The sequence below is a fragment of the Mycobacterium sp. genome, from assembly GCF_965229105.1.
Lineage (GTDB): Bacteria > Actinomycetota > Actinomycetes > Mycobacteriales > Mycobacteriaceae > Mycobacterium.
Map to the genome: position 1 here is coordinate 4,277,638 of NZ_OZ245858.1, position 57,671 is coordinate 4,335,308.

54 protein-coding genes (2 of these 54 only partly in view) are annotated in these 57,671 nt (G+C 65.3%); 21 read left to right on the plus strand and 33 right to left on the minus strand.

Annotated elements, in window-relative coordinates; translation table 11 throughout:
* From ADBZ9O_RS19920 to hisD, 10 genes are all read right to left on the minus strand, one after another.
* On the minus strand, nt 1-216 hold the start of the coding sequence (locus ADBZ9O_RS19920; protein WP_526524663.1) for a hypothetical protein. 846 nt of this gene lie to the left of the window's left edge; only the first 216 of its 1,062 coding nucleotides appear in the window; the start codon lies at nt 214-216; the stop codon falls past the left edge of the window.
* Nucleotides 167-1,810, minus strand: coding sequence for an HsdM family class I SAM-dependent methyltransferase (locus ADBZ9O_RS19925; protein WP_526524664.1), 1,644 nt, complete (start codon nt 1,808-1,810; stop codon nt 167-169). The genes ADBZ9O_RS19920 and ADBZ9O_RS19925 overlap by 50 nt, the downstream gene beginning before the upstream one ends.
* A 125-nt stretch (nt 1,811-1,935) precedes the next feature.
* On the minus strand, nt 1,936-2,283 hold the full coding sequence (gene hisI / locus ADBZ9O_RS19930) for a phosphoribosyl-AMP cyclohydrolase (protein ID WP_526524665.1): 348 nt from the start codon (nt 2,281-2,283) through the stop codon (nt 1,936-1,938).
* On the minus strand, nt 2,280-3,080 hold the full coding sequence (hisF, locus tag ADBZ9O_RS19935; protein ID WP_526524666.1) for an imidazole glycerol phosphate synthase subunit HisF: 801 nt from the start codon (nt 3,078-3,080) through the stop codon (nt 2,280-2,282). Before hisF ends, hisI begins: the two co-directional genes overlap by 4 nt.
* Entirely contained in the window at nt 3,077-3,895 is an 819-nt protein-coding gene (locus tag ADBZ9O_RS19940) for an inositol monophosphatase family protein (RefSeq protein WP_526524667.1), read from the minus strand. The genes hisF and ADBZ9O_RS19940 overlap by 4 nt, the downstream gene beginning before the upstream one ends.
* A gap of 7 nt (nt 3,896-3,902) precedes the next feature.
* The gene (gene priA, locus ADBZ9O_RS19945; RefSeq protein ID WP_526524668.1) at nt 3,903-4,646 is read right to left on the minus strand and encodes a bifunctional 1-(5-phosphoribosyl)-5-((5-phosphoribosylamino)methylideneamino)imidazole-4-carboxamide isomerase/phosphoribosylanthranilate isomerase PriA; all 744 of its coding nucleotides are present in this window, start codon (nt 4,644-4,646) and stop codon (nt 3,903-3,905) included.
* Nucleotides 4,647-4,660: 14 nt separating this feature from the next.
* Nucleotides 4,661-5,287, minus strand: coding sequence for an imidazole glycerol phosphate synthase subunit HisH (hisH, locus tag ADBZ9O_RS19950; protein WP_526524669.1), 627 nt, complete (start codon nt 5,285-5,287; stop codon nt 4,661-4,663).
* Nucleotides 5,284-5,895, minus strand: coding sequence for an imidazoleglycerol-phosphate dehydratase HisB (gene hisB, locus ADBZ9O_RS19955; RefSeq protein ID WP_526524670.1), 612 nt, complete (start codon nt 5,893-5,895; stop codon nt 5,284-5,286). The genes hisH and hisB overlap by 4 nt, the downstream gene beginning before the upstream one ends.
* Nucleotides 5,892-7,022, minus strand: coding sequence for a histidinol-phosphate transaminase (locus tag ADBZ9O_RS19960; RefSeq protein WP_526524671.1), 1,131 nt, complete (start codon nt 7,020-7,022; stop codon nt 5,892-5,894). The genes hisB and ADBZ9O_RS19960 overlap by 4 nt, the downstream gene beginning before the upstream one ends.
* On the minus strand, nt 7,019-8,347 hold the full coding sequence (gene hisD, locus ADBZ9O_RS19965) for a histidinol dehydrogenase (protein WP_526524672.1): 1,329 nt from the start codon (nt 8,345-8,347) through the stop codon (nt 7,019-7,021). Before hisD ends, ADBZ9O_RS19960 begins: the two co-directional genes overlap by 4 nt.
* 145 nt (nt 8,348-8,492) lie before the next feature.
* On the opposite strand from hisD, the gene rhtB reads away from it, so the two are divergent.
* The 3 genes from rhtB (at nt 8,493) to ADBZ9O_RS19980 (ending at nt 10,898) form a co-directional block, all read left to right on the plus strand.
* A complete protein-coding gene (gene rhtB / locus ADBZ9O_RS19970; RefSeq protein ID WP_526524673.1) occupies nt 8,493-9,128 on the plus strand; it encodes a homoserine/homoserine lactone efflux protein in 636 nt (211 codons plus the stop codon).
* 100 nt (nt 9,129-9,228) lie between these two features.
* Nucleotides 9,229-9,810 carry a hypothetical protein gene (locus ADBZ9O_RS19975; RefSeq protein WP_526524674.1) on the plus strand — a complete coding sequence of 194 codons (582 nt, stop codon included), beginning with the start codon at nt 9,229-9,231 and terminating at the stop codon, nt 9,808-9,810.
* The gene (locus ADBZ9O_RS19980) at nt 9,807-10,898 is read left to right on the plus strand and encodes a PrsW family intramembrane metalloprotease (protein ID WP_526524675.1); all 1,092 of its coding nucleotides are present in this window, start codon (nt 9,807-9,809) and stop codon (nt 10,896-10,898) included. Before ADBZ9O_RS19975 ends, ADBZ9O_RS19980 begins: the two co-directional genes overlap by 4 nt.
* 46 nt (nt 10,899-10,944) lie before the next feature.
* Here ADBZ9O_RS19980 and ADBZ9O_RS19985 read toward each other — a convergent pair whose 3' ends face one another.
* The 4 genes from ADBZ9O_RS19985 to nadA form a co-directional block, all read right to left on the minus strand.
* Nucleotides 10,945-11,493, minus strand: a complete 549-nt coding sequence (locus tag ADBZ9O_RS19985; protein WP_526524676.1) for a hypothetical protein — start codon at nt 11,491-11,493, stop codon at nt 10,945-10,947.
* Nucleotides 11,494-11,950: 457 nt separating this feature from the next.
* A complete protein-coding gene (gene nadC / locus ADBZ9O_RS19990) occupies nt 11,951-12,808 on the minus strand; it encodes a carboxylating nicotinate-nucleotide diphosphorylase (RefSeq protein ID WP_526524677.1) in 858 nt (285 codons plus the stop codon).
* Nucleotides 12,808-14,388 carry an L-aspartate oxidase gene (locus ADBZ9O_RS19995; protein WP_526524678.1) on the minus strand — a complete coding sequence of 527 codons (1,581 nt, stop codon included), beginning with the start codon at nt 14,386-14,388 and terminating at the stop codon, nt 12,808-12,810. The genes nadC and ADBZ9O_RS19995 overlap by 1 nt, the downstream gene beginning before the upstream one ends.
* On the minus strand, nt 14,385-15,431 hold the full coding sequence (gene nadA / locus ADBZ9O_RS20000; protein WP_526524679.1) for a quinolinate synthase NadA: 1,047 nt from the start codon (nt 15,429-15,431) through the stop codon (nt 14,385-14,387). The genes ADBZ9O_RS19995 and nadA overlap by 4 nt, the downstream gene beginning before the upstream one ends.
* A gap of 45 nt (nt 15,432-15,476) precedes the next feature.
* Here nadA and ADBZ9O_RS20005 point away from each other — a divergent pair, with 45 nt between their 5' ends.
* Together ADBZ9O_RS20005 and ADBZ9O_RS20010 are read left to right on the plus strand one after the other, a co-directional pair.
* Complete coding sequence (locus ADBZ9O_RS20005) at nt 15,477-16,169, plus strand: NUDIX domain-containing protein (RefSeq protein ID WP_526524680.1); 693 nt, start codon at nt 15,477-15,479, stop codon at nt 16,167-16,169.
* A gap of 63 nt (nt 16,170-16,232) precedes the next feature.
* Nucleotides 16,233-17,585 (plus strand): lipase family protein, encoded by a 1,353-nt coding sequence (locus ADBZ9O_RS20010; protein WP_526524681.1) that lies wholly within the window; start codon nt 16,233-16,235, stop codon nt 17,583-17,585.
* A gap of 3 nt (nt 17,586-17,588) precedes the next feature.
* On the opposite strand, the gene ADBZ9O_RS20015 is transcribed toward ADBZ9O_RS20010, so the two are convergent.
* From ADBZ9O_RS20015 to bioB, 3 genes are read right to left on the minus strand one after another with little or no spacing between them, the layout of a single operon-like run.
* Complete coding sequence (locus ADBZ9O_RS20015; RefSeq protein WP_526524682.1) at nt 17,589-18,254, minus strand: DUF2567 domain-containing protein; 666 nt, start codon at nt 18,252-18,254, stop codon at nt 17,589-17,591.
* Entirely contained in the window at nt 18,251-18,478 is a 228-nt protein-coding gene (bsaP, locus tag ADBZ9O_RS20020) for a biotin synthase auxiliary protein BsaP (RefSeq protein WP_526533312.1), read from the minus strand. Before bsaP ends, ADBZ9O_RS20015 begins: the two co-directional genes overlap by 4 nt.
* Nucleotides 18,479-18,504: 26 nt before the next feature.
* On the minus strand, nt 18,505-19,506 hold the full coding sequence (gene bioB, locus ADBZ9O_RS20025) for a biotin synthase BioB (protein WP_526533314.1): 1,002 nt from the start codon (nt 19,504-19,506) through the stop codon (nt 18,505-18,507).
* Nucleotides 19,507-19,588: 82 nt separating this feature from the next.
* Between bioB and ADBZ9O_RS20030 the strand changes: the two genes are divergently transcribed.
* Nucleotides 19,589-20,212 carry a TetR/AcrR family transcriptional regulator gene (locus tag ADBZ9O_RS20030; RefSeq protein WP_526524683.1) on the plus strand — a complete coding sequence of 208 codons (624 nt, stop codon included), beginning with the start codon at nt 19,589-19,591 and terminating at the stop codon, nt 20,210-20,212.
* On the opposite strand, the gene ADBZ9O_RS20035 is transcribed toward ADBZ9O_RS20030, so the two are convergent.
* The 4 genes from ADBZ9O_RS20035 to bioA are packed head-to-tail and all read right to left on the minus strand — an operon-like array spanning nt 20,205 to nt 23,939.
* Nucleotides 20,205-20,726 (minus strand): 2'-5' RNA ligase family protein, encoded by a 522-nt coding sequence (locus tag ADBZ9O_RS20035; RefSeq protein ID WP_526524684.1) that lies wholly within the window; start codon nt 20,724-20,726, stop codon nt 20,205-20,207. The genes ADBZ9O_RS20030 and ADBZ9O_RS20035 overlap by 8 nt on opposite strands.
* A gap of 1 nt (nt 20,727) precedes the next feature.
* Nucleotides 20,728-21,408, minus strand: coding sequence for a dethiobiotin synthase (gene bioD / locus ADBZ9O_RS20040; protein ID WP_526524685.1), 681 nt, complete (start codon nt 21,406-21,408; stop codon nt 20,728-20,730).
* Entirely contained in the window at nt 21,405-22,568 is a 1,164-nt protein-coding gene (gene bioF, locus ADBZ9O_RS20045; protein ID WP_526524686.1) for an 8-amino-7-oxononanoate synthase, read from the minus strand. The genes bioD and bioF overlap by 4 nt, the downstream gene beginning before the upstream one ends.
* Nucleotides 22,569-22,625: 57 nt before the next feature.
* Nucleotides 22,626-23,939, minus strand: coding sequence for an adenosylmethionine--8-amino-7-oxononanoate transaminase (bioA, locus tag ADBZ9O_RS20050; protein ID WP_526533316.1), 1,314 nt, complete (start codon nt 23,937-23,939; stop codon nt 22,626-22,628).
* A gap of 107 nt (nt 23,940-24,046) precedes the next feature.
* Here bioA and sucT point away from each other — a divergent pair, with 107 nt between their 5' ends.
* The 5 genes from sucT to ADBZ9O_RS20075 all read left to right on the plus strand — a co-directional run bounded on the left by sucT (nt 24,047) and on the right by ADBZ9O_RS20075 (nt 32,988).
* Nucleotides 24,047-26,215, plus strand: coding sequence for an acetyltransferase SucT (gene sucT, locus ADBZ9O_RS20055; protein ID WP_526524687.1), 2,169 nt, complete (start codon nt 24,047-24,049; stop codon nt 26,213-26,215).
* 63 nt (nt 26,216-26,278) lie between these two features.
* Nucleotides 26,279-28,468 (plus strand): glycogen debranching protein GlgX, encoded by a 2,190-nt coding sequence (gene glgX, locus ADBZ9O_RS20060; protein ID WP_526524688.1) that lies wholly within the window; start codon nt 26,279-26,281, stop codon nt 28,466-28,468.
* A 4-nt stretch (nt 28,469-28,472) separates the two neighbouring features.
* Nucleotides 28,473-30,761 (plus strand): malto-oligosyltrehalose synthase, encoded by a 2,289-nt coding sequence (gene treY, locus ADBZ9O_RS20065; protein ID WP_526524689.1) that lies wholly within the window; start codon nt 28,473-28,475, stop codon nt 30,759-30,761.
* Nucleotides 30,754-32,481: a malto-oligosyltrehalose trehalohydrolase gene (treZ, locus tag ADBZ9O_RS20070; RefSeq protein WP_526524690.1), complete on the plus strand. Its 1,728-nt coding sequence runs from the start codon at nt 30,754-30,756 to the stop codon at nt 32,479-32,481. The genes treY and treZ overlap by 8 nt, the downstream gene beginning before the upstream one ends.
* 66 nt (nt 32,482-32,547) lie before the next feature.
* Entirely contained in the window at nt 32,548-32,988 is a 441-nt protein-coding gene (locus ADBZ9O_RS20075; protein WP_526524691.1) for a hypothetical protein, read from the plus strand.
* An 8-nt stretch (nt 32,989-32,996) separates the two neighbouring features.
* Here ADBZ9O_RS20075 and ilvA read toward each other — a convergent pair whose 3' ends face one another.
* A complete protein-coding gene (gene ilvA / locus ADBZ9O_RS20080) occupies nt 32,997-34,280 on the minus strand; it encodes a threonine ammonia-lyase IlvA (protein ID WP_526524692.1) in 1,284 nt (427 codons plus the stop codon).
* A 43-nt stretch (nt 34,281-34,323) separates the two neighbouring features.
* Nucleotides 34,324-34,761 (minus strand): nitroreductase family deazaflavin-dependent oxidoreductase, encoded by a 438-nt coding sequence (locus ADBZ9O_RS20085; protein ID WP_526524693.1) that lies wholly within the window; start codon nt 34,759-34,761, stop codon nt 34,324-34,326.
* A 90-nt stretch (nt 34,762-34,851) separates the two neighbouring features.
* Here ADBZ9O_RS20085 and ADBZ9O_RS20090 point away from each other — a divergent pair, with 90 nt between their 5' ends.
* Both ADBZ9O_RS20090 and ADBZ9O_RS20095 read left to right on the plus strand, forming a co-directional pair.
* Nucleotides 34,852-35,079 (plus strand): hypothetical protein, encoded by a 228-nt coding sequence (locus ADBZ9O_RS20090; protein ID WP_526524694.1) that lies wholly within the window; start codon nt 34,852-34,854, stop codon nt 35,077-35,079.
* Between the two features lie 114 nt (nt 35,080-35,193).
* The gene (locus tag ADBZ9O_RS20095) at nt 35,194-36,576 is read left to right on the plus strand and encodes a DUF222 domain-containing protein (protein ID WP_526524695.1); all 1,383 of its coding nucleotides are present in this window, start codon (nt 35,194-35,196) and stop codon (nt 36,574-36,576) included.
* Here ADBZ9O_RS20095 and ADBZ9O_RS20100 read toward each other — a convergent pair.
* Nucleotides 36,573-36,956 carry an SRPBCC family protein gene (locus tag ADBZ9O_RS20100; RefSeq protein ID WP_526524696.1) on the minus strand — a complete coding sequence of 128 codons (384 nt, stop codon included), beginning with the start codon at nt 36,954-36,956 and terminating at the stop codon, nt 36,573-36,575. The genes ADBZ9O_RS20095 and ADBZ9O_RS20100 overlap by 4 nt on opposite strands.
* Before the next feature lie 72 nt (nt 36,957-37,028).
* Between ADBZ9O_RS20100 and ADBZ9O_RS20105 the strand changes: the two genes are divergently transcribed.
* On the plus strand, nt 37,029-37,727 hold the full coding sequence (locus ADBZ9O_RS20105; protein ID WP_526533318.1) for a hypothetical protein: 699 nt from the start codon (nt 37,029-37,031) through the stop codon (nt 37,725-37,727).
* Here ADBZ9O_RS20105 and dnaE read toward each other — a convergent pair.
* Nucleotides 37,724-41,266, minus strand: coding sequence for a DNA polymerase III subunit alpha (dnaE, locus tag ADBZ9O_RS20110; protein WP_526524697.1), 3,543 nt, complete (start codon nt 41,264-41,266; stop codon nt 37,724-37,726). The genes ADBZ9O_RS20105 and dnaE overlap by 4 nt on opposite strands.
* A 128-nt stretch (nt 41,267-41,394) precedes the next feature.
* Between dnaE and ADBZ9O_RS20115 the strand changes: the two genes are divergently transcribed.
* Nucleotides 41,395-42,054 (plus strand): MliC family protein, encoded by a 660-nt coding sequence (locus ADBZ9O_RS20115; protein ID WP_526524698.1) that lies wholly within the window; start codon nt 41,395-41,397, stop codon nt 42,052-42,054.
* Between the two features lie 10 nt (nt 42,055-42,064).
* On the opposite strand, the gene ADBZ9O_RS20120 is transcribed toward ADBZ9O_RS20115, so the two are convergent.
* From ADBZ9O_RS20120 to lspA, 5 genes are read right to left on the minus strand one after another with little or no spacing between them, the layout of a single operon-like run.
* Nucleotides 42,065-43,213, minus strand: a complete 1,149-nt coding sequence (locus tag ADBZ9O_RS20120; RefSeq protein WP_526533320.1) for an RNA polymerase sigma factor — start codon at nt 43,211-43,213, stop codon at nt 42,065-42,067.
* Nucleotides 43,214-43,253: 40 nt separating this feature from the next.
* Nucleotides 43,254-43,631, minus strand: coding sequence for a YciI family protein (locus ADBZ9O_RS20125; protein WP_526524699.1), 378 nt, complete (start codon nt 43,629-43,631; stop codon nt 43,254-43,256).
* Nucleotides 43,632-43,649: 18 nt separating this feature from the next.
* Nucleotides 43,650-44,561, minus strand: coding sequence for an EamA family transporter RarD (gene rarD / locus ADBZ9O_RS20130; protein WP_526533322.1), 912 nt, complete (start codon nt 44,559-44,561; stop codon nt 43,650-43,652).
* A 50-nt stretch (nt 44,562-44,611) separates the two neighbouring features.
* Complete coding sequence (locus ADBZ9O_RS20135) at nt 44,612-45,538, minus strand: RluA family pseudouridine synthase (RefSeq protein WP_526524700.1); 927 nt, start codon at nt 45,536-45,538, stop codon at nt 44,612-44,614.
* Nucleotides 45,538-46,167 (minus strand): signal peptidase II, encoded by a 630-nt coding sequence (gene lspA / locus ADBZ9O_RS20140; RefSeq protein WP_526524701.1) that lies wholly within the window; start codon nt 46,165-46,167, stop codon nt 45,538-45,540. Before lspA ends, ADBZ9O_RS20135 begins: the two co-directional genes overlap by 1 nt.
* A gap of 54 nt (nt 46,168-46,221) precedes the next feature.
* Here lspA and ADBZ9O_RS20145 point away from each other — a divergent pair, with 54 nt between their 5' ends.
* A complete protein-coding gene (locus ADBZ9O_RS20145; protein WP_526524702.1) occupies nt 46,222-47,166 on the plus strand; it encodes an asparaginase in 945 nt (314 codons plus the stop codon).
* Here ADBZ9O_RS20145 and ADBZ9O_RS20150 read toward each other — a convergent pair.
* Nucleotides 47,131-48,477 carry a DNA polymerase IV gene (locus ADBZ9O_RS20150; protein WP_526533324.1) on the minus strand — a complete coding sequence of 449 codons (1,347 nt, stop codon included), beginning with the start codon at nt 48,475-48,477 and terminating at the stop codon, nt 47,131-47,133. The genes ADBZ9O_RS20145 and ADBZ9O_RS20150 overlap by 36 nt on opposite strands.
* A 109-nt stretch (nt 48,478-48,586) precedes the next feature.
* Here ADBZ9O_RS20150 and ADBZ9O_RS20155 point away from each other — a divergent pair, with 109 nt between their 5' ends.
* Nucleotides 48,587-48,811, plus strand: coding sequence for an RNA-binding S4 domain-containing protein (locus tag ADBZ9O_RS20155; RefSeq protein ID WP_526524703.1), 225 nt, complete (start codon nt 48,587-48,589; stop codon nt 48,809-48,811).
* Entirely contained in the window at nt 48,804-49,538 is a 735-nt protein-coding gene (locus tag ADBZ9O_RS20160; protein WP_526524704.1) for a ferritin-like domain-containing protein, read from the plus strand. Before ADBZ9O_RS20155 ends, ADBZ9O_RS20160 begins: the two co-directional genes overlap by 8 nt.
* On the opposite strand, the gene ileS is transcribed toward ADBZ9O_RS20160, so the two are convergent.
* Together ileS and ADBZ9O_RS20170 are read right to left on the minus strand one after the other, a co-directional pair.
* Nucleotides 49,513-52,668, minus strand: a complete 3,156-nt coding sequence (ileS, locus tag ADBZ9O_RS20165; protein WP_526524705.1) for an isoleucine--tRNA ligase — start codon at nt 52,666-52,668, stop codon at nt 49,513-49,515. The genes ADBZ9O_RS20160 and ileS overlap by 26 nt on opposite strands.
* Nucleotides 52,669-52,915: 247 nt before the next feature.
* Nucleotides 52,916-53,548 carry a hypothetical protein gene (locus ADBZ9O_RS20170; RefSeq protein WP_526524706.1) on the minus strand — a complete coding sequence of 211 codons (633 nt, stop codon included), beginning with the start codon at nt 53,546-53,548 and terminating at the stop codon, nt 52,916-52,918.
* A gap of 115 nt (nt 53,549-53,663) precedes the next feature.
* Between ADBZ9O_RS20170 and ADBZ9O_RS20175 the strand changes: the two genes are divergently transcribed.
* From ADBZ9O_RS20175 to ADBZ9O_RS20185, 3 genes are all read left to right on the plus strand, one after another.
* Nucleotides 53,664-54,050 carry an XRE family transcriptional regulator gene (locus ADBZ9O_RS20175; RefSeq protein ID WP_526533326.1) on the plus strand — a complete coding sequence of 129 codons (387 nt, stop codon included), beginning with the start codon at nt 53,664-53,666 and terminating at the stop codon, nt 54,048-54,050.
* Nucleotides 54,051-54,095: 45 nt separating this feature from the next.
* Entirely contained in the window at nt 54,096-54,830 is a 735-nt protein-coding gene (locus ADBZ9O_RS20180) for a hypothetical protein (protein WP_526524707.1), read from the plus strand.
* A 303-nt stretch (nt 54,831-55,133) separates the two neighbouring features.
* On the plus strand, nt 55,134-57,671 hold the 5' portion of the coding sequence (locus ADBZ9O_RS20185; protein WP_526524708.1) for an MMPL/RND family transporter. The gene runs 636 nt beyond the window's last position; the window shows 2,538 of its 3,174 coding nt (coding positions 1-2,538); its start codon is at nt 55,134-55,136; the stop codon falls past the right edge of the window.

A 57,671-nucleotide genomic window follows, 5' to 3' on the forward strand; every position in this document is an offset into this window, starting at 1 on the left:
CTGCAGGTACAGCGGAACCCCGAGGAGCTTCTGCAGCACCGCGAAGTCCGGTACGAAGGTGGGCTGTTCGCCGGTGCCCTGCCGCCAGGGGTTGCTGTGCACGCCGCCAGGCGCAGCATCGGCGACGATCCGGTCGAAGATGGCCCACGCGGTGGCTTTCGCAGACTCAGCGGCCACTACGCGACCTGGTCTGCCGTCGCGATGATAGCGAATCATGAGCCGCCCGCAGGGAATTCAGTGCTTTCCGGGATTCGACATGGCGCTGCAGCTCAAGGGCTTCGTCGACGATCTCCACCGCCGCCATCAGCCGGCCATGCCGAAGATGGGTGGCGACCTGGCGCCGAACCGCCCGCAGCGCGTCGGCATGGCTGGTGACCAGATGCTCCGAGGGGACCGCCCACCGGTCGGCTTCCCGTGGTTCGATCTTCAGGATGCCGCCCCCATAGGCTCGGCCCACCATCTCGGCGTGCAACACGGTGACGGAGTTGAGCATCGCCACCGGCAACAAGTCCCGCCCCAGCGCGCCGACACCGTCATGCAGATAGACGCCGTGCACCGAGTTGAGGTGATGGGCTTTGACCTGGTTGGCCACCAGGCGTGGCGTATCGGCGTTCATACACGTCAGCAACAGATCCGCGGGCCGCAGCAGCGGAACGCGGTACCACGGTGTGCGGACCCGACATTTGTAGGCGTTGTGTACGCCCGCGGTGTAGCCGGCGTCGATATACCGTTGAGCGGCCCGAGATGGGTCACCGTCGGGGCGGAACAGGAACACCGATTTGCCCTCATCCTCCAACCGCCGCAACAACTCCGGTGAGAGCACCAACCCGCGCAGGTGCGCACTGCCCGGCGGCGACAGGCGAAGCACATCGCTGCGACGCAATCCGAGTTCGGCCACCCGCTGCCGGGACAGCGCGAAGTAGCCGTTGTTTCCGGTGACCATTCCCAACGTGGTGTCACCCCACTGATCGAGGGTGGTGAAGTGACCCGCTGAGGTCAGCGCCGCGATCTGAGTGGCCGACGCCCCGCCGATGAGACCGCTGACCCACTTATCAGAAGGGTCCGGTGGCACCCAATGATGTTGGGCAAGAACAGAGGTCAGCGACGCCGCATTGGGTGCGCGGTGGATGGTGGCGTGTGCGCTTGGCCCGTTGTTGAAACCGTCGGCGAGCAGTAACACGACATCGGCCTCGGCGCCGGGGAACACCTGCTCGTCGAACAGCACCAGATCGACGGTCGCAAACCGGTCGAACAGAAACTTCCTGACCACCCCGGCGTAGTTGACGCTCAGCAGTTCACCCGGCAGGACCAGGCCCATGCGGCCGCCGTCGCGCAGGAACATCGCGGCATGCACGGTGAACGCTGCCCAACTGGACGCCAGCCCCGACAGCGCGACCCCCGCACTGAGCGCCGCCTTACGGGACTCGGCCCTGGATTCGCCCCGGAACTGCTGATAGCGGATGTAGGGCGGGTTGCCGATGACCGCGGAGTAGGTCGGCCGGGGTAGCACCGCGAAGAAGTCGCCGACGTGGATCCGCGGGTCACCCCCGGCGGCGGTAACCCGGCGTCGGGCAACGGCAGCGCTATCGGAATGGATTTCGACGCCATCCACTTCGGGCCGCTCTCCCGTTTCACCGCCGAGTGCCCGCAATCGGTCCGTGGCCGCCACCAGGAACGCCGCGTCGCCGGAGGAAGGTTCCAGAATGCGGTCACTGGCGGTGCGGATGGCCCAGGAGGCGATGTACTGCGCGATTTCGGGTGGGGTAAAAAACGCACCGCGCGCCTTGCGGCCCTGCGCGGTGTCGGTCATGGGGTGATTCTGATGCAGGCCACCGACAAGGCGCGGCAGCGAAACGCGCGCCGACCCTTGGCGAGCAGACGCAAACATGTACTTTTCCGCACGAATTTGTACCCTTTTACGTCTGCTCGGCCCATTTAGTCCTCGGCGGCCAAGAGCAGGTCAGCGTCAAAACAGCTGTGGTCACCGGTGTGGCAGGCCCCGCCGACCTGGTCGACCTCGAGCAGAACCGCATCCCCGTCGCAGTCCAGCCGCACCGAGTGCACGCGCTGGGTGTGCCCCGAGGTCAGGCCCTTGATCCACTGCTCACCGCGCGATCGGGAGAAATACGTGGCTTCCCGGGTGGCCAGCGTGCGTGCCAGCGCATCGTCGTCCATCCACGCGACCATCAGCACATCACCGGTGCCGTGTTGCTGGACCACGGCCGTGAACAGACCGTCAGCATTGCGTTTGAGCCGCGCGGCAATATCGGGGTGAAGTGTCACCGGACAATGATCCCTTCGGCCGCCATCGCCGCCTTGACCTGGGCGATGGTCAGCTCCCGGAAATGGAAGACGGTTGCGGCCAGTACGGCGTCGGCTCCTGCAACAACCGCCGGCGGAAAATGTTCCACCGCGCCCGCACCACCGCTGGCGATCACCGGAACCGTCACCGCGGCCCGCACAGCACGCAGCATCGCCAGATCGAAACCGGTCTTGGTGCCATCGGCGTCCATCGAATTGAGCAGGATCTCCCCCACCCCGAGTTCGGCCCCACGAGCGGCCCATTCGATGGCGTCGATACCGGTACCACGCCGACCACCGTGGGTGGTGACTTCCCAGCCCGACGGTGTTGGGGCCTCGCCGGCCGGAACGGTGCGCGCATCGACGGACAACACGATGCACTGCGAGCCGAACTGCCGCGACAGCTCGGCGAGCAGCTCGGGTCGGGCGATGGCGGCGGTGTTGACCGACACTTTGTCCGCCCCGGCACGCAGCAGCACGTCGACATCGGTGACCGAACGCACACCACCACCGACGGTCAGCGGGATGAAAACCTGTTCGGCGGTGCGCCGCACGACGTCGAGCATGGTGCTCCGACCCGACGACGACGCCGTCACGTCGAGGAACGTCAGCTCGTCGGCACCCTCCGCGTCGTAGAGCGCGGCGAGTTCCACCGGGTCACCCGCGTCGCGCAGGTTCTCGAAGTTGACGCCTTTGACCACCCGGCCGTTGTCGACGTCCAGGCAGGGAATGACCCGAGTAGCCACGTCATGTCTCAGGTCGTGTTGCACCTCGGTCATCGGTAATCCTCCGGTACGCCAGCAGATTTCACGATCTCGATGAGCCGCTCGTGCACACCGGGTGCGCCGGCCACGGCCGACAGCGAGGTCGGCGTCCACGGCGCGCCATCTAAGTCGGTGACGATGCCGCCTGCGGCGCGCACCAGCGCCACCCCAGCGGCGTAATCCCACACATGATCACCGAAAGTGATGGCGCCCCCGAGTATTCCGTCCGCGACATAAGCCAGGTCGACACCGGTGGCACCGTGCATCCGCGGACGTGAGCATTCCCGGCTCAGGTTCTCCAGCACCGCCACCCGATAACGGCCGGGGAAACGGCCCCGCCAGTCGATGTTGAACGTTCCGAATCCGACGATCGAGTCCGATAGCGCCGGCGAACTCAGCGGCGGTTGCGCCACCCCGTTGGCATACAGCGGTCCGCCTTCGACGGCGGTGTAGCGGTCGCCGGTGAACGGTATCCAGGTCAGGCCGGCAACGGGTTCACCGTCGCGCAGCAATCCCAGCAGAATCGCCGCCATCGGCGAACCGGCGGCGTAGTTGAAGGTGCCGTCGATCGGATCGAGTACCCACACCAACGGGGAATCGATTGCGGCGCCGCCGAACTCCTCGCCGTGCACCCCGATCCCGGTGGCGGTGGTCAGCGCCTCGACGACCTCTCGTTCGATGGCCAGATCGACTTCGGTGGCGAAATCGTTGCCCTTTTTGCGGACAGCGGATTTGGCGCCACGGCCCGCGACAAACGGTTTCGCCGCCGCATCCAGGATGTCCGCAGCCGTGGCGACGAGTGCGGACAAATCGGTGGCATCGACTGCCATCGCTGCCTTAACCGCTGACCGCGGCGAGCGCCTGCGGCAAGGTGAATCGCTCTGCGTAGAGCGCCTTCCCGACGATGGCACCTTCCACACCGCTGCCGGTCAGGGTGGCGATCGCGACCAGATCCTCAAGGCTGGAGACCCCACCGGAGGCAATGACCGGAGCGTCGGTGCGCGCGGCGACAGCGGCGAGCAGTTCCAGGTTCGGACCGGTCAGGGTGCCGTCCTTGGTGACGTCGGTGACGACGAACCGCGAGCAGCCTTCCCGGTCGAGCCGGTCCAGCACCTCCCACAGGTCGCCGCCGTCGGTTTCCCAACCGCGGCCCCGCAACCGGTAGCCAGAGTCATCGATAAGGACGTCCAACCCGACCGCGACCCGATCGCCGTACTCGGCGATGGCCGCCGCGCACCACTGCGGATTCTCCAACGCCGCGGTACCGATGTTGACCCGGGCGCAGCCGGTGGCCAGGGCGGCCTTCAGCGAGGTGTCATCACGGATGCCGCCGGAGAGTTCAACAGCGACGTCGAGCTTGCCGACCAGTTCGGCCAGCAGTTCGGCATTGGAGCCGCGACCAAAGGCGGCGTCGAGGTCCACCAGATGGATCCACTCGGCACCGTCACGCTGCCAGACCTCGGCAGCTTCCAAGGCTGAGCCATAATCGGTTTCACTTCCGGCCTTACCCTGAACCAGGCGCACCGCTTTGCCTTCGACGACGTCGACGGCAGGCAGCAGGATGAGCGGTGGGCTCGTCATCGATGTATTCAAAACTACAGTCCCTCAACCCAATTCGTGAGCAGTATCGCACCGGCGTCACCGCTCTTTTCCGGATGAAATTGTGTCGCCGACAACGGGCCGTCTTCGACGGCGGCCAGAAACGGTACGTGATGTGTTGCCCACGTCAGTCGGGCGTCGGGCCGGCCCGTCCACGTTTGGGCGGCGTAAGAGTGCACGAAGTAGAACCGGGTATCGGCGCCGAGTCCGTTGAACAACACGCTGCCAGGGGCGGCATCGACGACATTCCACCCCATATGCGGGATGACGGGTGCGTCGAGTCGGGTGACCGCACCTGGCCACTGCCCGCAGCCAGACGATTCGACACCGAACTCGACCCCACGGGTGAACAGAATCTGCATACCGACGCACACACCGAGCACGGGCCGGTTACGGGCGATCCGTTCGGCGATGATCTTCTCACCACCGATGGCCCGCAGACCGGTCATGCAGGCTTCATACGCACCCACACCGGGAACCACCAGACCGTCGGCTTCGGCGGCCAGTGCGGGATCGGCCGTCACCTCGACGTCAGCGCCCACCCGCTCCAGCGCTCGCTGCGCCGAACGCAGGTTGCCCGAGCCGTAGTCGAGGACGACCAGCTTCTTGCGACTCGCGGTCACAAAGTGCCTTTGGTCGACGGCACCCCGGACACCCGGGGGTCTGGTTCGACAGCCTCACGCAGTGCCCGCGCGACAGCCTTGTACTCCGCCTCGGTGATGTGATGAGGGTCCCGGCCATAGATCGTGCGCACATGCAGGGCGATGCGCGCGTTGTAGGCCAGTGACTCGAAGACGTGCCGGTTGATCACCGTGTGGTAGGGCGCGCTGGAGCCCGCAATGGTGAAGTGCACCATGAACTCCGGCTCACCGGTGTGCACAAAATACGGTCGCCCCGAGACGTCGACGGCGGCGTGCGCCAGCGTCTCGTCCATCGGGATGTAGGCGTCGCCGAACCGGCGGATACCCTTCTTGTCGCCGAGCGCCTGGCCCAGTGCCTGACCGAGCACGATCGCAGTGTCTTCGATGGTGTGGTGGCCTTCGATCTCAACGTCGCCCGTGGCACGCACGGTCAGATCGAAGCTGGCGTGGGTGCCCAACGAGGTCAGCATATGGTCGAAAAACGGCACACCCGTGTCGATGTGGACATCTCCGGTGCCGTCGAGGTTGATCTCGACGACGATGTCGGACTCCTTGGTCTTGCGTTCGACTCTCGCGATCCGACTTGTCACTGTGCTCCTACTGTTGAGGCCAGTTCGGTATCGGCCAGGCGTGCGCTCGCGGCCAGCAGCGCATCGTTTTCTTCGGCCAGCCCGGTGGTGGCGCGCAGGTATCCGCGGATACCGACGTCGCGGATCAGGATTCCGGCGTCCAGGTAACGCTGCCAGGTGGCGGGCGCGTCGGCGAACTCACCGAACAACACGAAATTCGCGTCGCTGGGGATGACCCGGAAACCCATGTCTGACAACGCCGCCGACACCCGGTCCCGTTCGGCGATGAGAGTCGCCACGCTGCCGAGGGTGTCATCGGCGTGCCGCAGCGCCGCCCTAGCGGCGGCCTGGGTGACCACCGAGAGGTGATACGGCAGACGCACCAACAGCATGGCGTCGATGACCGCGGGTGCGGCGATCAGGTATCCCAGCCGGCCGCCGGCGAACGCGAAGGCCTTGCTCATCGTGCGGGTGACGATCAGCTTGGCCGGGTAGTCGCTGATCAATGCGACCGCGCTGGGCTGGGAAGAGAATTCGCCGTAGGCCTCGTCGACGATGAGGACGCCGCCCAGCATGGCGTCGAGGATCTTGCGTAGATCCCCCAGCGGGACACTCTGCCCGGACGGGTTGTTCGGACTGGCCAGGAACACCACATCAGGGCGGCGCTCCCCGATCGCGTCGACGGCGATATCGATATCGAGGCTGAAATCGTCTCCCCGCGCAGCTTCGAGCCATTCGGTCTGGGTGCCATCGGAAATGATGGGGTGCATCGAGTACGACGGGACGAAACCGATGGCACTGCGGCCCGGTCCGCCGAACGCCTGTAGCAGTTGCTGCAGGATTTCATTGGAACCGTTAGCCGCCCAAAGGTTTTCGACTCCTAGCGGGACACCGGTCTGCGCACTCAGGTAGGCCGCCAGGTCGGCGCGCAAGGCCACGGCATCGCGGTCCGGGTACCGGTGCAACTCGGCCGCAGCATCCCGCACCGATGCGGTCACATCGTCGATCAGCGCAGGAGTCGGCGGGTGCGGATTCTCATTGGTGTTGAGCCGGACCGGGACGACCAATTGTGGTGCACCATAGGGTGATTTGCCGCGCAGGTCGTCCCGCAACGGCAGGTCGGACAGACTGATGCTCTCGCCGGTCATCTCTCGAACCTCCGTCGCACTGCCTCGCCGTGGGCGGGCAGGTTCTCGGCCTGGGCCAGGGTGATGACGTAGCCGGAGACGTCTTTGAGGGCGGCCTCGGTGTAGTCGACGACGTGGATACCGCGCAGGAAGGTCTGCACCGAGAGGCCGCTGGAATGCCGGGCGCAGCCCGCGGTGGGCAGCACGTGATTGGACCCTGCGCAGTAGTCGCCCAGGCTGACCGGCGACCAGGCGCCGACGAAAATAGCGCCGGCGGAACGGATCTGATTGGCCACGGCCGCGGCGTCGACGGTTTGGATCTCCAGGTGTTCGGCGGCGTAGGCGTTGACCACCCTGACGCCGGCCTCGACATCGTCGACCAGCACCGTCGCCGACTGACGGCCCTGCAGTGCCGTCAGCACCCGTTCGCGGTGCACGGTGGTCTGCAGCTGGACAGCCAACTCGGCGTCCACCGCTACGGCGAGGTCGCTGCTCGGGGTGACGAGCACGCTGGCGGCCATCTCGTCGTGCTCGGCTTGGCTGATCAGATCGGCGGCGACGTGCACGGGGTCGGCGGTGTGATCGGCCAGGATGGCGATCTCCGTCGGGCCCGCCTCGGCGTCGATACCGACCTGGGAGCGGCAGATGCGCTTGGCCGCGGTGACATAGATGTTTCCCGGGCCGGTGATCATGTCCACGGGAGCCAGTTCGCTGCCATCGGTGTCGGTCCCGCCGTACGCCAACAGCGCGATCGCCTGGGCGCCACCCACGGCCCAGACCTCCTCGACACCGAGCAGGCGGGCCGCGGCCAGGATGGTCGGGTGCGGCAAGCCGCCAAACTGGGCCTGCGGCGGGCTGGTGACCACCAGGGAATCGACGCCGGCAGTCTGCGCCGGGACGACGTTCATCACCACGCTGGACGGATAGACGGCATTGCCACCGGGAACGTACAGCCCGACCCGTTCGACAGGCACCCAGCGCTCGGTGACCGTGGCGCCCGGCGCGAGTTCGGTGGTGGTGTCGGTGCGACGCTGATCAGCGTGCACCGCGCGGGTGCGTTCGATCGCCACCTCGAGCGCGGCGCGCACGTCAGCGCCGAGATCGCTCAGCGCTTTGTCCAGGGCAGCGGCGGGAACCCGCACCGCATCGGGCCGCACCCCGTCGAACGAAGCGCCATATTCCAGGGCCGCGATCGCACCGCGGGCCGCCACGTCATCGACGATGGGGCGCACCTTGGGCAGGACAGAGTCGACGTCGACGCCGCCGCGCGGCAGGGTGGTACGCAACTGCGCAGTGGACATGCGGCGATTACGCAGGTCGATCCGGGGCATCTCGAAGCTGGCCATCTGCTCAATTGTCCCTGATCGGTCCAGCTGAATAAAAATCCGGCCACCGAACCGTCCGTAGCGCGGACGCGGACGGTCCGATACGGGTCGGTCCAGCTGAATAAATCGATTGAGCTGCGGCCCGGCCGACTGCCACACTTCGGCCGTGCAGTGGCAATTGTGGTTGGCGTTCCTCGGGGCGGCGATCCTGATCAGCGTGTCCCCCGGCGCAGGAGCGATTCTGACGATGGCGACCGGTTCGGCGCACGGCGTGCGACGGACATACTGGTCGATCACCGGCCTGGAAATCGGTCTGATGGCGCAACTGGTGCTGGTCGCCGTCGGACTCGGGGCCGCCCTGGCCAATTCGGTGCTGGCGTTCACCATCATCAAATGGCTCGGTGTGGCATATCTGATCTACCTGGCGATCCGGCAATGGCGAACCGCCAGATTCGACCTGAGTGCGCAACTCGGTCAGCAGGCCGACGATAGGCCGTTTCCGATGGTGGTGCGCGGCTGCCTGGTCAATATCACCAACCCCAAAGGCTTGGTCTTCCTGCTTGCGGTGCTGCCGCAGTTCGTGGTGCCGACGGCTCCGCTGCTCCCCCAATACGTACTCATCGGAGTCACCATGGTGGCGGTCGATCTGGTGGTGATGGGCGGGTACGCCGCGCTGGCGGCCAGACTGCTGCGTTGGCTCAGCACACCGCGTCAGCAGACCGTGTTGAACCGGGTGTTCTCCGGGCTGTTCGCGACGGCCGCAGTGGTGTTGTCACTCGTGCGAAAGGCTGCGACGGCTTAGGACCCGACACGCGGCGTCATTGCAGTCGCAAGGACATTGCTGATCGCCTATTGTTGCCACCGAATAATCACAGCCGTCAATTATGAACATGGGTGGTCGCATGGCCGAACGTTCCGGTGTCCTCGATCGACCACCTCGTCGGCGCAAATTAGCTCAGCGGCGCGCGGCCCTGGCCCTTGCGGCCGGTTTGGTGGCGATCCCCGTGGTACCGATGGTCGCGGACGCGCTGCTACCCGAACCCGGCTGGGAGTCCGCCGACGGAGCCACCCAGGTCGATATCTTCACCGCCGACGGCAATGGGGTTGTCGTGGTGGCCCCCGACGGTTGGGAAGCTCAGGACAACGGCGATACCGCCGTACTGCGGTCCGATGGTGGATCGGTCGTCCTTGTGGCCGTGTACGACAGATCAGGGCGAGATCCCGAATCGGTGGCACAACGGTTGATGCGCGCCAACCGAATTCAGGGCATCAACTCAGCGCTCGATGGCGGATCGATCGCCTCTGCCGATGGCGCCCTGACCGGCGAGACCTGTGTGGTGGTCACCACAGAAGCCACCGGTAGCTGCGCCTACCTCGTCGACGACGACGTCGTGGTCTCGGTGATTTCGGTAGGTCACCCCGGGCAACCCGCGCTACCGATCACCGACGTGGTGGCCCCGATGGAAAAGAAGGACAAGCAGTGACCGCTTTTGCCACCGCTGCCGAACCGACCGTTTCGGTGCGCACACCCGTCATCTACCGACCGGAGTCGGCGGTTTTCTGGTTGTTCCTGATTGCGCTGTTCGTCGGCACCTTTGTCCTGCTCGACGACAGTGCGGTCACCATCAACGAAACGTTGGACGCCCAGATCGCGCTCGGACCGATCTGGCTGGGCTTCATCGTCTTCCTGGTATGGCTGATGTTCAAATTCGACCCGTTCCGCAGCGCGCGGCAGTATCCCCAGGCCCTGGTCGCAGGCACCGCACTGGGCGGCACCACCGCGATTGCGATGGCCATGAACGGCAACGGAGCCCTGACATCTCTGTGGGCCCGCGTGCTTGACCCCGATACGTTGACCGCATGGTCGGCCGCGCTGACCGCCCCAATCATCGAGGAAGCCGCCAAGGCCATGTGTGCGGTGGTGATCCTCGTACTGGCCGCCCCGGTGTGCAACCGCATCTCCCATGCCCTGTTACTGGGCATGTTCGTCGGGTTCGGCTTCGACATCTCGGAGGACCTGACCTACGCCGCCAGCCAAGCCATCTCGAGTCTGGATTCCGACCTATCCGGAGCCGGGTCGAATCTGGCGTTGCGAATCTTGACTGCCGTCCCCGCTCACTGGGCTTACACCTCGTTGGCCACGGTCGGCGCACTGCTGCTGCTGCCGTCGTTCGCCGGGCGCGCGCATTGGCCACGGTCCCGGCGCATTCCGTTGGCCCTCACGCTGATGGCCTGCGCGTCGCTCATGCATTTCATCTGGGACTCCCCCACCCCCTCTTGGGATGACAACGGTTTGCTGACCCTGGTCATCAAGGTGGCGGTGAACACCGTCATCTTCCTGGTGCCCACGTTGCTGCTGCTGCGTGCGGAACGGCGTTGGGTAACTGACCAAATCGCGACCGGCCGCACCGGCCGGCTGTCGAAATTCGATGCGGCCGTGTTGGATTCACTTCCGACTAGGCGAACTCGTCGGCAACTGCAGCGCCAGTTCCGCAGCAGCGGCGGACGGGCCGCCAAGAAGGCGATCCGCTATCAGCAAAATCAGGCGCTCGACGCGATCCAGTCAGGTTAGGCCCGCTGTGATGCCGAAGTTCGGCGCGCTCAGCGGGTCTGCCCAGCTACCGGCACAAGCCCGCGATGGTGGTGTTCGCAGCGTCGGCATCCTTCAGGCGGGCGGCCTGCGCCGGGTCCGAATTCTGTGCACCCGCGGTCGCGGCCGCTCCGATGTCCATCAAGCCGTTACCGAAGGCACGCACCGGATCTGCTAACTCCGCAGGAGTCGCCGGATCAAGACGTGCCAGCAGGTACTGGCCACCGTCGTAGAGCGACAGTCGCGCGTTGGCAGCAACAGCGAGCGCACCGGTCACATCTTCCGGGCCGCCAGGCGCGGCCAAGTTGGTGTTCTGCGTGACGCCGGTCCGGACCGTGTTGAACGCCGTGCAGATTTTGGCTTTGCTGTCACTTCGCTGCGCGTCGGTGTAGTTCCCCGATTCCGCAGCAGACCCCGAGGCGACCGGTGCTGGCCGCAGAAGTGCCCACCCAGCAAGAGCGAGCGCCACAACAGCGATCGCGGCGACGACAATGAGGGCGATTTGACTGCGGTCGCGAGTAGTGGTTGGGCGGTGGGCTCGCCGGGTGGACGAGCCGTCTTCAGTGGATTCCGACATGCCGCGATGGTAACTGTCGTGAGTCCGGTCGCGGTTCAACGCCCCTGCGATCCGCCCGTGTCGATATTGACGTCGATGACAAAGCGACGGTCTTTTAGGCGCGGCGCGGAGCAAACACCCCAGCGTCAATTGTTAATGTGACCGATATCCGCCACAACTCATTGACGGTTTATTGCATTGAGATCTACAGCAAACTGTGACGGTCAGAATGGTACGTGGTTGGGTGCACCCTAAGCGGGTACTGTGGCTCGGAATCCGTCATGCACCGCTGAAAACAGCCCTGTCGCGAGCTATTTAAGATCGGCGATCAGAACACGCGCGACCGGATCGACTGTCCGGTCTCGACGGGAATCAACCATGTCTGCGTCAACTTCAACGAGCAAACACCGGTGGCAAGCTCGGGCATATTCGGTAACGGCACCAACGGACAGAACGGCTAATCGCACCACCCTGTCACCTACATGTCCAGCCCGATATCGAGTATCCGGACCGAGTGCGTCAGTGCTCCGACCGCCAGATAGTCGACACCGGTACTCGCGTAGGCCGCTGCCGAGTCCAGCGATAGCCCACCCGAGGACTCCAGCTGCACACCCGGGGCGCGATTGTCTCTGCGCTGCACGGCGATCTGCGTCTCCCATACCGCGAAATTGTCGAGCAGGACCAATTGGACATCCTCGGCGAGAATCGCGTCGAGCTGCTCGAGAGAGTCGACTTCGACCTCACACGGCAGGTCGGGGGCGGCCTCGCGAACCGCACGCAGCGCGGCAACCACCGAACCGGCAGCGGCGACATGGTTGTCCTTGATCAGCGCGGCATCCCCGAGGCCCATCCGGTGATTCACTCCGCCGCCGATGCGGACCGCGTACTTCTGCAGGGCCCGCAAGCCGGGCAGCGTCTTCCTGGTGTCCCGGATCTTGGCTTTGGTGCCCTCGACTTCCGCTACCCACGCGGCGGTCGCCGTCGCAATCCCGGACAGGTGGCAGACCAGGTTGAGCATCGTGCGTTCCGCGGTCAGCAATCCACGGGTTTGCGCTTCCAGCGTCAGCAGGGCATCGCCGGAATTGAGGCGATCACCGTCATCGGCCCGGCCGATCACTCGGTAGCCGTCTGCGCCGAGCACCTCGTCCAGAACCAGCAGGGCGATATCGATCCCTGCCACGACGCCACCGTCGCGGGTGACCATCGCCGCCGTCGTCACCGCATCGGCGGGAACCGTTGACAGCGTGGTGATATCGGGACCGAACCGGAGGTCTTCGTCGAGGCCGCGGATGATCGTCGAACGTGCTTCGGCCAGTTCGTCATCGCTGAGCGCCATCAGGACACCGCCGCCGGGGCCGGTGTGTCGATGACCGCGCGTCCGTCAGCGAGCCGGACCACCGCGCTATGGGCCTGGGCAGCATCGGTATCGGGGTGATCGCCGCGGTGATGGCAGCCACGACTCTCGGCGCGGGCCAATGCCGCCGCCGTGACCGCCTGCGCCGTCACGGTCAAAGCGGCATCTTCGAAGGCGCCCCGCGTTCTGGGGTCGAGCGGACGGGCGCTGTCGATCAGGTCGGCGAGCCTGTGCAGCCCGGCCGCGTTGCGCACCACCGACGCATCTCGCGACATCGCCTGCTGGAGTCCGACGCGGTCGATGGCGCGGTAGGCGACACGCTCGGAGGTGTCAGCCCTCGTCGCGCCGGCGGTATCGGCATGCGCGGCCGCGGCGTGGCCGGCCCGTCCGCCGACCACCAGTCCTTCGAGCAGACTGTTCGACGCCAGGCGGTTCGCGCCGTGCATCCCGGTTCTGGCGACCTCCCCCGCGGCGAACAGCCCCGGCAGATCGGTCCGTCCGTGCACGTCGGTCAGGACGCCACCGCAGCTGTAGTGCGCGCCAGGTACCACGGGGATCGGTTCGCGCGTCGGGTCGATACCTGCCGCCCGGCACGCAGCGGTCACCGTCGGGAACCGTTGCTCGAACCCGGCAATGCCTCTGGCATCGAGGTACACACAGGAGTCACCGCTTTCGGTGAGGCGGGCGTCGATGGCGGCCGCGACGATATCCCGCGGGGCGAGATCACCCATCGGATGCGCGCCGGCGGTCACCGAATTGCCTTGCCGATCAACCAAAGTGGCGCCTTCACCGCGGATCGCCTCGGTGATCAACGGCCGCCGTCCACCGCCTTGTCCGTCGAACAGCATGGTCGGGTGAAACTGGATGAACTCGATATCACTGACCGCAACGCCAGCCCATAGGGCCAGGGCCACCCCGTCGCCGGTGGAACCGTCGGGGTTGGTGGTCGCGGCGAAGAGGTGCCCGAGGCCACCGGTGGCGAGAATGACGGCAGGCGCGTGCACGATGCCCGGCCCGTCCTCGCTCATCACCAGCACACCTGTCACTGCGGTGTCATCGCGTAAAACCTGGAGAGCAACGTGGTTTCGCCGGATGTCGAGCAGGGCTGCCGCCCGATCAAGCGCCCGCTGCACTTCGGCGCCGGTCGCGTCGCCGCCGGCGTGGATGATGCGCCGCCGCGAATGCCCGCCTTCGCGGGTCAGCGCCCATTGCCCCGGCGCCGATTCGTCGAAATGTGCACCGCTGGCGACTAATTCGCTGACGGCACGATAACCGTCGGCGACAATGGAGCGCACCGCGTCCGGGTCGCAGAGGTCGCCGCCCGCGGCGAGGGTGTCTGCCACATGCGCGTCGATGGAATCATCGGTGCGCGGTAGCACCACGGCGATACCACCTTGGGCGTAGAACGTCGCCGTCTCGGCCGCTTTACTGAGGACCACCACCCGCTTGCCGCGTCGGTGGGCCGCCAGCGCGGCGGCCAGCCCTGCCACACCGGTACCGATGACGATGACATCGGCGCGCTGTTGCCACAGCGCCCCGCCGCCGCACCGTGGCGAGCTCACTCTCCGCCGCCGGGCTGCCCGATCTCGATCATCCGTTGCACACTGCGTCGAGCCAGCCGAGCGGTTTCGAGATCAACATGAACCTCATCGGCCCCCTCGACCAGGCAGCGCAGCAGGGCGGCGGGGGTGATCATCTTCATGTACTTGCACGACGCCCGATCGTTGACCGCGCGGAAGTCGATATCTGGTGCCGCACGACGCAACTGGTGCAGCATGCCAACCTCGGTGGCGACCAGGACCTGCCGGGCATCTGTTTTCCGCGCCTCGTCCAGCATCCCGCCGGTGGACAGGATCTTCACCCGGTCCTCGGGGAAGGCACCTTCGCCGGCCAGGTATAGAGCCGATGTCGCGCAACCGCATTCGGGATGGACGAACAGTTCGGCATCCGGATGGGCCCTGGCCTGTTCGGCGAGTTCGTCACCGTTGATCCCGGCGTGCACGTGGCACTCACCCGCCCAGATGTGCAGGTTGGTCCGACCGGTCATACGCCTGACGTGCGCGCCGAGAAACTGATCGGGGCAGAACAACACGTCGCGGTCTGGGTCGATGGACGCGACCACCTCGACGGCATTCGATGAGGTGCAGCAAATATCGGTCAATGCCTTCACAGCGGCAGTGGTGTTCACATACGACACCACGACAGCGTCGGGATATTCGTCTTTCCAGGCCTGCAGCTGCTCAGCGGTGATCGAGTCGGCCAGTGAGCAGCCCGCGCGTTGGTCGGGTATCAGCACGGTCTTCTCGGGGCTCAGAATCTTGGCCGTCTCAGCCATGAAATGCACACCGCAGAACACGATGGTGTCCTCAGGCGCCTCCGCCGCTATCCGCGACAGCGCCAGGGAGTCTCCGACGTGGTCGGCAACATCCTGGATGGCAGGCAGCTGGTAGTTGTGCGCAAGCAGGGTGGCACCACGCAATGTCGCCAGCCGGCGAACTTCGGCGGCCCATTCCTCGTCGCCGAGTACTCCGGAATACCCACCGGGTCCATCGATGATCTGTGCGGCCAGATTGGCCTCAGTTGCAAAGCGGTCCAGGACTGTCATGGCCGCGCCTTTCGCCGTAGAGGTTTTCGACTTACAATCGAAAACATGGTTCATATTAGCACCGCGCACGAGGTGCTCGCCGTGGTCTTCCAGGTTCGCGGCCTCAACACCACGAAGCCGCAGCTCAACGTGCTGCTCTGGCAGCGAGCCCAGGAACCGCAACGCGGCGCGTGGTCACTGCCTGGCGGCAGCCTGCGGCACGACGAAGACATGACGAGTTCAGTTCGTCGACAACTTGCCGAGAAGGTCGATCTGCGCGAGATCGCACACCTCGAGCAGTTAGCGGTGTTCTCCGACCCCGACCGGGTGCCCGCAACCCGAACCATCGCGTCGACCTTCCTGGGCCTGGTGCCCTCCCCCGCTACCCCGGAGTTACCGCCCGACACCCGCTGGCATCCGGTGAACGCGTTACCGCCGATGGCCTTCGACCACGGCCCGATGGTGACGCACGCACGCGCGCGGCTGGTCGCGAAACTGTCCTATACGAATATCGGATTTGCCTTGGCGCCAAGAGAATTCGTGGTCTCGACACTGCGCGATATCTACGGTGCCGCACTGGACTACCAGGTCGACGCGACCAATCTGCAGCGTGTCCTGCAACGTCGTGGCGTCATCACCCGAACGGGCAACACCGCCCAGTCGGGCCGCAGTGGCGGGCGGCCCGCAGCCGTTTTTCGTTTCACCGACTCCCGGTTGCGTGTCACTGATGAGTTTGCCGCACTCCGTCCACCAAGCTGACCAAGTTTGGTTTTTAAGGGATCGTTAAGAGACAATGACCTTTTTACGGCGGAGGTAACTCGCATGGACATCGGCAGCGCAGCCACATCGACCGGCGCCGAATGGATCGGCAGACCGGCCCACGAAGCGCTGCAGGGCAAGGTCCGCCCCACGCTGCCCGCCGATGACCCGTTCTATCAGCCGCCCGCCGGGTTTGAGCACGCCGAACCTGGCACGGTGTTGCGCTCACGCGATGTCGAGCTGGCGTTTCTCGGTTTCATTCCGCAGCGATTCGCAGCCACCCAGCTGCTGTACCGAACCACCGACATGCACGGCGCGCCTGAGGCCACGGTGACGACGGTGCTGGTGCCGGCCGAGCGAACCCCAGAAACACCCTGCCCCATCGTGTCCTACCAGTGCGCCATCGACGCCGTCGCGGACCGCTGCTTCCCGTCCTACGCCCTGCGCCGCGGCGCGCGGGCGGTCGGTGCTCTGGCCCAGTTCGAGCTACTGCTGGTCGCCGCCGCATTGGCCGAGGGCTGGGCGGTGTCGATACCCGATCATGAAGGCCTCGGCGGTATGTGGGGTGCTCCCTACGAACCCGGCTACCGCGTGCTCGACGGCATTCGGGCCGCGTTGAGCTCCGAACGGGTGCAGCTGTCACCGGATACCTCGGTCGGGCTGTGGGGCTACTCCGGTGGCGGTTTGGCGACGGCCTGGGCGGCCGAAGTGGCCGGGACCTACGCCCCTGAGCTCAATGTCGTCGGCGCCGTGCTCGGCTCCCCCGTCGGCGATCTCGGCAGTACCTTTCGCAGGCTCAACGGGACCTTCTACTCCGGCTTGCCTGCCTTGGTGGTCGCCGCGCTGGCGCATATCTACCCCGACCTCGACCAGGTGATCAATGAGCACGTCACCGTCGAAGGCCGAGCGCTGCTGAATCAGCTGGAGACGATGACCACCATGGCGGCGGTGATCCGGATGGTCGGCAAGGACATGGGATCGATGGTCGATCTGCCGCTGGAACAGATCCTCGACACCCCCGCGGTCCAGCACGTCTTCGCCGATATCAAACTCGGCACCGCAGCGCCGAAACCGCCCGTGCTGATCGTGCAGGCCGTGCACGACCGGATTGTGTCGGTGGCCGATATCGACGCGCTGGCAGCGACCTACACCGAGGGCGGCGCCGAGGTCACCTATCACCGCGACCGGTTCAGCGAACACATGCTGCTGCATCCGATGTCCGCGCCGATGACGCTGCGCTGGTTGCGGGACCGGTTCGCCGGCCGCCCGCTACGCGATCACGTGGTCCGGACCACGTGGCCCACCCTGCTCAATCCATCCACCTACCGCGGAATGGCCCGCCTGGCGCTGATCAGCGCCAAGGTACTCAGCGGCCGCCGGGTGGAACGCACCCCGTTGTCCAGCCTGGACCAGTAGGTCCTAACTGGGCGTCGCGGTCTCGTCGGGCGGCACCAACACCGGCACCGGTGCCGGCCGTGGCGAGGCGTCCACCGGCGGGTAACCGCCAAGATCGTCGCGCGCGGTCGAGACTGCGAACAATGCATACACCAGTGCTGCGGCGGCCGCGGGCACCAACAGCGTGGTCGCCATCTGCCACGGCGAGTGACCGAAAAACACCGATGATGCCTCGGTGAAGTAGTAGAGCTTGTTCTCCGGTGTGACAGGCGCCGTCTCGACGTTGACGATGTCGTAGCGGGACCGCACCAGCAACGCACCCACCGTGGTGGCGATCCCTGCGGCAATGACGGCTCCGACCGCGAGAGCCAAGGCCACCACCGGTCCGCGGTGTGCACGCCACTGCCAGACGAGTACGGCGGCCACCACCGCCACCACGCCGAGCATGCCGAGCATCATGAAGGCGGCGACGAAGAAGTGGTCGGCCTCATTACCGAGGTAGGCGTGGACGCGATTACCGCTTTTGGTCAGCGCCACCACGCCGTGTACCGGCGGCGCGATCCACGCCCACAGCACACCGACCACCACGCCGGCCACAGCGAGCCCCGCAACGACCGTCAACGCTGCTCGCCCACGGGAGATCCGCGACGGTGATTCGACCTGATACTCCGTGTGCGTCAGCTGCGTCATCTCTGGGCCTCCAGATCCTTCGAATCGACCATGCCGTGCCGGGAGCATTTCGCCCACCACCCGTCAGGGCGCACCTGAACGATCATCCGGCGGCCACATTCGGCGCAGAACCGGGGTGGTTCCAGCCCGAGTTGAGCCGCCGCGGGCACCACACCACCCGCAGGCGCACCGGTGTACACGTTGAAGAGGCCGGCTCCGACAGGAGAGGGCAGCTGCTGAACCATCACGTGCCCTTTTTACAGACGGCGGGTCACAGGCTCGCGTTAAGGGCCTTGATCGGCATCTGGAGATCGTCGAGCAGCTCAAGGTCGGCCTCGGCGGGACGGCCGAGAGTAGTCAGGTAGTTCCCGACGATCACCGCGTTGATACCACCGAGGATGCCCCGTTTGGCCCCCAGATCGCCCAGCGTGATCTCGCGACCGCCGGCAAAGCGCAGCATGGTGCGCGGTAGCGCCAATCGGAACGCGGCGACAGCCTTGAGCGCCTCCGAGGCGGGCAGCACCTCAAGATCGCCGAACGGCGTGCCCGGCCGGGGGTTGAGGAAGTTCAACGGAACCTCGTGGGGGTTCAATTCGGCCAGGTTGGCGGCGAATTCTGCGCGCTGTTCCAATGTTTCGCCCATGCCGAGGATGCCGCCGCAGCAGACCTCCATACCGGCTTCGCGCACCATCTCCAGCGTGCCCCAGCGCTCCTCCCACGTATGGGTGGTGACGACGTTGGGGAAGTACGACTGCGCGGTCTCCAGGTTGTGGTTGTAGCGATGCACGCCCATGGCAGCAAGGCGCTCCACCTGCTCCTGGGTCAACATGCCCAGCGAGCACGCGATCTGGATATCGACCTCGTTGCGGATGGCTTCGATACCCGCGGCGACCTGAGCCAGCAGACGCTCGTCGGGACCGCGGACCGCGGCGACGATGCAGAATTCGGTGGCCCCGGACTTGGCGGTCTGCTTGGCAGCCTCGACCAGGCTCGGGATATCGAGCCACGCACTGCGCACTGGAGACGCGAAAAGGCCTGACTGCGAACAGAAGTGGCAGTCCTCGGGGCAGCCGCCGGTCTTCAGGCTGATGATGCCCTCGACCTCGACCTCGGGGCCGCACCACCGCATCCGCACCTCGTGGGCCAGCGCCAGCAGATCTTCGAGCCGGTCATCGGGCAGCTGCAGAACAGCCAACACCTGATCCTGGGTCAAGCCTTCGCCACGCTCGAGCACCTGCTCACGCGCCAGACCCAAAACGTCGGTACCGCTGATCGCCGACTGCGTCACTGGCGAACTCCAATCTGCATGTGCGTGCGAATCCGTACTTGAACGGTGTTCAGGTTATGGTAGCGGCGTGCCACAGCACAAACGCGACCCCAACGGCGAAATCGCCAGTCGAATCATCGCGAAGGCAACCGAGATCCTGGACAACTACGGGATCGCCGACCTGACGATGCGCCGACTGGCCCGCGAGCTCGACGTCACCGCAGGATCGCTGTACTGGCATTTCGCCGATAAGCAGCACCTGCTGGGCGCGGTCGCCGACGAAGTACTACGGCCTGCCTGTGTGCCCGCGCACACAACCGGCTGGCAGAACCGGATCACCGAAGCGGCGCAGCGGTTACGTGATGCGCTGCTCTCCCATACCGACGGCGCCGAACTGGTGTCGGCCAGCTTTGCGGCCGGGAAGTCCCACGGCATGCGTCACATCCTGGCCGTGCTCGCCGACGCCACTGTCGAGGCGGGCGTCGTCCCGGAGAACGCCGAGCTGGCGGCCCGCACGATCATCTACTACGTCCTCGGCTTCACCGCCGACGAGCAGTCCCGGCTGCAGTGGGACGCTGCCGGCGCGTTGGAACCCGAGCGCTCACTGCTGGACCCGGCGGGCCCGCGGGGCACAGAACAGGGCGCCGCGTTCGGATTTGGGCTGACGGTATTGGTCGACGGCCTGTCGGTACAGGCCCGGCACCTCAGCTGATCAGGGCGTGCTCGACGCGTTGATCGCCATCCCAGCGCCGCAGCGCGACACATCGGCCGGCCAGGTCGCCAGTGGGCAGGACCGCCAATGCGTCGCCCAGTTGCGCAGCGCTGAGCCGTCGCCCCAGCGTGGCGTGCGGTGTCCACCGCCCGGGAACGGTATGCGACGCCGGGCCAGGTGACATATGGGGCAGGCAGAGTTGGTGCACCTGCTGCTGCAGAGTCAGCAGCGCGGCCGACGGAACGATCAGCCGCGCCAACGTGAATCGTCCCGTCCCGAACACCAGCGGCGCCCCGACGGTGCAGTCCAGCGGCAGCAGATCTGCGAGTGCGCTCAACGCATCGTCGACGTCAGGCGCGATGGTGTCGGCGACCGCCAGCGTGATGTGGGGGCGATTGCTCGGGGCGGTGTGCTGGGCCTGGCTGGGCAGCCCCGCCTGCGCCAGGACGTCCCACGCCCGGCGCACGGCGGCATCGGTCTCGACGTCGAAGAGCAGCTCGACCGAATGCGCCATCTCAGCCAGCCAAAGTCGAGACCCATTCGGGGTCGAACGCCGGACGGCTCAACGTCGCGAAATCGGCCGACGACAGCGATCCGGCGCCAGCAGGGAGCGCCGCTCGCACCGTTGCCAGTTCAGCCAGTGCACCACGGTTGGACACCTCGGCGGCCCCTGGCTGGGCAGGCCAGCTGCCGATGATCAGCCCGGCGCACGAAATCCCCTTGGCGGCAAGCGCTTCCAGGGTCAGCATGGTGTAGTTCAAGGTGCCGAGTTCCGGTCCGACCACCACTAGGACGGGGGCGGACAGCTCGACCGCGAGGTCACGCAACGTCAAACCATCGGCACCCAATTCGACGAGCAGCCCACCGGCACCCTCGACCAGGGTGAGCCGGCCCGGCGCATCGGCCCGGCGGATCTCAGCCAGCAGTTCGTCGCGTGTCGGCAGGGGTAATCCCGCAGCCTTGGCCGCTGCGACGGGTGCCAGCGGCTCGGGATAACGCGCCGAGCCGCTGAGTGCTGTCACGCCGGACAGTCGGCCGACCTCGGCCAGGTCGTCGTCGCCGTTCGCCGTGCCCGTCTGCACGGGTTTACAGACTGCGATGTCCAAACCCGCCAGTCTGGCGTGGCAGGCCAGCGCCGCGGTGGCGACCGTCTTACCGACGCCGGTGCCGGTGCCGGTGACCAAGACGGTGCTCATCGCGCCGAAGCTCCCGCCCGCGCAATACCGAGCACCTCGGCGAATACCTCTCGGGACAGCGACATTTCGTCATCGGTCAGCGAGGCGCGTGCGGTCAGCCGCAGCCGCGACGTCCCTGCCGGCACCGTCGGCGGCCGGAAACATCCCACCCGGACACCGCGCTCCAGGCACGCGGCCGCGGCGGCCAATGCCACTTCCGGCGCGCCGAGAATCACCGAAACCACTGAGGAATCCGGCTGTTCGGCGACATCACACATCTCCGCGAGTTCCTTGGCGCGCTGCAGGACCGCTTCGGCGCGCCACGGTTCGGCGGCCAGCACCCGCAGCGCGGCCAGCGCGGCACCGACCGCGGCAGGTGCCAGCCCGGTATCGAAGATGAAGGTTCGCGCGGCGTCGATCAGATGGTCGCGAACGGCCGCCGAACCGAGGACGGCGCCACCCTGGCTGCCCAGCCCCTTGGACAACGTCGTCGTCACCACCACATCGGGTGCGCCCGCCAGACCCACCTCGTGCACCAGACCGCGACCACCGGAACCCCGGACACCGAGACCATGCGCCTCGTCCACCAGCAGAACCGCCCCGTATCGGCGGCACGTGTCGTGCAACCGCTGCAGCGGGGCCAGCGTGCCCTCGGCGGAGAACACCGAATCGGTGATGACCAGCGCCCGCTCCTCGTCGCGATTGGCCAGTGCTGTCCCGACCGCGTCGACATCGGCATGCGGTGTCACCACGACGCGGCCGCGAGAAAGCCGGCAGCCATCGACCAGCGAGGCATGCGAGAACGCGTCCGAAACCACCAACGAGCCGGGTCCCGAAAGTGCGACGACCGCGCCGAGATTGGCAGCGTACCCCGAGGCAAATACCAAAGCCGCTGGCGCGCCCATGAATTCGGCCAGTTCGACCTCGAACTGCTGATGCAGCTCGGTATCGCCGGTGACCAGGCGCGAGCCGGTGGATCCCGCGCCCCAGGTGCGCAACGCGCTCACCCCGCCATCGATGACAGCCGGGTGTTGCCCCAGGCCCAGATAGTCGTTGGAGGCGAGGTCTACGTCGGCGGCGCCGGGTCGGCGCGGGTTCAGCGAGCGCCGCAGTCCCGCCGCTCGGCGCTGCGCCGCGACGTCCTCCAGCCACGCGAGTGGCGATTCAACGGCGCGGGTCACCGGCCTACTCCCAACCATGCGGCATCACTTGAACACCGTTCAGGTTAACGCTTCAGGTCAACGCTTTGGCAATTGACCGGCAATCGCCACCATCGCCGAGGTGATCTGGTCGATCTCCTCCGGTGGACAGATGTAGGGCGGCATCGCGTAGATCAGGTTGCGAAACGGCCGCAGCCACACACCGTTGTCCAGCCCGGCAGGAGTCGCCACCGCGAGATCGACAGGTTCCTCCATCTCGATGACGCCGATAGCGCCGCACACCCGGACATCGGCGACCCCGGGCAGCGCCCTGGCCGGTTCGAGCCCCGCGCGCAGCCCGGTGCTGATCTCGGCGATGCGGGTCCGCCAGTCCTGGGCCAGCAGCACCTCGACGCTGGCCACCGATACCGCGCAGGCCAGCGCATTGGCCATGAACGTCGGGCCGTGCATCAGTGCACCCGCCTCGGAGTTGCTGATCACGTGCGCGATCTCAGCGGTGCACAGCGTCGCGGCAAGGGTGACATAGCCGCCGGTCAGCGCCTTGCCGACACACATGATGTCCGGGCAGACGCCAGCGTGGTCGGCGGCGAAAAGTTCACCGGTGCGGCCGAACCCGGTGGCGATCTCGTCGAAGATCAGCAACACGTCGTGGCGATCGCAGATCGCGCGCAGATCGCTCAGGTACCGCGGGTCGTGGAACCGCATGCCGCCGGCACCCTGGACGACGGGTTCGACCACGACAGCGGCCACGTCGTCGGCGTGCGCTGTGAGAATCGTCTCGAACTCCGCGCTGTAGGCCGGGTCGTAGGCGGTCGGCACTTGGGGGGCGAAAACCTGAGCAGCCAACACTGAGTTTTCCCCGGTCCACAGTTCGTGCATCCCGCCCTCGGGGTCGCACACACTCATCGGAGTGAACGTGTCGCCGTGGTAGCCGCCGCGCCAGGTCATCAACCGGTGCTTACCGCCCAGGCCCCGGCTGCGCTGGTACTGCAAGGCCATCTTCACGGCGACCTCCACCGACACCGAGCCGGAGTCGCTGAAGAACACCGTCTCCAGACCTTCCGGGGTGATCTCGACGAGCAGCTGGGCCAGCCTGGCCGCCGGTTCGTGCGTCAACCCGCCGAACATCACGTGGTTGAGCACCGAGAGCTGCCGGGTCAGCGCCGCATCCAGGACGGGGTGCCCGTGCCCGTGCACAGCCGTCCACCACGAGCTCATCGCGTCGAGAACACGAACCTCCCCGCCGTCACGGATCACCGTCAACCAGGCGCCCTTGGCGGCGACCGCCACCACCGGCGGCAGGGAACCGGGCGCCCCGATCGTGCTGTAGGGGTGCCATACATGTGCGGCATCGATAGCGCTGATTTGCACGGGGGTTAGGGACGGGGACAACCCGGACTGCGCCGACACGGAGTCAGAGCCTAGTGCGGTGCGGGGGTTCGCTGGACTTTTGCTCGGCAGGAGACGTCCAGCCTGATTGGGTAGATTGTCTCTCGACCATGATGTTCTTGACTCCCACCCGGCCGGCGCCAGCAACCGTTCCGGCTCCTGCCGATGCCCCCGCGATGGGCTCCAGAAAAGCCGGGTTCTACCGTCACGATCTCGATGGCCTCCGCGGGGTCGCCATCGCGCTGGTTGCTGTCTTCCATATCTGGTTCGGCCGGGTTTCCGGTGGTGTCGACGTTTTCCTGGTCCTGTCCGGATTCTTCTTCGGCGGTCGATTGCTGCGCAATGCGCTCAACCCGGCAACGTCGCTGTCGCCGGGGCGGGAGGTCGTGCGACTGGTTCGTCGACTGCTGCCCGCTTTGGTTGTGGTGCTGGCCGCCTCGGCGGTTCTGACGATTCTCGTGCAACCGGAGACACGCTGGGAAACGTTTGCCGACCAGAGTCTCGCCAGCCTTGGCTACTACCAGAACTGGGAGCTGGCGGACACCGCGTCGAACTATCTGCGAGCCGGTGAATCTGTCAGTCCGTTGCAACACATCTGGTCGATGTCGGTGCAGGGGCAGTTCTACATCGCCTTGCTGTTGATCGTCGGGTTGTTGGCTGTCGGGCTTGGCAAACCGCTGGGCAAACGTCTGCGCGTCGTGTTCATCACGGTGTTGATCGGACTGACCATCGCCTCGTTCGTCTACGCCATCATCGCGCACCAAGAAAACCAGTCCATCGCGTACTACAACAGCTTTGCGCGAGCCTGGGAGTTGCTGCTCGGAGCGCTCGTCGGCGCGCTGGTGCCCTATGTGCGGTGGCCGATGTGGCTGCGCACCGTGGTCGCGACGGTCGCGTTGGCGGCGATCCTGTCCTGCGGCGCCCTGATCGATGGCGTCGCGGAATTCCCCGGCCCCTGGGCGCTGGTCCCCGTCGGCGCCACCGTGCTGATGATCCTGGCGGCGGCAAACCGTCAGGCCGACCCGCTCACCCGGGATCGGATGCCGTTACCCAACCGGATTCTGGCCATCGCCCCGTTGGTGACACTGGGTGCGATGGCTTATTCGTTGTATCTGTGGCATTGGCCACTACTTATTTTCTGGCTGTCCTTCTCGGGCCACTCGCACGCCACCTTCCTCGACGGCCTTGGCATCCTGGCGGTGTCCGGTCTGTTGGCCTACCTGACGATGCGCTTCGTGGAAGAGCCGTTGCGCTACCGGGGACCAGCGCGGGTGACCACGACGGTGCGGCCGCCCTGGCGGACCAGATGGCGCCGTCCGACCATCGCCCTGGGGTCCGTGGTGGCCCTACTCGGGGTCGCGCTGACGGCCACCTCGTTCACCTGGCGCGAGCATGTCACCGTCCAGCGGGCCAGCGGTAAGGAACTGTCCGGACTGAGCTCGCGCGACTACCCAGGCGCACGCGCCCTGATCAACCAGGCCCGGGTGCCCAAGCTGCCGATGCGTCCGACGGTGCTCGAAGCCAAAGACGATCTGCCGGAATCCACCGCCGACGGTTGCATCAGTGACTTCAACAACGCGGCCCTGATCAACTGCACCTACGGAGACAAGGACGCGGTCCGCACCATTGCGCTGGCCGGCGGGTCACACGCCGAGCACTGGATCACGGCGCTGGATCTGCTCGGCCGGATGAAGCATTTCAAGGTGGTCACCTACCTGAAGATGGGCTGCCCACTGTCGACCGAAACCGTCCCGCTGATCATGGGCAACAACGCCGCCTACCCGCAATGCCACGACTGGGTGAACCAGACGATGGACAAGTTGGTCGCCGACCATCCCGACTATGTCTTCACCACCTCCACCCGGCCGTGGAACATCAAACCCGGTGATGTGATGCCGGCCAGCTACATCGGGATCTGGCAGAAATTCGCCGACAACAACATTCCGGTGCTGGCGATGCGGGACACCCCGTGGCTGGTCAAGGACGGTAAACCCAGCGAAGCCGCAGACTGCCTTGCCGACGGTGGTTCGGCGATCTCGTGCGGGATGAAGCGATCAGATGTCCTGCAGGACCGCAACCCGACACTGGACTTCGTCGCCCAGTTCCCCAACCTCAAGCCACTCGATATGACCGACGCCGTGTGCCGGGCGGACTACTGCCGGGTGGTAGAGGGAAATGTGTTGGTATACCACGATTCTCATCACTTCTCGGCAACGTATATGCGCACCATGACCAACGAGTTGGGCCGACAGATCGGTGCGGCCACGCACTGGTGGTGAGCTGTTGTTCACTGCAGGGGCCGCGACCGAGCGGCCCACGTCGGGCGCCGATAGGGTCAAACAATGTCCTCAAGGTCGTCGTCGAGTGAGCCAGACCGGTTAGCTACGGGGCCGGCGGGCCCCCCTGTCACCACGGTTTGGCCGGGTACCGCCTATCCACTGGGCGCCACCTACGACGGCGCAGGCACCAACTTCTCCCTCTTCTCCGAGGTCGCCGACAAGGTCGAACTGTGTCTGATCGCCAAGGACGGCAGTGAGGCCAGAATCGACCTCGACGAGGTCGACGGTTACGTCTGGCACGCCTACCTACCGACCATCACCCCGGGCCAGCGCTACGGGTTCCGGGTGTACGGGCCGTGGGACCCGCAGGCCGGACACCGCTGCGACCCCAGCAAGCTGCTGCTCGACCCGTACGGCAAGGCGTTCCACGGTGACTTCGATTTCACTCAGGCGCTGTACTCCTATGACCTCGGCGCCGAGGACCTGGCCGCCGGCGGCACACCACCTATGGTGGATTCTCTCGGCCACACGATGGTCAGCGTGGTGATCAACCCCTTCTTCAACTGGGCCTCCGATCGTGCTCCGCGCACCCCGTACCACGAGACGATCATCTACGAGGCGCACGTCAAAGGGATGACCGAAACCCACCCAGGGATCCCAGAAGAGTTGCGCGGAACCTATTCCGGGCTGGGGCATCCGGTCATCATCGATCACCTCAAATCGCTGAACGTCACGGCGATCGAACTGATGCCCGTGCACCAGTTCATGCACGACCATCGACTGGTCGACCTGAAACTGCGCAACTATTGGGGCTACAACACCGTCGGCTTCTTCGCGCCACACTTCCAGTACGCGGCCAGCCCGCACGCCGGCGGTGCGGTCGCCGAATTCAAGGCGATGGTCAAGGCGTTCCACGAAGCAGGTATCGAAGTCATTCTCGACGTGGTCTACAACCACACCGCCGAGGGCAATCACCTGGGGCCCACGATCAACTTCCGCGGTATCGACAACGCCGCGTACTACCGGCTGCTCGACGGCGACCTGAAGCTCTACAAGGATTTCACCGGAACCGGCAACAGCCTCAACGCGCGCCATCCGCACACCCTGCAACTGATCATGGACTCGCTGCGCTACTGGGTCCTGGAAATGCATGTCGACGGTTTCCGCTTCGACCTGGCCTCCACCCTGGCCCGCGAGTTCTACGACGTCGACCGGCTGAGCGCATTTTTCGACCTGGTGCAGCAGGATCCGGTGGTCAGCCAGGTGAAATTGATCGCCGAACCCTGGGATATCGGCGAAGGCGGTTACCAAGTCGGCAACTTCCCTGGTTTGTGGACCGAGTGGAACGGGAAGTATCGGGACACTGTGCGTGATTACTGGCGGGGCGAGCCCGCAACTCTCGGCGAATTCGCCTCCCGGTTGACGGGGTCCTCGGACCTCTACGAAGCCACCGGCCGGCGCCCCGGCGCCAGCATCAATTTCGTTACCGCCCACGACGGTTTCACGCTGAACGACCTGGTGTCGTACAACGAAAAACACAACGAGGCCAACGGCGAAGACAACCGCGACGGCGAGAGTCACAACCGGTCCTGGAACTGCGGTGTCGAAGGACCCACAGACGATCCCGAGGTGGTCGCTCTGCGCGATAAGCAGATGCGCAACATCATCGCCACGCTGATGGTCAGCCAAGGCACCCCGATGATCAGCCACGGCGACGAGATCGGCCGTACGCAGTTGGGCAACAACAATGTGTACTGCCAAGACTCGCCACTGTCGTGGATGGACTGGTCGCTGTGCCAGACCAACGGCGACCTACTCGCCTTCGCCAGGGCTGCCACCAAACTGCGCAGGAAGCACCCGGTTTTCCGGCGTCGGCGGTTCTTCGAAGGTAAGCCCATCCGCACCGCCGACCAGGCCAGGGATATCGCCTGGTTGACCCCGGCGGGCGCGGAGATGACACCAGAAGACTGGGGTTCGGGATTCGGTAAATGCGTCGCGGTGTTCCTCAACGGCGATGCCATTCCCGCGCCCAACGCCCGTGGCGAGCGGGTGACGGACGACTCATTCCTGTTGTGTTTCAACGCCCACGACGAACCCGTTGACTTCGTCACTCCCGACGGTGATTACGCGAAGGAGTGGACGGCCGCGCTGGACACCGCCCAACCGACCGGCGCCAGCGATCTCGTGGTCACCGCCGGCGAAACCGTACCGCTTCAGGCGCGGTCCCTGCTCATACTCCGAAAGACGGCCTGACCCAATGGTTTCCCCCGTGCTGTCGACGTACCGACTGCAAATGCGCGGTGACGCGTTTCGATTCGACGATGCCGTGGCGCTCGTCGACTACCTCGACGACCTCGGCGTCTCACATATCTACCTCTCCCCCATCCTGACGGCGACCGCCGGCTCCACTCATGGTTACGACGTGACCGATCCGACATCGGTATCGGCTGAGCTCGGTGGCCCCGAGGGGTTGGCCACGCTGTCAGCGGCGGCGCGGGCGCGCGGGCTCGGGGTGATCGTGGATATCGTGCCCAACCACGTGGGTGTCGATGATCCCCAGCAGAATCCGTGGTGGTGGGATGTCCTGCGATCCGGCCGGGATTCTGCCTACGCATCGTATTTCGATATCGACTGGTCATTGGATCCAGACGGTCGAATCGTGTTGCCGGTACTGGGTTCTGACGACGACGTCACGGGTTTGACCGTGGACGGCGATATTTTGCGCCTCGGCGATCTGGCATTCCCGATCGCGGCGGGTACCGGTACCGGAAGCGGTTCGGAGGTCCACGATCGTCAGCACTACCGGCTGATCAGTTGGCGGTCCGGTATCTGTGGGTACCGGCGGTTCTTTTCCATCACGTCGCTGGCCGGTCTGCGCCAAGAAGACCCGGCGGTCTTCGACGCCAGCCATATCGAGGTCAAGCGCTGGTTCAGCGAGGGCCTGGTAGACGGTCTGCGCATTGACCATCCGGACGGATTATCCGACCCCGCAGGCTATCTGGGCCTGCTCCGTGAACTCGTCGGGCCGCAGGCCTACATTGTCGTAGAGAAGATTCTGGCCGTCGATGAGGCGCTGGAACTATCACTACCGGTAGACGGCACCACCGGATACGACGCACTACGGGAGGTCGGCGGGGTCTTCGTCGACCCGACCGGCAAGCAGGCGCTGACCGAGCTGGTCGACGCAGCCGGGTTCACCTACTCCGACGTGCCCGCCCTGCTGAGTGAGCTCAAAATCGGGTCCGCCACCGTCACCTTGTCCAGTGAGCTGGCCCGGGTGCACCGCGCGATCGTCGCCGCGGTCGGTGTCGACCATCCGCAGCTGCAGGACGCTGTGGCCGCGCTGCTGACGCACATCGGCGTCTACCGCAGCGACTACCTGGGCCTTTCGGCGCTGATGTCCACCGCGATCGCCGAAACCGTTTCCGATGCACCCGCATTGGCCGAGCCACTGCAGCTGGTGTCGGCGGCACTGGCGGTGGACACCGAAACTGCCGTGCGTATCCAGCAGCTGTGCGGGGCGGTCACCGCGAAATCCATGGAGGACTGCCTGTTCTACCGCGACGCGCGCCTGGTCTCCCTCAACGAGGTCGGTGGCGAACCCGAGCGCTTCGGGGTCAGCGTTGCCGAGTTCCATCAGCGCACCGCTGTCCGGGCCCGGCTGTGGCCCACCGCCATGACGACGTTGACCACCCACGACACCAAGCGCGGGGAGGATGTGCGCGCCAGAATCGGGGTGCTGTCTCAGGTGCCGTCACTGTGGGCGGAGTGGGTTGACGGCTGGGCTCGTCGCCTGCCTGCCGTCGACTCCGCAACGGGATTGTTTCTGTGGCAGAACATCTTCGGTGTGTGGCCCACGGACGGAAAGGTCCAGCCAGAACTGCGTGAGCGTCTGCACGCCTACGCCGAGAAAGCGATCAGAGAAGCGGCCGTGCACACCACGTGGAACGACCCGGACGAGGCGTTCGAGGCCGCCGTTCATACCTGGATCGACGCACTGATCGACGGGCCGGTGGCCACCGAGCTGACCGCACTGGTGGGCAAGTTGGACCGGCATGCCCAGGGCGACGCACTCGGCCAGAAGCTGTTCGCGCTCACCGTCCCCGGCGTGCCCGATGTGTATCAGGGCACCGAGCTGTGGGAGGACAGCCTGGTCGACCCCGATAACCGTCGCCCGGTCGACTACGCGGCCCGCCGCGCCGCCTTGGCAAACCTGAGCCATCCGAAGATCCGGGTGACCCGGGAGGCACTGCAATTGCGTCGACGCCGACCCGACACCTTCTTGACCGGTGGCTATACCCCCGTGTTCGCACAGGGTGCCGCCGCTCAGCACGTGGTCTCCTTCCTGCGTGGCGAGGATGTGCTGGTAGTCGCCAGTCGCTGGACCACCCGTCTGGATGAAACTGGTTGGGGTGACACATCATTGCAGCTGCCTGGCGGCGGCTGGACAGACCTGCTGACCGGTGCGGTGTACACCGGACCAGTGCTACTGGGCGACCTTTTAGATGAACTTCCCGTCGCACTTTTGGAGCGGTCCGATGCCTGAGCACGAATTCGCGGTGTGGGCCCCCAAGCCTGAACTGGTACGGCTGGACGTCGCAGGCACACTGCACCCGATGACGCGTGATGCCGGCGGCTGGTGGCGCGCAGTCGTCGATGTCGCACCCGATGCCCGCTACGGTTTCGTACTCGATGACAACCCGAAGGTGCTCCCCGATCCACGCTCAGCCCGTCAGCCTGATGGGGTGCATGAGCGCTCCCAGTTGTGGGACGCCGCCTCAGCGGCCTGGACCGACAGCGACTGGCAGGGCAAATCCAGTGCGGGCGCGGCCATTTACGAGCTGCACATCGGCACGTTCACCCCGACGGGGACTCTGGACTCCGCCATCGAACGGCTGGCCTATCTGGTCGATCTCGGTGTGGACTTCGTAGAACTGATGCCCGTCAACGCCTTCGGTGGTACCAGAGGCTGGGGCTATGACGGCGTGCTCTGGTACGCCGTGCACGAGCCGTACGGCGGACCAGAGGCCTTGGTCAGATTCATCGACGCCTGCCACCAGCACGGCCTGGGCGTGCTCATCGACGCGGTCTTCAACCACCTGGGACCGTCTGGAAACTACCTGCCACAATTCGGGCCGTACCTGTCCTCGGCCAGTAATCCGTGGGGCGAGGGCATCAACATCGCCGACGCCGACTCCGATGAGGTGCGCCGATACATCATCGACTGTGCCTTGCGGTGGATGCGAGATTTCCACGCCGACGGTCTGCGCCTCGACGCGGTGCATGCCCTCGTCGACACCACGGCGTTCCACATCCTTGAGGAGCTGGGCACCGAAACCGAGGAACTTTCAGCACACGTCGGCCGTCCGTTGTCGTTGATCGCCGAGACCGACCGCAACGATCCCCGCCTCATCACCCCTCGTGAACGAGGTGGCTACGGGATGACCGCACAGTGGGACGACGATATCCACCATGCGCTGCACACCGCGGTGTCCGGCGAACGGCAGGGCTACTACTCCGATTTCGGTTCCGTGGAGACACTGGCGCACACCCTCAAGAACGGATATTTCCACGCCGGCACCTACTCGTCGTTCCGTCGCCGCCGCCACGGTCGGCCCCTGGATACCGCGACGATTCCCGGCTCCCGCCTGCTGGCGTACACCACCACCCACGACCAGGTCGGGAACCGCGCCGTCGGGGATCGTCCGTCGGCGTACCTGAGCACCGGCCAGTTGGCTGTGAGTGCGGCGCTGGCACTGCTCACCCCTTTCACCGCAATGGTTTTCATGGGTGAGGAGTGGGCTGCCTCCGCACCATTCCAGTTCTTCAGCTCCCATCCCGAACCCGAGCTCGCCGAGGCCACCCGCAACGGCCGCAAAGCCGAGTTCGCCGAACATGGCTGGGACGCCGATGATGTGCCCGACCCGCAGGATCCGCAGACCTTCGAGGCATCCAAGCTGGACTGGTCCGAAGTCGAGACCGGTACACATGGCGAACTGCACGGGCTCTACCGAGAACTGCTCACGCTGCGGCGCACCGAACCCGATCTCGCGGATTTCTGGTTGGACCACATGACCGTCGACTTCAGCGAGGACGAGCGGTGGATCGTGTGGCAACGCGGCGCGCTGGCCGTGGCCTGCAATCTCGGTGAGGCCCCAGCATCAGTCCCGGTGACCGGCGACGTCGTCCTCGGTTGGGGCACACCGGCTGTCGGGGAACACGAGACCACACTGCCGGGTCAGTCCTTCACGGTCCTGCGCACGTAACCTCGCCTCGGCGGGGCTGTGGACAACGGAATACGCCGTGGCACAGAGTTGGCCATGATGCCCGGTATGGCCAGTCCCTATCGCCCACCGCCCATCGAAACCGCCGAAGACCCGGTGCATTCCACCGTCGACCTGTGCCGCCGCTGGCAAGCCCTGATGGGCCCGCTCGGCTTCGGCGAACGGTTGCTGTGGTTCACCCTGATCGGCTCCGACCGCTGCCTGATCAAAGTGCTGCATCAAATCGTGATCCCGGCCTCGCCACAGGATCGCCACGGCGAGGAGCTCTTCGACATGCTGCGTGGAGTGCTCGACGCGTTCGAACCCGGCGCCACCGTGGCGCTACTGTTGACTCGCCCCGGGTTCGGTCCGCTATCCAACGCCGATAAGCGTTGGGCGACAATGCTTACCGATACCGCAGCCCGATTCAAAATCCCGCTCGAACCGATCTTCCGCGCCAATAGCACCGCCGTCGTGCACGTTCCGCCGAACCTGTTGGCGTCAGGCTGACATGCGCGTCAGGTCAGGTAGCGGTAGACCGGCGAGTCCGGCTCGAGGGTTTCGACGTGCATATCGGAGGCCGCCATCCGCGCTTGAAGGCCATCGAGATCGGCGGCTGAGCCAAGCTCAATCCCCACCAGCGCCTCCCCCGTCTCCCGGTTGTTGCGCTTGACGTACTCGAACAGCGTGACATCGTCATTCGGGCCGAGCACTTCGTCGAGGAAGCGGCGCAACGCACCCGGCTCCTGCGGAAAGTCGACGAGGAAATAATGCTTGAGACCCAGGTGCACCAGCGAACGCTCGAGCACCTCGCCGTAGCGGGACACATCGTTGTTGCCACCCGAGATCAGACAGACCACCGTCGAACCGGGCGCAATATCGGCCTCGAGAAGACCCGCTACCGACAACGCGCCTGCGGGCTCGGCGATGATGCCCTCGTTCTGATAGAGGTCGAGCATCGCGGTGCAGACCGCGCCCTCGTCCACCGTGGTGATCGACACCATGTCACCGGCGGAAGCCAACGCCGCGAACGGCAGCGCACCGGCGCGGGCCACAGCAGCCCCGTCGACAAACTGATCGACATCGCGCAGCGTCACCGGCTCACCCTCGGCCAGTGCAGCGACCATTGCGGCCGCGCCCGCCGGTTCGACACCGAGCACGGCCGTTCCGGTGGTCCGCGAGGCCAGATACGTGGTGATCCCGCTGATACATCCGCCGCCTCCCACCGGGACGATCACCAGGTCGGGCTCCCGTTCGAGTTGGTTGAGCAGTTCGACGGCAATGGTGCCCTGCCCGGCCATCGTCCGCAGGTCGTCATACGGCGGCACCAGGGTGGCGCCAGTGCGCGCGACGTCATCACGGGCGGCTTCGGCCGCCAGGTCGTACGTGGCCCCACCGACGATCAACTCGATGAACTCGCCGCCGTGGTAGCGGATCCGGTCACGCTTCTGTTTGGGTGTCTTCGCCGGCACGTACACCCGGCCGTGGATGCCCATCGAGCGGCAGGCCAGCGCGAAACCCTGGGCGTGATTGCCTGCCGATGAGCAGACGACGCCGGCAGCAATCTCGTCGGGCGTGAGCTGCATCAGCAGGTTGTAGGCGCCGCGGAGCTTGTAGGACCGCACGACCTGCAGGTCTTCCCGCTTGAGGAAAACCTGGGCGCCGACGGCCTGCGACAGCCGGTCGCTGTACTGCAACGGGCTCTGGGTGACCGCACCCGAAATTCGCTCAGCCGCCGCGTCAATGTCGGCCGCGGTCAGCGGCGACACGGGCATGGGCCTATTGCTCAGTTCAGCGGACACCGGTCAATGGTGCCACCTGCCCCGGGACGGGCGGTGAGAAGGCTCAGCTCACCGGCGTCAGGACGAACACCGGGATCTCCCGGTCGGTCTTGGTCTGGTAGTCGGCGTAGTCCGGCCACGTCGCTACGGCACGCTCCCACCAGAGGGCCTTCTCGTCCCCGAACACCTCGCGGGACTGATAATCCTTGGTGCTCTCGCCGTCTTGCAGTTCGACCTGCGGGTTCGCCTTGATGTTGTAGTACCAGACGGGGTTCTTCGGCGCGCCGCCCAACGAGGCCACCACGGCGTACTCGCCATCATGCTCAACCCGCATCAAGGGTGTCTTGCGGATCTTGCCCGATTTGGCGCCGATCGTGGTCAGCAGGATGACCGGACGGCCCTTCAATTCGGTGCCGGCGGTGCCGCCGGAAGCCATGTAGGTTTCGGCGTTTTCCCGAGCCCAGTCCGACGTGCTGGGCTCATAATCTCCAGTAAGAGGCATGAATCGAGCTTAGGTCGGCTATCGGAAATTGATGTGCCTGATTCGTGGTTTCGGCTAGCCGAAAACTTCATTACGAGCTATCGTCGTTCTATGACCACCGCCCAGCAGTTCCGGTCAGCCGTCGCCCAGCCCAATGACGGCATCGAGATCGCCGGCGTGGAGTGGCCCACCTACAAGGTGCTGGCCCTCGTGCTCGGCTTCTTGGTCCTGGTCGTGGTGGGCACCGTCACCACCAGCGCAGGGCCTGCAGTCCTCGCCGGCGCGGGCGCTGCCACGGTCGTCTGGCTCGGCCTCGGCATTTTCCACCGCGAACGCTGACCCCGGTTCCTGCGCTGATCGCGCCGTTCACTGAGTTATCCCCACTTGGAGTTTCGTCCACAATCTCGGTTTTTTGGGTTGTTGGTCGAACGGGTGTTCGAATAGTTTTGGGGGATGGATCCGTCATCAGCCCAGGAGTGTGTGGTCGCCGCTCTGAATGCGGTTGATGACGCGTATGCGGTGTTGCGGTCGACCCCGACGGATCTGGTGGGGCACGCGTTTCGGGTAGAAGTTGCCGCCCGGTTGGAAACCCAGGAGCGGTTGAACCGGGGTTTGTCGTATCGGATGGTCGGGGAACTGTTCGACCCACCCGATGAAGCGGCGAGGCCGGGGATCAAGGAGCGGTTGGCGACGCTGCTGCGGGTGTCGCGGGGCGAGGTGGGCCGCCGGGCGACGGTGGCCGCCCGGATTGGTCCGCGACGCACCCTGGCTGGGGAGGTGCTGGCCCCGGAGTTACCGCGACTGGCCGAGGCGGTGGCCGCCGGGCAGGTGGGTGAGGACCATATCGGCGCGGTGTTGTCGGCGTTGAACCGGTTACCGAGCGTGGTCAGTGCCGCGGACCGGGGGTGGGCGGAGAAGAAACTCGTCCAGCACGCTGTCACACAGGATTCGGCGTTCGTGGCGGCAGTCGGTAGGGCGATCGATACCAAGCTCAACCCGGATGGGCATTTTGATGACCGGGACCGGGCCGCCCGCCGGGGGCTCACGATGGGCCGCCAAGGCCCCGACGGGATGAGCACACTGTCCGGGCATCTGACTCCGGAGGCGCGGGCCTATTTCGAGGCGATCAGTGCCGCGGTACGGCCCGGGCATCACCTACCGGGCTCAGCCCAGAGCGTGGTCGATGCCGCCACCGACACCCGCACACCAGCACAGCGCTGCCATGACGCATTCACCTGGGGCATGCGGACCGCGCTGGAATCCGGGAGTTTGGGTCAGCACCGCGGGTTGCCGGTGACGGTGATCGTGACGACGACGCTGGAGGCGGTGCAGCAGGCCGCCCAGGCCGCAACCGACCCGTCGATACCGATGCCGGCGCCGGCGGTGACCGGAGGCGGGTCCAGCTTGCCGATGCGCGATTTTCTCCGGATGGCATCCGGGGCGATCCCGTTTTTGGCGGTGTTCGACGGCCATTCGAATCGGCCGTTGTATTTGGCTCGGGGGCAGCGGTTGGCCACGGCGGATCAGCGAATCATCTGTTATGCCCGCGACCGAGGCTGTACGGGCCCGAATTGCACGGTGCCTGGGTATGGCTGCGAGGTGCATCATGCCCCGGCCTGGGTTCCCGGCGGCCCCGGTAACGCCAACGCACTGTTCTTCGCCTGCCCGCCGACCAATCAGGCCGAGGCCCGCGGCGAGTACACCTCGACCGTCACCGACGAAGGACGGCTGGCCTGGACCGACGGCACCAGCCCACCCCAAGTCAACCGACTACACCACCCCGAAGAACTCCTCGCCGATCCCCAAGACGAGCAGACCGGCGAGGACGACCCCTAATCCTCGAGCAGTCCGCGCAGCGTCTGCAGATCCCGCTCGACGGCCGCGGCGTCGTCGTCGAATTCCTGATCGGTCATGCCAGGACGGCGCCGCACAGTGAACACCACCTCACAACGTCGCGGCCCACTCCCTGCGGGCAGCACTCGCATCGGGTTGTAGAACGCCGTACCGTCCGGCAGTCGCACCACGTGATCGAGCACGCCGAAGGTATTCGTGGGCACGAACTCGAACCCCACGTCCGCCAGGTCAAGACCCACCACCCATCTGCTCAGATTGGCGGGATCGGCCGTGAATTGATAAACAACCGACGGTGACGCGTCGATCCACGCGCTCACGTGTCGAGATTCATCCAGGAAACTGCCAAACGTGTCCTCACCCATGACAGCTATTTTCGCGCACACACTGAGCTGATGACAGGCAATCCTGAGCCGTATACGCCGGTGGAACAGTTCATGCGCCGCGCCGAACACATCGCATCCGACGCCGAGCATCTCGTCCCGTCCTGGCTCAAGCCTGGAACGCCGGAGAGCCGGCTACCGGTGCTGCTCGCCCTGGTCGCGGCGATCGTCTTGCAACGCGCCATCCCCGTGCAGTACACCGTCGTGCCCCGCTGGCCGCTGGTCGCCATGGAGTTGCTCCTGCTGATCGTGCTGTTGGCGATCAACCCGGTACGGCTGTCACGACGCACGACCGTCGGCAAATGGGTCAGCTTCGCGCTGACCGCGGCGATTACCGTCGACAACACCGCCTCGGCGATCATCCTGGACTACCGCATCCTGGCCGGCGAGGTGAGCAACGACGCCAAGACCCTGCTGGGCAGCGGTGCGGCGATCTTCATCACCAACGTCATCGCGTTCGGAATCTGGTACTGGGAACTCGATCGCGGCGGCCCATTCGCCCGGATCGACGGCGATAAGCCGTACCCGGACTTCCTTTTTCCGCAGATGTCGGACCCGACGAATGCCAAACCCGGTTGGCGGCCCATCTTCGTCGACTATCTCTACGTCAGCTTCACCAACGTCGTGGCGTTCTCCCCCACCGACACCATGCCGCTATCGCGGTGGGCCAAACTGATGATGACGGTGCAGTCGCTGGTGGCACTGTCGACGTTGGGCCTGGTATTCGCCAGGGCCGTCAACGTTTTGGGCTAACCGCCGAGGCAGCCCGGCCCGAGCAGCGCCTTGAGGTCACCCATCAACGCCGAAGAATGGGTCACACGCAGGGACTGATCGAGTTCGAGCGTGGTGATGCGGTCACCGCTGATCAACCTCAGATGTACCTGCGAGGTACCGGGATGACGGGCCAACACCTGTTTGAGCGCAGTGACCTTGTCCATCGTGCACTGGCGCGTAGGCAGACTGACCGCCAACGGGCGATCTACCTGCGCACTGGAAAAGTCCGGCACCACAAGATCATTGGCGATCAGCGAGATACGGTCATCACGGATCGCCACCTTGGCACTGACCAGTACGACGACGTCATCAGCGATCTCGGCGCCGTGCAGTGAATAGGTCTGCGGGAAGAACAACACCTCGATACCGCCGGTGAGATCTTCGATCTGCGCTGAGGCCCAAGGCATCCCGTTCTTGTTGACCCGGCGGTTCACCGAGGCCAGGATGCCACCCACCTTGACCTGGGTGTCATTGGCGACGTCACCCGCCAAGATGGCGGGGATCTGGGTATCGACCTGGGCGGTCAGCAGGTGTGCGATCCCATTGAGCGGATGCCCGGAAACATAGAGCCCCAGCATCTCCCGCTCGAGGGCGAGTTTGTGCTTATCGTCCCACTCGTCGTCGGGCACCTTGATGGTGAAGACCGAATCCACCCCGGAGTCGACGCTGTCATCCGACCCGAACAGGTCGAACTGACCCATCGCCTCGGCCTTCTTGGTGCCGAGCACCGAGTCGACCGCATCGGTGTGCACGAGGAACAGGCCCTTGCGGGGATGATGGAGCGAATCGAACGCGCCCGATTTGATCAGCGACTCGGTGACTTTCTTGTTGCACGCCGCGATGTCGATCTTGTTGAGATAGTCGGAGAAGTCGGTGTACTTACCCTTGTCGGTGCGCGAATTAATCAGCGAGGCAACGACATTGGCACCAACGTTGCGCACGGCCCCGAGGCCGTAGCGGATATCCTCACCCACCGAGGCGAAGTTGAGTTCAGATTCGTTGACATCGGGCGGTAGCACCGTGATGCCCAGTCGGCGGCAATCGGCCAGGTAGATCGCGGCCTTGTCCTTGTCATCACCAACCGAGGTCAGCAGCCCGGCCATGTATTCGGCGGGAAAGTTGGCCTTGAGGTATGCGGTCCAATAGGACACCAGGCCGTACCCGGCGGCGTGCGATTTGTTGAACGCGTAGTCGGCGAAGGGCAGCACGGTATCCCACAGCGCCTTGACTGCCGGCGCGGTGAATCCGTTACCCTTCATGCCCTCGGCGAAGCCTTCGTACTCCTTGTCGAGCACTTCACGCTTCTTCTTACCCATGGCTTTTCGCAGAATGTCTGCTCGGGCGAGCGAGTAGCCGGCCACCTTCTGCGCGATGCGCATGATCTGCTCTTGGTAGACGATCAGACCGTAGGTTTCGGAGAGGATCTCCTGCAGCGGCCCTTCCAGCTCTGGATGGATCGGTTTGATGGCCTGGCGGTCGTTCTTGCGGTCGGCGTAATCGTTGTGGGCGTTGACGCCCATCGGACCCGGGCGGTACAGCGCGATGACGGCGACAACGTCCTCGAAACCGGTGGGCTGCATCTTGCGCAGCAGATCCCGCATCGGTCCGCCGTCCAACTGGAACACACCGAGGGTGTCACCGCGGCCCAACAGTTCGAAAGTGGCCGGATCGTCGAGCGGAATCTCGTCGAGGTCGAGGTCGATTCCCCTGTTGGACTTGATGTTCTCGATCGCGTCACCGATGATCGTCAGGTTTCGCAGCCCGAGGAAGTCCATCTTGAGCAGGCCGATGGCCTCACATGACGGGTAATCCCAGCCGGTGATCACCGCGCCGTCCTGCGGCCGTCGCCACAGCGGGATCGCATCGATCAGCGGCTCGGAGCTCATGATGACCGCGCACGCGTGCACACCGGCGTTGCGGACCAGACCCTCCAGCCCGCGTGCCGTCTGGTAGATGGTGCGGACATCCGGATCGGTGTCGATCAGGCTGCGGACCTCGGAGGCCTCTTTGTACCGCTCATGCGTCGGATCGGTAATTCCCGAGAGCGGGATGTCCTTGGCCATGATGGGCGGCGGCAGCGCCTTGGTGATCCGGTCTGCGATGGCGTACCCAGGCTGGCCGTAATGCACCCGTGCCGAATCCTTCAGTGCGGCTTTGGTCTTGATGGTGCCGAACGTGATGACCTGGGCAACCCGGTCACTGCCCCATTTGTTGGCCGCATAGCGGAGCATCTCACCGCGGCGACGGTCGTCGAAGTCGATATCGATATCGGGCATCGATGCGCGCTCGGGATTGAGGAACCGTTCGAACAGCAATCCGTATTTGATGGGATCGATGTTGGTGATCCCCATGGCATAGGCCACCAGCGACCCGGCGGCCGAACCGCGGCCGGGCCCGACGCGGATATCCACCGAGCGCGCGTAGTTGATCAGGTCGGCGACGATGAGGAAGTAGGACGGATAGCCCTTATCGCAGATGACCTGAATCTCGTACGCGGCGCGATCGGAGTACTCCTGCGGGACGGCGGCCGGAAAGCGTCGCCGCAGACCCGCATCCACCTCGTGAGTCAGCCAGGACGACTGGTCATGGCCATCGGGCACCGGGAAAATCGGCATCCGGTCCTGCGGCTTCCAGACATCGGCATAAGACTGCACCCGCTCGGCGATGAGCAGGGTGCTGTCACACGCTTCCGGAATCTCGGCCCACATCTGCCGCATATCGGCGGCCGACTTCAGGTAGTAGCCGTCGCCGTCGAACTTGAACCGGTTGGGATCCGAGAGCGTCTTCCCGGTCTGGATACACAACAGCGCCTCGTGGTTGAGCGAGGCGTCACGCGTGACGTAGTGACAGTCGTTGGTGGCCAAGGGCGGGATGCCGAGTTTCTTACCGACCTCCAGCAACCCGTCGCGGACCCGGCGTTCGATGGACAACCCGTGATCCATCAGCTCCAGGAAATAGTTCTCGGGCCCGAAGATCTCCCGCCATTTGGCGGCCGACTCCAGCGCCTCCCTGTCATGACCGAGCCGCAGCCGGGTCTGAACTTCGCCGGATGGGCAGCCCGTGGTGGCGATGATGCCTGTGGAATGTTCGGCGATGATCTCGGCGTCCATCCGCGACCACTTGCCCAGCTGCCCCTCGAAGGAGGCCAGCGACGAAAGTTTGAACAGATTCCGCAGGCCGGTGGCGTTCTCGGCGACCATCGTCATGTGCGTATAGGAACCGCTGCCCGAGACGTCGTCGCTCTTTTGTCCCGGATCACCCCACAGGATGCGTTTGGTGTCGAAACGGGAGCCGGGCGCGATATAGGCCTCGACACCGATGATCGGGGTGATCCCCACATCGGTGGCTTTGGTGTAGAACTCGCTGGCGCCGAACATGTTTCCGTGGTCGGTCATCCCGATCGCGGGCATCTCCAGCCGCTGGGCCTCGGCGAGCATCGGACCGATCTTCGCGGCACCATCGAGCATCGAGTACTCGGTGTGATTATGCAGATGCACGAAGGAGCCTGAATTACCCATAGGCCCGACAGTCTAGGACTGCGGACCGACAGCTCCGGGCTAGCGGCGGGGGTGATTCTGGTGTGTCTCGGCGTGGCGGCCCCGGCGTGTCCTTGAGGCAGCATCGCCAGCCGTGGTTGAGTCGGTCGATGCGCTCGACCAACAACGCCCCAGCAGTCCATCCGAGCCTGGCCGCACTACTGATTGCGGGGGTATTCGCACTGGTGGCGTGCGGCAGCTCACCGACCGGGGCACCGAGCAGCACCCAGGCAACCGCGACCCCGCCCCCGGCCGCGACCACTGCGGTGGACTGCACCAAAGCTGACGGTGACGTGGAGTCGCTGATCTGCAAGAACCCCGAACTGGTGACGCTCGATCAGCAGCTGGCGGCGGAGTTTGCGCACGCCGTCGACGAGCCCGGAGCGAATCGGGCCGCGCTGCAAGCGGCGCAGGGCAGCTGGAAGACCGGGCGCGACGACTGCTGGAAGGCCGATGATGTGCACCAGTGCGTGCTGGATGCCTACCGCACGAAGCTGGTCGAACTGAAAATCGACGATCCCGACACCGTGACACCGGAAACGGTGACCTATCAATGCCCCGATCCGGCCAAACCGTTGACGGCGCGGTTCTACAACCAGTTCGATCCGCCCACCGCCGTGCTCACGTGGGGCTCCGAATCGGCAGTGCTCTTCGCCGAACAGACCGGCAGCGGCGCCCGCTATGGACGCGACGGCGTCGACTACTGGGAGCACCAGGGCGAGGTCACCGTCGACTTCCACGGGGACAAATTCGTCTGCACAGTGCCGTGACTGCACTGCCCTAGCTGCTGTCGAGGCCCCGTAGCCGGCCCGCCAGGTAGCGCCGCACAGCATCGTCGTCGGTGAGCTCCATGGCCTGTTCGTACGCCGTTGCGGCACCTCGCCGATCGCCGAGTGCTACCAGGAGATGCGCGCGGGTGGTCCAGGCCGGTTGAAATTCGTCGATCCCGACGATGGCATCCAGCGCAGCCAAACCCGCTGCGGCGCCGTCGATTTCGGCCACAACCGCAGACAGCGCCACCTGGGCACCCAAGGACGGACTGATCCGGATCAACGCCAGGTAGAGCCGTCGCACGGCCACATAGTCCACCGGTCTGGCGCAGTGCGCGGCCTGGATCGCCGCCTCGTACTGAAAGCGCCAGGGTCGACCACAGGCGTGCGCCCGCCCCAGCAGCTGCCCCCCTCGATTGATGAGCCCACGATCCCAGTCCGATGGGTCCTGATCGTCGAGGGGAATGAACACCCCGTCGCGGCGACACGCTGGCCGTCGGGCCTGCCCCAGACACACCAGCGCGGCCAGGCCGAGTACCTCTGGTTCGTCAGGCAGCAGATCGGCCAAGACCGTCGCCAGATGCAATGCCTCCCCCGCGAGAGTGTCCCTGCCCGCGTCCTGCCCGTCGATGGCGTATGCCCCGTAGACCGCCTCGAGGACGGCCGGCAGTCGGTCCCGCAGCACTGCCGCATCGGGTATGACGAACGGGATCTTGGCGACCTTGATACGGCGTTTGGCGCGGACCAACCGTTGCGCCATTGTGGTCGGGGGAACCGCGAATGCTGCGGCGATGGCGGCCGCGTCGATCCCGAGGACCGTCTGCAGCATCAGCGGGGTCCGGATCTCCATGCCGATCGCGGGATGTGTGCACACCAACATCAGCTCGAGCCGGCGATCGGGCAGGACCCCGGCATCAGCCGTCGAGTCGACCGAGTTGACCGCCCAGTCGTCGTCCTCGGGCAGCGGACCGGTCATCCGGTAGGCATGAGATTTCCACAGATCTCGCAACCGATTACGCGCCACGGTCAGCACCCAGCCCTCCGGATTGGCCGGCACGCCGTTGTCCCGCCAGACCGTCAACGCGCGTTCCCACGCGTCGGCCAGCGCGTCCTCGGCGGCCGGGATATCGCCGGTCCTGGCGGCCAGCAGGGCGAGCAGCCGGCCGTGGGAACGGCCGGCCCATTCGGCTACCTGCGCCTCAGGGTTGATACCAGCCCTGGCCTTTGGCGTAGGTGACGGCGACGGGCCGGATCTCGATCGAGCCCCACGCCGCGGCCGGGCACTTCGCCGCCCACTCCAGTGCGGCATCCAGATCGGGTACCTCGATGACGAAGATGCCGCCGAGGCGCTCCTTGGTATCGGCGAAGGGCCCGTCCTGGATCTCGGGGGCACCGGATCGCGCGCTGTAGGTGGTCGATACCGTCGCCGACTGCAGCACCTGGGTGCCGATCAACACCCCGGCGGCATCCAGATCGTCGGCGTACTTCGCGAAGGCGTCCCGGGCCGGGGCCATATCCTCGTCGGACAGGCCGGCGTCCGGGCCTTCCTGATACTGCATGAGCAGGCAGTACTGCATGGTGGTGTCCTCCCTGAGCTAGATGGTGTCACCGCTATGACGATCGGGGACCCGCTCGATCGACACCGACACCGACACCGGCTCGGATCTCGATCGACGCCACGCATCAGCGCTGAACACCGCGAGGGCGACCCAGATCAATCCGAACCCGATCCACCGGCCCGGCGGCATCGGCTCGTGGCCGACGAACACACCCCACGCCATCTGCAGACCTGGGTTCAGGTAGAACAACAGACCCATGGTGACCAGGGGCAGCCGCTGCGCACCGGCGGCGAAGAGCAGCAGTGGGATGGCCGTGATCGGTCCAGCCAACACCAGCAGGACGCTGTGGCTGGTACCGAAGTTGAGGAAATGTCCCTGCCCGAGGACCTGGAGTGTGATCAGGTAACCCGCCGCCAGCGGTAGCGCCAGAAACGTCTCGACGGCGACGCTGACGCGGGGATCCGCCACCACCACCTTCTTCACCAGTCCGTACACCGCAAACGACGCGGCGAGACCGATCGCGAGATAGGGCGGTGCACCCACCTCTGCGGTCAGAACCACCACCGCAACAACGGCGAGCGCCACCGCCACCATTTGCCAGCGCCCGATGCGTTCTCGGAAGATCAGCACCCCGAGCGCGACGGTGACCAGCGGGTTGATGAAGTAACCCAATGCGGCGTCGACGACGTGCCCGTGGGTCGCGGCGAATATGTAGATACCCCAGTTGATCGAGATCAGCACCGATGCCGCCACCAGCAGCAACCAGGTCCGTCCGGACAGCCGCCGCAGGTCGCCGAACCGGCGCGCCGCCAGCAGCACGATGGCAAGGCTCAGCGCGCTCCACACGATGCGATGGGCCAGCACTTCCATCGAGCCTGCCGGGAGCAGGAGTGGAAAGAACCCTGGACACAGACCCCACCAGACAAACGCACCGACGCCGAACAGCACGCCCGAGCGGCGGGTTTTCTCAGTATCGGTTCGATCAGACGGGCCGCTGCTCACTCGTGCTTGCGCAGAACGTCGAGAGCATGCTGCAGATCCGCCGGGTAGGCGCTGGTGAACTCAACTGCCCGACCGTCGCCGGGATGAGCGAAGGACAGCGATCGCGCGTGTAACCATTGCCGTTCCAGCCCAAGCTTTTTCGCCAGCGTCGGGTCGGCGCCGTAGGTCAAATCGCCGCAGCACGGGTGGTGAGTGGCGGAGAAATGCACCCGAATCTGGTGGGTGCGGCCGGTTTCCAGGTGTACATCGAGCAGGCTGGCGGCGGTGAACGCCTCGACCGTGTCGTAGTGGGTGACGCTGGCTCGGCCGCCCTCGGTCACCGCGAATTTCCAGTCGTTGCTGCGGTGGCGGCCGATCGGTGCGTCGATGGTGCCGCTGGACGGATCCGGGTGCCCCTGCACCAGTGCGTGATACCGCTTGTCGACAGTGCGTTCCTTGAAGGCGCGCTTGAGCAGGGTGTACGCCCGTTCGGAGATGGCCACCACCATCACCCCGGAGGTGCCGACATCGAGCCGCTGCACGATGCCCTGCCGCTCGTGCACGCCCGAGGTGGTGATCCGGATACCGGCCGCGGCCAGCCCACCCAGCACGGTCGGTCCGGTCCAGCCCACCGAAGCGTGCGCGGCGACACCGGCGGGTTTGTCGACGACGACGATGTCATCGTCGGCGTAGAGGATCGTCATACCTTCGATCAGTTCGGGCGTGTTCTCCACCGGCGCGGGGGGTTCGGGCAACCGCACCTCCAGCCACGCACCGGCGGCCAGCCGGTCGGACTTACCCGCAGGCACGCCGTCCAGATCGACGCCGCCTTCTTCGGCCAGCGTCGCGGCTGCGGTCCTCGACAGGCCAAGCAGCCGGGCCAGCCCAGCGTCGACCCGCATTCCGGCCAGCCCCTCTGGCACCGTCATCGAGCGCTCGGCCATCAGTCCGACTCAGCAGATACGGGCGGTTCGGGCTGCGCGCTGCGGCGGCCCACGGCGTCGAAATCAAAACCGAACAGCGACAGCGCCACCAGCAAAATGGCCCCGCCGACCACGGCGGGATCGGCGACGTTGAACACCGGCCACCAGCCGACCGAGAAGAAGTCGACGACATGGCCACGCAGTGGGCCCGGCGAGCGGAAGAAGCGGTCGACCAGGTTGCCAAGTGCGCCGCCGAGGATCATTCCCAAACCAAGCGCCCACCACGGGGACACCAGCCTGCGGCCCATCCAGATGATGCCGATCACGACGCCGGTCGCGACCAGCGTCAACACCCACGTGTAGCCGGTGGCCATCGAGAACGCGGCACCGGAGTTTCGGACCAGCGTCCAGGTCACGGTGTCGCCGATGATCGACACCGGTTGTCCTGGTGTCAGCCACCTCACCGCGAGCACCTTGGTGACCACGTCGAGGGCCAGCACCACCGCAGCGATCGACAACAGCAATCGCAGTCGGATTCTTGGTCGGACCTCGGCCGCGGGGGCCACCTCGTCGCTAGGGCTTGGCACGATTTCCGGCGCATCTGTGGCCTCGGTCACCGGCTCGGCCGAACCGGTTGTTTCGTCAGTCACTGCTCCATCATCCCCTAGTCACCAAGTGTCTTGTTCTCAGGCATGATCAGGCCCATGAGCCGTGTCGTCGTGATCGCCACCGGCGGGACCATCGCCACGCGCTCGGATGCCGACGGGGTGAAGCGGCCCAGTCAGAGCGGCGCCCAGCTGGTCTGTGATGCAGACGCCGGCGTCGACGTCGAGGTGATCGAGTTGATGGCGGTCGACAGCTCGCACCTGGTCCCCGCCGACTGGGACCGCATCGCGGCTGCGGTCGCCAGCGCTGCGGCGTCCCCCGACGTCGACGGGATCGTCGTCACCCATGGCACCGACACCATGGAAGAGACCGCGCTGTGGCTCGACCTGACCTACGTCGGAGCGCCGCCGGTGGTCCTCACCGGCGCCCAGCGCAGCGCGGACGCCGTCGATGCGGACGGCCCGGCCAACCTGCGCGACGCGCTCGCCCTCGCGGCCGACCCGGCGGTCCGCGACCTGGGCGTCCTGGTCTGTTTCGCCGGCCGGGTGCTGGCACCCCGAGGGTTACACAAGGTGGCCACCGAGGATCTGTCCGGTTTCGCCGGGACCACCATCGGCACCATCACCGACGGGCGGTTTGTCGCGACGGCGGCCAAGACTCGACCGACGCTCGGCGCGCTTTCCGCCGCCACCGCACCGCGCGTCGATATCGTCACCGTCTACGCGGGTAGCGATGCGGTGGCGATGGATGCCTATGTCGAAGCGGGGACCAAGGCCATCGTCTTGGAAGCGCTCGGATCCGGTAACGCCGGTAGCGCTGTCATCGACGGGGTGCGCAGACACTGCCGGAACGGGATCGTCGTCGCAGTGTCGACGCGGGTGCCCGGCGGTCAGGTCGGCGCGACGTACGGACCCGGCCGGGCCATGGTCGATGCCGGCGCGATCGTGGTGCCGCGGTTGCGACCGCCACAGGCGCGGGTGCTGTTGATGGCCGCCTTGGCCGCCGAACTATCCGCCGGCGATATTTTCGCCCGACTCGGCTGACGGTTCGAGGTCCGCGACGAATTCCGGCCAGTCCAGGCTGTCGACCGGATTCGCCCGGGTAACCGCGGCCTCGTCGACCGGGAAGGTGCGGGTGAGGCCGGGACCCGAACCGCGTGTTTCGAAGCGCACCGTCATCACGCCGTGGCCGGCACCCTGGACCCAGCCGTGCCCGAGTTCGGGATGCGACACGTCATCGCCGATGCGCCAACCACCGGCCTCCGGCACTGCCACCGCGACGGGCGCCCTGGCATCGCCGAGCTCAACCTGACCCTGATCCAGGTCGGGGAACAACGATTCCTGACGCACATCGGAGAGCCCGGAGAACCCGACCCCGAGTAGTCGGATCGGCCCGACCTCGACGGGATCGAGCAACAGGCGGCGGGCCGTCGCAATCAGGGTGGCGGCCTCCGCAGTCGCGTACGGCAGGGTGGCTGAGCGGGTCAGCGTCGTCATATCGGCCTTCTTCAGCTTGACGGTCACCGTCCTGGCACCGCGACCGTCGCGTTCGAGGCGTTGATGGGCGTGCTCGGCGATCGGCCCTGCGGCGTCGTGCAGTTGACCCAGCGTGGTCAGGTCGGCGGCGAAGGTCGATTCCGCACTGATCTGTTTGGCCTCCGCCCGCTCGGCGACCGGCCGATCATCGATCCCTCGGGCCAACCGGTGCAGCGCAGGCCCGACGGTGGCGCCCAGGATGCTCGCCACCTCGGTGTCAGACAGTGCGGCGAACTGACCGACGGTCTCGATCCCGAGACGGTGCAGTTTCTCCTCGGCGACGGGACCGATCCCCCACAGCCGCCGCACCGGAAGCCCGTCAAGCAGGATTCGCTCCTCGGACCGCGAAACCACCCGTACCCCATCGGGTTTTGCCAGTCCGGAGGCGATCTTCGCGATCTGTTTACCCGATCCGGCGCCCACCGAGGCGATCAGCCCGGTCTCCTCCCGCACTCGGCCCCGCAGGTGCTCGCAGAATGCGATGACCTCAATGGCCGACGCACCGGCCAGTTCGACGGGTTCACCGAACGCCTCGTCGAATGACAATTGCTCCAAGATCGGAACGATCCCGCGGACCGTCTCGAACACCCGCCGGCTGGCCAGTCCGTAGACCACTCCCCGCGGTGGGAGCACCACCGCGGCGGCACCAACCATCCGGCGGGCCTGATGCATCGGCATCGCCGACCGGGCTCCGTACGGGCGCGCCTCATAGCTGGCGCCGGCGACCACACCGCGGCCACCCAGACCACCCACCAGCACCGGACGGCCGCGCAGTGTCGGGCGGGTCAGCTGCTCGACCGAGGCGAAGAAGGCGTCCATATCGAGGTGCAGGACCCACCGACCCGTCTGCGCGGGCGCGACGAGAGGGGATTGCGCGGCGTCCACAGTTCCCGATGCTAGGTCTTATTGCCAGGCTAGCCTGACTGCCATGCCAGCTCAGGCCCGCGACGTGCAGATCCGGGACGAATCGATTCGACTCGGACAATTCCTCAAGCTCGCCGATCTGATCGACAGCGGATCAGATGCCAAGGCGGCCATCGCCGACGGCCTCGTGGAAGTCAACGGTGTCGTCGAGACGCGGCGCGGCCGTCAGCTGCGCCCCGGGGACACCGTGTCGATCGGTCCGAACGCGGCACGGGTCACAGGTGGCTGAATTCGGTCCTTGGGTTCAGCATTTCGAGCACAACCGGCGCCACCACCAGCGGGTCGACGCCGCGATCGATTTCGACGCGTCCCTGGCCCTGCGCGATGACGAAGCGGTGAACCACCTGGTTGCCTCGATACAGCGGTACCAGCTCGGCGAAAGTGGTGACGGCGCTCAACTGCTGGCCAAGGCCAAGCGCGCGGGGGATGTCGAATACCTTTGTGCAGCAGAGCTTTTTGTCGCCGAGGAGCAGCAGCACGCGGCTTTGTTGCTGAATGTGCTGCGGTATTTCGGCGCCGAGCCGATGCCACGGCACTGGTCGGACACCGTCTTCGTGCGGATCCGGCGGGCCCTTGGGCTGCGGACGGAGTTGATGGTGCTGACCGTCGCCGAAGTCATCGCACTGAGCTACTACGGCGCACTTGCGGCGGGGGCTCCGGACGCGGTGGTGCGCGCCGTGGCCGCACGCATCGTCGACGACGAGGTGGCGCACGTCCAGTTCCAGGAGCAGCGCCTGCGGGCCGGGTTCCTACGCTCCCCGCTGCCGCTACGACTGCTCGCCCATGCACTGTGGTGGGTGATCCTGATCGGTACCACCGTGGTCGTGTCGATCGACCACGGCGGCGCCCTACGGGTATCGGGTTGTCGGCGAACCGTATTCGTGCGGAGGGTGATCGCGGATTTCGCCGGTGTGCAGGGGCGGGTGCTGATCAGGCCTTGGCAATCGCCACCTTGACGCCGTCCCCGATATCCACCCCCGCCGCCAACGCATCTCCGTCGACGAAATCGAAGCTCGTCGCCAGGATCTCCCCCGCGATCAGCTCACGATGAGTCTGCGCCCACTGGGCTTTTTCGGCGGGTACCGCGATCGCCACGGTGATCCGGTCGGACACCTCAAGGCCACTGGACTTTCGTAGATCCTGCAGTTCACGGATCCGGTCTTTGGCCCAGCCCTCGGCCTCCAACTCCGGGGTGACCGCACCGTCGAGCACCACCAGACCGGCGCCGTCGGGCAGCGCCGCGGTGAAATCCGGTTCTGCGGCAACCAGTTTGGAGCTGAACTCCGCAGGAAGCAGGGTGGCCGGGCCGGCGGTCAGCGTGCCGTCGGCATTGAGCACACCCTCGCCGGCCTTGACCGCCTTGATCGCGGCCTGCACATCCTTACCGATCCGTGGGCCGGCCACCCGCGCGTTGACGGTCAACTCGAATCGCCCATAGGAGGCGATATCATCAGTCAGGTCAACGGCTTTCACGTTGAGCTCGTCGGCGATCAGATCGGTGAACGGCACCAGGCGTTGCGGCGCATCGACCGCGACCGTCAGTTTCGGCAGCGGCAGCCGCACCCGCAACTTCTTGGCCTTACGCAGCGACGAGCCAACCGAGCAGACTTCCCGGACCTGGTCCATGGCCGCGACCAGATCGGGGTCATACGGCAGATCCGCGGCCGGCCAGTCGGTCAGGTGCACCGACCGGCCACCGGTGATACCGCGCCAGATCACCTCGGCGGCCAACGGTAACAACGGGGCAGCCAACCGAGCTGTCACCTCGAGCACCGTGTGCAGCGTGTCGATGGCATCGGGATCCTCATCCCAGAACCGGCTGCGGGACCGCCGGACATACCAGTTCGTCAGTGCCTCGGTGAACTGGCGCAGCTGCTCGCAGGCACCGGAGATATCGCAGACGTCCATGGCGACGGTGAGATCGTCGCGCAGCACCGCCAGCTTGGCCAGGATGTAGCGGTCCAGCACATGCGGTGAATCTGTGCGCCAGGTACCGACTCTCGGTGCATACAGGGTGAGGAAGCTGTAGGCGTTCCACAACGGCAGCAGCACCTGACGGACACCCTCGCGGATGCCCTGCTCGGTGACCACCAGGTTGCCGCCCCGAAGGATCGGCGAGGCCATCAGGAACCACCGCATGGCATCCGAGCCGTCGCGGTCGAACACCTCGCTCACATCGGGATAGTTGCGCAGCGACTTGCTCATCTTCTGACCGTCGTTGCCCAGCACGATGCCGTGCGCGACGCAGCTTCGAAACGCCGGCTTGTCGAACAACGCGGTCGACAGGACATGCAATGTGTAGAACCAGCCGCGGGTCTGCCCGATGTACTCGACGATGAAATCGCCGGGGAAGTGCGGTTCCTCGGTGCCCGCCGCCCCCAAGAACCAGTCCGCATTCTCGAACGGGTAATGCACCTGCGCGAACGGCATCGACCCTGAGTCGAACCAGACATCGAGCACATCCTCGATGCGTCGCATCGTCGAATTGCCGGTCGGGTCATCGGGATTCGGCCGAGTCAGGTCGTCGATGAAGGGTCGGTGCAGATTGTCCGGCCGCACCCCGAAATCGCGTTCCAGCTCGTCGAGGCTGCCGTAGACGTCGATGCGCGGATATGCCGGATCATCGGATTTCCACACTGGAATTGGGCTGCCCCAGTAACGGTTTCGCGAGATCGACCAGTCCCGCGCGCCCTGGAGCCACTTGCCGAACTGGCCGTCCTTGACATGCTCGGGGTACCAGGTGATCTGCTGGTTGAGTTCGACCATCCGGTCCCGGAATTCGGTCACCTTGATGAACCACGATGACACGGCGCGGTAGATCAGTGGGTTACGGCAACGCCAGCAGTGCGGATAGGAGTGCTGGTAGGTCTCGTGCCGAAGCAGGATGGCGCCACCTGCTTGTGCGGGCCCGGTGCGATTCTTGAGGTCCCGGATGATCTGCGGGTTGGCGTCGAACACATGCTGGCCCGCGTAGTCGGGCACCGTCGCGTCGAACCGGCCTTTGGAGTCCACCGGGGTGACCGCCACGATCCCGACGGTGTCAGTGGTCGCCTTATCGTCCTCGCCGTAGGCGGGCGCCATATGCACGATGCCGGTGCCGTCCTCGGTGGTGACGAAATCAGCGCGCAGCACCTGAAACGCGAACTCAGAATCCAGGAAGTACGGGAAGGGCGGCACATAACGCATGCCGAGGAGTTGTTCGCCGGTATAGGTGTCCAGGACGTCGGGCTGTTCGCCGAGTTCTGCTGCGTAGGCGGTCAGCCTGGCCTCAGCCAGCACATATCGCTCACCGTCGGAACCGCGCACGTGTAGGTAGCTGACGTCGGGGTTGACGGCGATGGCTTGGTTCGATGGCAGGGTCCACGGCGTGGTCGTCCAGATCAGGAAGTGGGCACCGGCCAGCGGCCCTGCTCCCCCGCCTTCGGGGATGGTGAACCCGACGGTGATCGCCGGGTCCTGCCTGCTCTGGTAGACGTCGTCGTCCATTCGCAGTTCGTGACTCGACAGTGGCGTCTCGTCATTCCAGCAGTACGGCAGCACCCGGTAGCCCTCGTAGGCCAGGCCCTTGTCCCACAGCTGTTTGAAGGCCCAGATCACCGACTCCATAAACGATGGGTCCAGGGTCTTGTAGTCGTTGTCGAAGTCCACCCACCGCGCCTGGCGCGTGACATAGGCACGCCATTCGTCGGTGTACTTCAGGACCGACGCCCGGCAGGCATCGTTGAATTTCTCGATACCCATCTCTTCGATCTGAGACTTGTCGGTGATCGAGAGTTGGCGTTGCACTTCGAGCTCGGCAGGCAGGCCGTGGGTGTCCCAGCCGAATCGGCGCTCGACCTTATAGCCGCGCATGGTGCGGTACCGCGGAACAATGTCTTTGACGTAGCCGGTCAGCAGATGGCCGTAATGCGGTAGGCCGTTGGCGAAGGGCGGGCCGTCGTAGAACACGTACTCCGGCGCGGTGTCACGACGGGCGATGCTGGCCCGAAAGGTGTCGTCGGACTCCCAATACCCGAGGACGTCGACTTCCAGTGCCGGGAAATCGGGCGCCCCTGCGGCCAGCTTGGGATAAGCGTTCTCAGTCACTGCGGTCCGTCGTCTCCTGTGCCCAACTGCCTGGCACGGGGACGACGACGCGCTGGTGCGCGAGCGCCGCGGTACCACCCCGCTTGCACACGCACAGGCGTGGCCGCTCAAATCGAGGCTGTGACGGGCCCACCCGTTCGGTTCTACTTGGCCAGATCAGCTGGGCCGTTCTTCCGAAGGCTCCCCGGTGATGGCCGGATCGACGCCGCTCGGCTGAAAGTCTACCGAGCAACGCAAATCAGTCGGCTCAGTGGCCGAAGGCTCCAACCGCGATGTCGACGTCGGTGTTGCCCAGCAACCCCGGCGTGGCTTCGGAGGTCAGCTCGATGAGCGCAAACGGGAACTGTTCGGTGAGTTCCTCCACCGTGTATGGCGCGAACTGCCTGCTGTCGTAACGCCAATCCAGATGCAACAGGCCGCCGTCGCGGTAGACGCGGATCTCCAGGGCGTGATCGAAGTTGGCCAGCTCCGGTGCCGAGCCGCGGTACGAGATGAGCACTTCCGCAGGTAACTCCAGATCGCGGCGCGAAGCGGCGCCCAATTCGCGGTGGATGGACACCAACATCTCACTGGCGCTGGTGTGCTCCGGCGCAGCGCAGCACAGCGCGAATGAGGACGGTACATGCTCGCCGTCGGTGAAATCCACCGCGACATAACCCTCTCCGATCGTGCGGGCGATCGTGCGTCCGAGCGCCGCAAGCACGATTTCCTCGGTCGGAATACCCAAGATTCGCTGTGTTTCGTCGAGCTCGTCAGTTAACACATCCGACAGCGGTGCAGAGAACTTGGCAAGGTCACCTGGACGGGGTCGACCGGCAATGTCGTAGTCGGTAATCCGCAGGGTCTTGGCGGGTGGTTGTGCGACATGAGAAGCAGCCATGACCATCAAGCTACACACCGTGTCCCAGAAATGGGAGAGCACTGCCAAAACCGTGACGACGGTGTCAATACAACGACGGATGTCACAACTCTGGCTAGCCCTGCCCAATGGCGAGATGTCCGGTTATGGTGGAGATGTGCCCCGGACAGATGAAAACGGTAGGCAGCTCAAGGCGCTGCTGGACTACCTCCTCGACGGTGACCTGGAAGCCAAAGAGATTTATGACGCTCTAGGCACCTCAAGCAGCACCTATTACCGGCGGATCAAGGAGACGGACTACCCCAACGCCGAGGAATTGCGTCGCGTCGCGGACAGATTCGCCCTCAGTTATCCCGACCTGCAAATCCGTTTTGGACTGATGAGTCGGCAGGAAGTGTGGAGCTACATCGAGTCCGCACCAGTCACTGTGGCAACTATTAACGAAACCGTAAATAAAATTGCGACATCGCGTCCGCAAAAGCTTTCTGAAATGGCGCCGCGCCAAGACGTACCGCCACTTTAAGCTATACAATTCGCTCGTCCTTATTCACGCTCAAAGGCGTTCCCTGTGGCTATAGCAACGCTCATCGCGATCACCGTCGCGTGTATCGCGTGGAGCCTCTGGATCCGTCGCGTGACGTGGTCGTGCCGCTGGGAAGTTGCTGCCACCCTCAATATCGCGTTACAGGGTGCTGCCGTTCTGTTGATGTCGCCCTTTGCCTCGGAGACGCTCGGGCACTGGCTCTACGCCTTGACCGGGATGTGGAACCTCGAGGATTACCTCGGCCATGACTGCTACATCGTGGCCGCGTCGGCGATCGTCTACAACGCGCTCGGTCGACTGCAGGACGAGCACGCGCTACATGCCACCTTCAAGCAGTACGTGGAGCGCCCGGCCACCATCTGCATACCGCTGCTGCTGGTGACGTTCTCCCTGGGCAACGGGGCGACGATCTACCGCCCCGACTTCTTTACCGTCCCCACCGACTTCTGGTTGGCCACGTACTGGTTGTTCCTCTGCGGAACGCTGATCTATCTGCTGGGCTACGGTTTCCGGGCGCTTCTTGTCCTGCGTCGGGACCCGCGGTCGCGGATGATCGCCAACGTCTACCTCGTCGCATCGGCCAGTGGAATCGCGGCGTGCATCATCCGAATCACCACCGCCTTCGTGCACCCGATCCAGGCGCTGGAGGGTGGCCGGCTGGTCTGGTTCTTCGCCTGTGTCTGCGGGGCGGTGTTTGCCCTGGCCGCCGCACACTCCTGGCGGGTGAAAACCAAATGGTTCTCCAAGGCCGACCACTGACGGACGCCGTCTCGGCGCACCCGCGACAGAACGGCTGACACGCCGTTTTGCTGGCATCCGGCCGGCACTGGCACGGCCTCTATGATGGTGAAAGCAGCTATCAGTTCTGGGCTGCCCGCCTAAAGTAAAAACCCAGCTCAACATGGTTGAATCGCACATCCAGCCATGGCGGGGGCGGGCACGTATAGACGACGAAATCGACGTCGGGGGCGGCAAGTACAGGCACAAACAGGCACGGAAGAGCGCGGACAGGTCAGCGAGGACAACGAGGTGTCAGGGCGTACGGACACAGTCGACCGACCCGTGTCGGGGCGTCCGGAGGTAGCTGACGAAGTCGAAGGTGGCCGCACCTTCCGAATTCTCGGCAATGTCGTGGTGCGGTGGCCGTGGTTGGTCGTGGTCTGCTGGCTGGTACTGGCCGCCGGTCTACCTGCGCTGTTCCCGTCGCTGAATCAGTTGGCCCAGGAAAAGCCGGTGGAGATTCTGCCTGCCAGCTCCCCCGGTGCGATCACCACCAAAGAGATGACCAAGGCGTTCCAGGAGTCGGGGTCGGAAAACACTCTGCTGATCGTGCTGTCCAACGAAAACGGGCTGCAGCCGGTGGACGAACGCATCTACAGCTCGATTGCCGACAAGCTGCGCCAGGACACCAAAGACGTCGTGATGACGCAGGACTTCGTCAGCACCCCGCCGCTGCGTGAAGTCATGGTCAGTGGCGACGGCAAGGCCTGGATCATGCTGGTCGGACTGACCGGCGGTCTCGGCTCACCACAGTCCTACGACGCCTATAACCACGTCGCCGAAATCGTCAAACAGACCGTCGAGGGCACCTCGGTGACGGCCAATCTGACCGGACCGGCCGCCACCGTCGCCGACATGATCGACGTCGGCGAGCAGGACCGGATCCACATCGAGATCGCCACGGCGTTCATGCTGCTGGCGATTCTGCTGATCATCTATCGCAACCCGATCACCATGATGCTGCCCCTGATCACCATCGGGGTCTCGCTGGTGACCGCACAGGGCGTCGTCGCCGGCATGGGGGTGATGGGACTCGGCATCTCCAACCAGACAGTGGTGTTCCTGACCGCGATGATGGCCGGTGCCGGCACCGACTATGCCGTCTTCCTGGTCAGTCGATATCACGACTATCTGCGACAAGGTGCCGCCTCCGATATGGCGGTCAAGCTGGCACTTGGCTCGATCGGCAAGGTGATCGTCGCCTCTGCGGCGACCGTGGCGGTGACCTTCCTCGGGATGGTCTTCACCAAGTTGGCCCTGTTCTCGACGATCGGGATCGCCCTGGCCGTCTCGATCGGCGTCTGTTTCCTGGCCGCGGTGACCTTGCTGCCCGCAATCCTCGTGCTCACCGGTCGCCGCGGCTGGATCAAACCACGACGGGAACTCACCACGCGGTTCTGGCGGCGCTCCGGAATCCGGATCGTCCGCAGGCCCAAGATCCACCTGATCGCAAGTCTGATCATCCTGGCGATCCTGGCCAGCTGCGCCAGCCTGGTCCGTTACAACTACGACGATCGCAAGGCCTTACCGGCGGGGACCGAAAGCACCCTGGGATACGAGGCGATCGGCCGCCACTTCTCGGTGAACTCGACCATTCCGCAATACCTGTTCATCGAATCCCCCCACGACCTGCGCACCCCGAAAGCGCTCGCGGACCTCGAACAGATGGCGCAGCGGGTCAGTCAGGTGCCAGGTATCGACCTGGTCCGCGGTATCACCAGGCCGACCGGCGAATCACTGGAACAGGCCCGGCTGTCGTATCAGGCCGGCGAAGTCGGTACCAGGCTCCAAGACGCGTCCCAGCAGATCGCCGATCACTCCGGCGACCTGACCCAGCTGACCGACGGCGCCCACCTGTTGGCCTCCAGTCTTGGCGAGGTGCGCACCCAGGTAACCCAGGGCATTGCCAACGTCCGCGGGCTGGTCGATGCCCTGACGTATATGCAGAAACAGTTCGGCGGACAGAAGACGCTCAAGGATATCGACGCTGCCACCAAGCTCGTCACCGCGATGCGCGGGCTCGGTGACAGCTACGGGGTGAACTTTGCCAACATCACCGACGCGCTGACCTGGGCCGGTCCCGTCGTCGCCGCACTCGACGGCAACCCGATATGTGACAACGACCCGTCCTGCGTCACCACCCGCGACCAGTTGCGCAAGGTGGTCGCCGCCCAGAACGACGGGACCATGGACAAGATTGCCGACCTCGGTAGGCAGCTCCAATCCACGCAGGACACCCAGACACTCAACGACACCGCGGACAAGCTGCGCGTAGCGCTCGACACCGCCACCGGAGCCATGCAGAAGATGGGCCTGGCCGACACCGGCACCGTCCAGTCCAAACTCAGCGAGCTGCAACGCAACGCCGACACACTGGCCTCTGGCAGCCAGCAGCTGGCCGATGGTGTGCAGCTACTGGTCGACCAGACCAGAACGCTGGGCGGCGGGCTGACCGACGCATCGACATTCCTGCTGGGAATGAAGCGCGAGGCCAATACGCAGTCGCAGGCAGGTTTCTACATCCCGCCGGCCATTCTGACCGGCGACGAGTTCAAGAAAGCCGCCGCGATCTTCATCTCCCCCGACGGGCACGCGGCCCGCTATCTGATCCAGACGAAGCTCAACCCGTTCAGCACCGACGCGATGGATCAGGTCAACGCCGTCACCGAAGCAGCCCACAGCGCCCAGCCCAATACCGAGCTCTCCGACGCCAAGATCTCCATGTCGGGCTATCCGGTGACGTTGCGGGACACCCGCGATTACTACAACCGCGATATCCAGTTGATCATCATCCTGACGATCATCGTCGTCTTCCTCATC

Coding starts and splice junctions, on each gene's coding strand:
- ADBZ9O_RS19925 (WP_526524664.1), bottom strand. CDS start 1,810: ATGACCGACACCGCGCAGGGCCGCAAGGCGCGCGGTGCGTTTTTTACC.
- hisF (WP_526524666.1), bottom strand. CDS start 3,080: ATGACCGAGGTGCAACACGACCTGAGACATGACGTGGCTACTCGGGTC.
- ADBZ9O_RS19940 (WP_526524667.1), bottom strand. CDS start 3,895: ATGGCAGTCGATGCCACCGATTTGTCCGCACTCGTCGCCACGGCTGCG.
- priA (WP_526524668.1), bottom strand. CDS start 4,646: ATGACGAGCCCACCGCTCATCCTGCTGCCTGCCGTCGACGTCGTCGAA.
- ADBZ9O_RS19960 (WP_526524671.1), bottom strand. CDS start 7,022: ATGACCGGCGAGAGCATCAGTCTGTCCGACCTGCCGTTGCGGGACGAC.
- hisD (WP_526524672.1), bottom strand. CDS start 8,347: ATGGCCAGCTTCGAGATGCCCCGGATCGACCTGCGTAATCGCCGCATG.
- ADBZ9O_RS19975 (WP_526524674.1), top strand. CDS start 9,229: ATGGCCGAACGTTCCGGTGTCCTCGATCGACCACCTCGTCGGCGCAAA.
- ADBZ9O_RS19985 (WP_526524676.1), bottom strand. CDS start 11,493: ATGTCGGAATCCACTGAAGACGGCTCGTCCACCCGGCGAGCCCACCGC.
- nadC (WP_526524677.1), bottom strand. CDS start 12,808: ATGGCGCTCAGCGATGACGAACTGGCCGAAGCACGTTCGACGATCATC.
- nadA (WP_526524679.1), bottom strand. CDS start 15,431: ATGACAGTCCTGGACCGCTTTGCAACTGAGGCCAATCTGGCCGCACAG.
- ADBZ9O_RS20005 (WP_526524680.1), top strand. CDS start 15,477: ATGGTTCATATTAGCACCGCGCACGAGGTGCTCGCCGTGGTCTTCCAG.
- ADBZ9O_RS20010 (WP_526524681.1), top strand. CDS start 16,233: ATGGACATCGGCAGCGCAGCCACATCGACCGGCGCCGAATGGATCGGC.
- ADBZ9O_RS20015 (WP_526524682.1), bottom strand. CDS start 18,254: ATGACGCAGCTGACGCACACGGAGTATCAGGTCGAATCACCGTCGCGG.
- bsaP (WP_526533312.1), bottom strand. CDS start 18,478: ATGGTTCAGCAGCTGCCCTCTCCTGTCGGAGCCGGCCTCTTCAACGTG.
- ADBZ9O_RS20035 (WP_526524684.1), bottom strand. CDS start 20,726: ATGGCGCATTCGGTCGAGCTGCTCTTCGACGTCGAGACCGATGCCGCC.
- bioD (WP_526524685.1), bottom strand. CDS start 21,408: ATGAGCACCGTCTTGGTCACCGGCACCGGCACCGGCGTCGGTAAGACG.
- sucT (WP_526524687.1), top strand. CDS start 24,047: ATGATGTTCTTGACTCCCACCCGGCCGGCGCCAGCAACCGTTCCGGCT.
- glgX (WP_526524688.1), top strand. CDS start 26,279: ATGTCCTCAAGGTCGTCGTCGAGTGAGCCAGACCGGTTAGCTACGGGG.
- treY (WP_526524689.1), top strand. CDS start 28,473: ATGGTTTCCCCCGTGCTGTCGACGTACCGACTGCAAATGCGCGGTGAC.
- treZ (WP_526524690.1), top strand. CDS start 30,754: ATGCCTGAGCACGAATTCGCGGTGTGGGCCCCCAAGCCTGAACTGGTA.
- ADBZ9O_RS20075 (WP_526524691.1), top strand. CDS start 32,548: ATGGCCAGTCCCTATCGCCCACCGCCCATCGAAACCGCCGAAGACCCG.
- ADBZ9O_RS20085 (WP_526524693.1), bottom strand. CDS start 34,761: ATGCCTCTTACTGGAGATTATGAGCCCAGCACGTCGGACTGGGCTCGG.
- ADBZ9O_RS20090 (WP_526524694.1), top strand. CDS start 34,852: ATGACCACCGCCCAGCAGTTCCGGTCAGCCGTCGCCCAGCCCAATGAC.
- ADBZ9O_RS20095 (WP_526524695.1), top strand. CDS start 35,194: ATGGATCCGTCATCAGCCCAGGAGTGTGTGGTCGCCGCTCTGAATGCG.
- ADBZ9O_RS20100 (WP_526524696.1), bottom strand. CDS start 36,956: ATGGGTGAGGACACGTTTGGCAGTTTCCTGGATGAATCTCGACACGTG.
- ADBZ9O_RS20105 (WP_526533318.1), top strand. CDS start 37,029: ATGCGCCGCGCCGAACACATCGCATCCGACGCCGAGCATCTCGTCCCG.
- dnaE (WP_526524697.1), bottom strand. CDS start 41,266: ATGGGTAATTCAGGCTCCTTCGTGCATCTGCATAATCACACCGAGTAC.
- ADBZ9O_RS20115 (WP_526524698.1), top strand. CDS start 41,395: ATGCGCTCGACCAACAACGCCCCAGCAGTCCATCCGAGCCTGGCCGCA.
- ADBZ9O_RS20125 (WP_526524699.1), bottom strand. CDS start 43,631: ATGCAGTACTGCCTGCTCATGCAGTATCAGGAAGGCCCGGACGCCGGC.
- ADBZ9O_RS20135 (WP_526524700.1), bottom strand. CDS start 45,538: ATGGCCGAGCGCTCGATGACGGTGCCAGAGGGGCTGGCCGGAATGCGG.
- ADBZ9O_RS20145 (WP_526524702.1), top strand. CDS start 46,222: ATGAGCCGTGTCGTCGTGATCGCCACCGGCGGGACCATCGCCACGCGC.
- ADBZ9O_RS20150 (WP_526533324.1), bottom strand. CDS start 48,477: ATGGACGCCTTCTTCGCCTCGGTCGAGCAGCTGACCCGCCCGACACTG.
- ADBZ9O_RS20155 (WP_526524703.1), top strand. CDS start 48,587: ATGCCAGCTCAGGCCCGCGACGTGCAGATCCGGGACGAATCGATTCGA.
- ADBZ9O_RS20170 (WP_526524706.1), bottom strand. CDS start 53,548: ATGGCTGCTTCTCATGTCGCACAACCACCCGCCAAGACCCTGCGGATT.
- ADBZ9O_RS20175 (WP_526533326.1), top strand. CDS start 53,664: ATGTCCGGTTATGGTGGAGATGTGCCCCGGACAGATGAAAACGGTAGG.